Origin of the sequence: Paractinoplanes ferrugineus (genome assembly GCF_016862195.1) — a bacterium.
Lineage (GTDB): Bacteria > Actinomycetota > Actinomycetes > Mycobacteriales > Micromonosporaceae > Actinoplanes > Actinoplanes ferrugineus.
Map to the genome: position 1 here is coordinate 1 of NZ_BOMM01000075.1, position 57,160 is coordinate 57,160.

The window sequence follows — 57,160 nt, forward strand, 5'->3', positions numbered from 1 at the left end:
TAGGCTCGCCGCGGGGTTTCCGCCCTTTCGCCGCCACCTGGCCGGGGAACGCGCGCCCGGCGCGGGGCTGCGGGGTTGCCCGCCCCACCCGCTCCGGCCCGGCCACCCGGTCGCGTCGGGCGAGGTGCGGGCAATGTCATCTCCGTGAAGTCGAAGCAAGGGTCTCCGACACGGCGGAGACCCTTGCTTCACGCAGCGAGGGGCAGCGGAAGGCCGAGAGGGGACTGAGGGAAGGCGGTCAGCTCTGGCGGCCGGTGGCCCAGTCGCGGGCTGAGCCGGCCAGGTTGGCGGCGCCGCCGCCGACTCGGCGGACCAGTTTGAGCAGGGGGTCGGGGGAGTCGCGGAAGGTGTCGCGGTAGTGCGCGGCGGCGGCCTTCACGTCCTCGGTGACCGAGGCGCCGCGGTCGTCGTCGCGGCCGGAGTAGTCGCCGCCGACGATCCGGGCGTAGTCGCCGGAGTCCAGCCAGCGCCGCAGTTCGGCGGCGCGGGCGACCGGGAAGGGCTCGCTGTTGAACGCGGTCATGCCCAGTTTGTGGATGCTGTCGCGCAGGTCGCCGCCACCCTCGTACTCGGCTGCCTGTTCCAGGAAGGCGGCCGTGTCGATCTGCGACAGGTCGCCGCCACCGGCCGTCTTCATGAACAACCGGATCGAGGCGGCCTGGTCCTGGGCGGCGAGCAGGCCGGCCCGGTCGGCGGAGAGCTCGGCTTTGCGCCACCACTCGTACATCGCCACGATGATCGCCCGGATGGCCAGCGCGCCCACCGGGAGCCAGCTGATGTTGGTGACCCACCGGGTCAGCATCAGCATGACCGTCTGGTAGACGGCGTGGCCGCTGCGCACGTGGCCGAGTTCCCGGCCGAGCAGGGTGCGCAGTTCGTCGTCGTCGAGCTTCTCGACGGCGGCGGTGCTGATCACGATGAACGGCTTGTCCATGCCGATCGCCTTGGAGCTGATCATGGGGGCCTGCTCGACGAACAGTTCGGGCAGGTCGGCCACGTCGAGCACCCGGGCGGCCTCGGTGAGGCGGAGGTAGACCCGGGGGTACTGGCGGTGGTCGACCCGGATCGCCCCGGCGAGGTACGACAGGCGGAACCCCCGCTCGTTCCACATCCCGAAGAACGCCTTGATCAGGTCGTCGAAGCCCCGCAGCTCGCGCAGCGCGGTGAGCGCGCCGCGGTCGGCGGGATGCTCCCAGGCCCGGGAGCTGATGCCGGTCAGGGTGACCCGCTGCCGCTCCGGCCGGTTCTCGTCGTCAACTGTCATGGCAGGAAGCGTGCCCGACCGGGTCCGGCCCGGCCATCCGTCCTGAGCTGGATTCGGAGGGCTCCGCTACGACTTTCGGCCGAAGACCGTGACCATCCCGGATTCGTGCCAACCGGCCGGCTCTTCACAGGAATCACACAGGTGTCCCTTTTGGATGGTCCCCCGACAGCTTTATCCAGAGGAAAGGTCATCGATGAGGAAACTGCTGACCCGAGGTGCCGCCGCCGGCGTGCTGGTGCTCACCGCCGCCGGAGTGGGCATCGCGCAGGCCGCCTCCGATCCGCCGCCGATGCAGTTCGTCGCGGCCACCGGCCAGGTCACCGCCGAGCGGTACACCTACGGCGACGAGACGTGGCTCAGCTTCGACCTCGGCCTGCACGTGATCGCGGGCAAGGACCCGTTCGAGATCTGGGCCAAGCGCACCGGTTACGACAAGCCGATCACCGCCGAGCGGCTGGTCGGCAAGAAGAAGGTGGCCCTGCCGGCCGGGCTGGTCACCGACTTCGCCGGCCTCAAGGACTTCACCAGCTTCAAGATCAAGGACGCCGCGGGTACGGTCGTGAAGTCGTACTCGACGTCGTTCTGCGGCAACACGTGGGGTTCCGCGCGCACCCGGCCCGACGCGCCGGCCACCTCGCCCTACCCCAACCAGTGCGGCGACTACAACCCGTTCACGCTGGGCGCGGTGTGGGGGGTGCAGGCCGGCTGGGACGCGGGTGTCGTCGACCGGCCAGTGCGCGAGGACAACTTCGACCTGCCCAACGGTACGTACACGGTGACCGCGACGGTCAACCCGACGTACCAGAAGCTGTTCGGCATCCCGGCGAACCAGTCGACCGTCGACGTCAAGGTGACGGTCGTCGACGGGGAGACCGGTGAGCGGGGGCTACGCGCCGCCAAGGCCGCCGACGCCCCCGAGGCGGACAACCCCAACGCCGGCAAGCAGGTCTCGGAGTACCGGTCCGACCTGCGGGCCCCGGCCAAGAAGCCGGCCACGCTCAAGGCCAAGCCCGCGAGCGGGCCCAAGCCGGATCTGCGTTCGCTTCCGGCCTGGGGGATCGAGCTCTCCCAGGAGGACGGCAGGACGTACGTCAATTTCGGCGCGACGGTGTGGAACGGGGGTACGTCACCGCTCGTCGTCGACGGGTTCCGGCGTACCGGCACCGAGCTGATGGACGCCTACCAGTACTTCTTCGACACCAAGGGCAACCAGGTCGGCTCGGTGCAGGCGGGCACGATGGAGTGGGACGCCCGGGAGGGCCACAAGCACTGGCACTTCACCGACTTCGCCCAGTACAACCTGCTCGGCGCCGACCAGAAGCAGGTGGAGCGCAGCGGCAAGGAGGCGTTCTGTCTCGCCAACACCGACGCGGTCGACTACACCATCGCGAACGCGAAGTGGCGGCCGGACAACACCGACCTGTCCACCTCGTGCGGGGCCAACACCACGATCGCCGTCCGTGAGGTGCTCGACATCGGCAACGGCGACACCTACTCGCAGTTCCGGCCGGGCCAGTCGTTCGACGTGACCGGTCTGCCCAACGGCACCTACTACATCCAGGTGCTCGCCAACCCGGCGAACAAGCTCGCCGAGCTCAGCACCACCAACAACTCGGCGCTGCGCCAGATCGTCCTGGGCGGCACCCCCGACAACCGCACGCTGACCGTCCCGCCGGTCTTCGGCATCACCGGCTGACCCGACACACAGGCCGCGGGCCGTCCTCAGGACGGTCCGCGGCGCAGTTCCTGCCGGGAGACGATGTCGGCCTGCCGGGTCGGCTCCGGGATGCGGTACCGCGGACTGAGCCGGACGGTCAGGTCGGTGGCGTCGCCGAGGCTGACCCGGTGCCCGACGGACACGTAGACCGGCTTGACCCCGGTCCGCGTCCGCACCGCCCGGCCCAGGATCGCGTCCCCCTCGGCAAGCACCGACCACTGTCCGCGGCGGGCGCCCGGTTCGTCGTGACCGGCCACGAAGTCGGTCTTCGCCACGCCGAACGACGGCCGGTCGAGCAGCAGACCCAGGTGGCAGGCCAGGCCGAAACGGCGCGGGTGGGCGATGCCGTAGCCGTCGCACATCACCATCTCCGGCGGCGCCGGCAGGCCGGCGAGGGCTTCCAGCAACAGGGGCAACTCGCGGAAGGCCAGCAGACCCGGCACGTACGGGAATCGGACCGGGCCGGTGGCGAGCGACACATCGCGTACCCGAAGGTCCTGGACGCCGATCGTCACCGCCGCCGCGACCGCGTGGTCGCTCCCGATCGCGTAGGAAATGTCCACACGTCACCGTCGCCGGGAGTGCGGCGTTCTCCGTCGGCAGGATCAGGTGCCGGCGCAGCTCCCGCTGGATGCGCTCGCCGTCGGCGGGGTCTGCCGGCATCGCGAAGTTCACAGCAATTCCTCACGGGGGTACGGCGACAATGGGCGGACAGTCGTTCACCGATCAGTGACCAGTTTCATCGTCGGCGTGCGGTGAAAACCGGGGCGACCGTGTGATCATGCTCCGGATACGCGAGGGGTGGAGGAACGCGGTGGGCATGACGGCGATGGTGTCGGCGGTGCGATCACAGGTGATGGGCCTGGTCGCCCGGCGGTTCACCGGCGGTAACGGACCCTACGCGGGTCTGTCCATGCTGCCTGACAAGATCCTCTGGCCGCTGCACCGCGAGGGGCTCGACCCGATCCCGCGGATGGAGCAGTGGCGTTCCGACAAACCGGTGGCCCGGCTGCCGCTGCCGTTCGGCATGCGGGCTTGGCTGGTCACCGGCTACGAACCGGTGCGGGCCGTGCTCGGCAGCGTCGATTCCTACAGCAACGACTTCGGCAAGTTCGCCGGCCGGATCGGGATGAGCGTCAGCCAGGACCCGGGCGGTCTCGGGTTCGCCGACCCGCCGGACCACACCCGGCTGCGCAAGATGCTCACCCCGGAGTTCACCATGCGCCGCCTCGCGCGGCTGCAGCCGCGTATCGAGGCGATCGTGGCGGGCCGGCTGGACGCGCTGGCCGCCACCGACGGTACGGCCGACCTGTGGCACGATTTCGCGCTGCCGATCCCGGCGTTGACGATCTGTGAACTGCTCGGCGTCCCGTACGCGGACCGGGAGTACTTCCAGGAGCTCAGCACCACCCGGTTCGACCTCGGGGCGGGCGGTGACGTGGCCCTCGACGCGATCGGCACGTCCCTCGACTACATCGGCGGGCTGATCGAACAGCAGCGGCGCGAACCGGGTGACGGCCTGCTCGGCGCGCTGATCAAGGCGCACGGCGACAGCATCGAGGACCGCGAGCTGGCCGGGGTCGCCGACGGGGTGCTCACCGGCGGGCTCGAGACGAGCGCCAGCATGATCGCGCTCGGCGCGCTGGTGCTGATGACCAACCCGATCATGGCCGACAAGATGCGCGCCGGCGAGGACGTCGACGCGATGGTCGAGGAGCTGCTGCGCTACCTGTCGGTGGTGCAGGTGGCGTTCCCGCGGGTGGCGGTCAAGGACGTGCGGATCGGGGACTGCGACATCCGCGCGGGCGACGTGGTGATGTGCTCGCTCAGCGGCGCCGACCGGGACGTGATGTTCGGTCCCGACCCGCACCGCATCGACGCGTCCCGGCCGGCGAACCGCTCGCACATGGCGTTCGGGTTCGGCATCCACCGGTGCATCGGGGCGGAACTCGCGCGGATGGAGCTGCGGACGGCGTACCCCGCTCTGGTTCGTCGTTTCCCGGCGATGTCGCCCGCGGTGCCGCCGGCCGAGCTGCGGTTCCGCCGGGCCTCGATCGTCTTCGGGGTCGACTCCCTGCCGGTGAACCTGAAGTAGGCCGCCCGCTTTCGCGGACGGCCTACCGGGTCAGCGGATCTGGACGTTGAACAGCGGGTTCGCCGCCAGCTTCCGGAAGGTCGCGAGGTTGCGGGCCGAACTGTCGATGCTGATGTCGCGGTCGCCGAACTGGTCCTTCTTGGTGTCGAAGTAGACGATCGCCTTGATCGCGGGGCGCTTCGCCAGCTCCGGGAGAACGCTGTTGAACTGCGCGGACTTGTCGAAGACGCGTCCGATGCGGTGGTAGGCGCCCCACTCGGCGACCATGATCGGCTTGCTCTTGTGGTTCTTCACGGCCCAGTCGTAGAAGCCGGTGCCACCGGGCGCGCGACGGTCGAGCAGGTCACCGAACAGGCCGTGGTGGTAGTAGTTCGGCTCGGCGCTGACGTACGAGTCCAGGCCGACCCAGTCGGTGACGTCGTCGCCCGGGTAGAGGTCCTTCCACCAGGACTGCGCCATCCACTTCTCGTTGCCCATGTAGGCGACGACCGAGACCATGTTGTCCAGGCCCTGCGCCCGCAGACGCTGGATGACGTGCCGGAACGAGTTGCGGAAGTCCTTCGCGGTCATCCCCGAGCCGGCGGCCGTACGCACGTCGTCCTCCGGCTCGTGGTTGAGCACGAGGAAGAACTTCTTGTCGGCGTAGGTGCTCTTGACCCGGGCGGCGAACGCGTCGATCCGCTTGTCCAGCTTGCCGGCGGCGACGTTGCGCCAGGTCGAGCCGTACTCGACGCGCCAGTTCAGCAGCAGCACCCGCGGGTGGGCGGCGTCGCGGGTCATCGCGATCTCGCTGTCCGTCGGGAACTTCTCGTCACCCTTGTGGTAGGTGTGGAAGATGGTGGAGGTGCGGCCGCTGAGCTTCTCCCAGTTCTTCAGCTCCAGGTCGCGCGGCTTGCCGGTGAACCCGCCCGCGGCGGCGCCCCACATGACGTTGCAGCTCGGCACCAGCTTGGCGTCGGTCACGCAGTTGGTCTTGGCGGTCACGGTCGCCTGCGGCGCGGCGGCGGCCTGAGCGGCCCCGGCGGCTCCGGCGAACACGACACCCAGACCGGCGATCACAGCGGCGAGCGAGTACACGGACTTGCGCAACATTCAATCTCCCCCGGTTGTCCGGCGCATGTCCGCCGGGCATGAGAAGAGATTGCCGGTCGTCCGGTGCACGACAAGTGCCCGAGCGGGTGCCGGAAAGTTGCGCTGTTTCCGGCCCTGACTCGGTCGATCGCAGTGATCGGCGAGCTCCGGACCGGGTTGAGAGTTCCCCGCCGGTGGGGTCCGCCGACTCTTGACTCGGATAGCAGTTATCCGAGTAAGGTGATCGCGGACAGAAGATATCCGAGTTGGGAGTAAGCATGCGGATCGTCGTCATCGGTGGAAGTGGTCTGCTCGGCACGAAGCTGGTGCGGCTGCTCACCGCGGCCGGCCACGAGGTGGTTCCGGCGTCCCGCCGCAGCGGGGTCGACACGGTCACCGGCCAGGGCGTCGAGGCTGCCCTGGCCGGCGCCGACGTGCTCGTCGACGTCAGCAACGCGCCCGCCTGGGGCGACGACGAGGTGCTCGCCTTCTTCCGCACCTCGACCGCCACCCTGCTCGCGGCCGGCCGTGCCGCCGGTGTCCGGCACTTCGTCGCCCTGTCGATCGTCGGCATCGACGAGCTGCCCGACAGCGGCTACCTGCGCGCCAAGGTGGTCCAGGAGGGCCTGATCCGCGAGTCCGGGCTGCCGCACACGATCGTGCGGGCCACCCAGTTCTACGAGTTCCTCGAGATGATCGCGGACGCCGGGACGGTGGACGGGGTCGTGCACGCCTCGCCGACCGCGCTGCTCCAGCCGGTGGCCGCCGACGACGTCGCCGGTGTGCTGGCCGAGATCGCGGTGACCGAGCCGCAGGACCGCACCATCGATCTGGCCGGACCCGAGGCGCTGCCGGTCTCGCAATTCCTGCGCCGCGCCGTCGACGGTCGCGAGGTCGTCGACGACCCGCGGGCCGGCTACTTCAGCACGGCACTCACCGAGAGGTCGCTGGTGCCGGACGACCGGGCCCGCCGGGGCGGCACCACCTTCGCCGAATGGCGCGCGGGCAACGAGGGGCGCGCGGGCAACGAGGGGCGCGCGGGCAACGAGGGGCGCTGACTAGAGGCCGAAGACGTCGCCGAGACCGGTCACCGCGATCGCCTTGCGGACCGGCGGCGACGGCTCGGCCAGGGTCAGCGTCACCCCGTGGGCGGCGGCGCTGTTACGGGCGCTGACCAGTGCGCCCAGCCCATAGGAGTCGATGAAGTCGAGCTCGCTCACGTCGACGCGCAGATAGGTGCACCCGGGGGTGGCGGACGCCGCAGCGAGGTTGTCACGCACCTCGTCGGCGCGGTCCAGGTCGAGCTCGCCGGTCAGGGTCGCGACCACCAGGCCGTCGGGATCTACCGGTTCGTACCGGATGGCGGGGTCGTTCGGCATCTGTCAGAGCCTACCCGCCGCCAAAGCGCGGTGCACGGAACGGACCGCGCCCCCCGCCGCCGCGACCCGCTTCATCGACTCGGAGCGCACGTCACCGGCGGCGAAGACGCCCGGCACACCGGTCTCGAACGGCAGCGGAGCCCGGCCGGTGCCGCTCCAGCCGTCGCCCAGCCGCACTTCCCCGACGTGCTCAGGGTGATCTCGCCGAGCCGAGCCGAGCCGCGCCGCCCAGCGCGGTCACCTCGGTCGACGTCGGCACCGTGCGGCCCGGACCCGCGCGGACAGGATGCGGGTCTGACCGGTCAGCAGGTTCATCTCGCCGACGAACCGGTCGGTGCGGCGGTCAGGCGCACCTCCTCGGCGGTGACCGCCGACGAGGTGCGGGCCACCTCGACCGTCACCGAGCCGACCAGGATCAGATCGCCGTTCTCGGCACCGGCGTCGAACAGGATCTCGCCCGCCGAGCTCGGGAAACGCGGCGGGAAAGTCGACACCCCGCAATGGTGGCAGAGCCCTGCGGCCCGGCTCGATCGGCATCCGGTATGGTTCCTCTCAACGCGGACGTAGCGCAGCTGGTAGCGCATCACCTTGCCAAGGTGAGGGTCGCGGGTTCGAATCCCGTCGTCCGCTCTCCCATCTCCTCCGGAGTCGTCGTGCTCGACCCTCGAACGCCTGTCGTGGTCGGCGTCGGGCAGGCCGCCGATCCGTTGACCTCGCCGGATCACCAGCGACTTTCCGCGGTCCAGCTGGCCGCCGCGGCGGCCCACGCGGCGCTGGCCGACACCGGCGCCGAGGCCGTCGGGATCGCCGAGGCGATCGACGTGGTCGCCGGCGTCCGGCAGTTCGAGATCTCGGTCCCGGGCGCACCGGTCCCGCTCGGTCGTTCCGACAACTTCCCCCGCTCCGTCGCGAACCGGATCGGGGCCGCGCCGCGGCGTCTGGTCCTCGAGGTCACCGGCGGTCAATCACCCCAGCACCTGGTGAACGAGTTCGCCGCGGCGATCGCCGCGGGTGCGGCCGGCGCCGTGCTGCTGGCCGGCGGCGAGGCGATCTCCACCGCCGAACGGTACGCGTCCGCCGCCGACCGGCCCGACTTCACCGAGAACGTGGGCGGTGACCTCGAGGACCGCGGTTACGGTCTGGACGGCATGGTGACCGCGTCGCTGATGGCGCACGGCCTGGCCGAGATGCCGGCCCAGTACGCGCTGCTGGAGAACGCCCGCCGCGCCCGCCTCGGCCTGTCCCGCACCGCCTACGCCGCGGTGATGGCCGACCTGTTCGCCCCGTTCACCGAGGTCGCCGCCGGCAACCCGCTCGCCGCCGCACCGCTCGTGCGGACCGCCGCCGAACTGGCCACGGTCAGCGCGGCGAACCGCCCGATCGCCGATCCGTACACCCGTTACCTGGTCGCCCGCGACAAGGTCAACCAGGGCGCCGCCGTCCTGCTGATGCCGGTGTCCGAAGCCGCCCGCCTGGGCATCCCGCGGTCCCGCTGGATCTACCTGGCCGGCCACGCCGACCTGCGTGAACGCGACCTGATGGCGCGGCCCGACCTGGGCGCGTCGCCGGCCGCCGCGGCCGCCGCCCGGCACGCCCTGGCGCTGGCCGGCCTCGGCGTCGACGAGCTGTCCACGATCGACCTCTACAGCTGCTTCCCGATCGCCGTCCTAGCCGTGGCCGACGCCCTCGGCCTGGCCGCCGACGACCCGCGCGGCCTGACCGTGACCGGTGGCCTGCCGTTCTTCGGCGGGCCCGGGAACAACTACTCGATGCACGCGATCGCCTCGACGGTGGCGGGACTGCGGGCCACCGGCGGCCATGGTTTCGTCGGTGCCAACGGCGGGGCGATGACCAAGTACTCGGCCGGCGTCTACACCACCACCCCGACCGGGTGGACCCCCGACGACAGCCCCCGTCTGCAGTCCGACCTGGACGCCGCCCCGGCGGTCACCGAGGCCGAGGAGGCCGAGGGCGCCGCCACCATCGAGACCTACACAGTCCGGCACGGCCGGGACGGCCGCCGCCGGGGGATCGTGGTGGGTCGCCTGACGCGGGACGGGCGTCGCTTCGTCGCCCGCGGGCCGGCGGACTTCCTGGCCGACCCGGCCACCGAGCCGATCGGCACCCGGGTGCGAGTCCACCCGACGGGCCTGGCCAACGAGGTGACCCTCGACTAGGGACGGTTCCGCCGTCCGGCGCCCATGTCACCGATTCGGCTGACGCGCCGGTCCCGAGCGACCGGGCATTGTTGAGCGCGTACCGAAACTCCTACCGGAGGGGCCGGGCGTGACCAAGGACGATGTCGTGGTGGTCGAGGTGGCCAGGGTCCTGCTCGACGCGGCCGGACAGGACGATCTCGCGGCTCAGGTCAGGGCCGAGCGGCGGGCTTTCGACGCCCTGGCCGAGGCCTATTTCCACGATCCCGAACGGTCGCTGGCCGGCACCGACAGCGGCGGCGGCTATCTGCGGTTCGGCATTCCCGGGATCGAGGAGCTGCTCACCCCGATCTTCCTCGCCGCGGCCGCCGAGGTGGTCGGTTACCTGACCCGGCGCGGGGTCGACGTCACCCGCCGGATCGTGCGCGGCACGTTGCCCGCGCCGGCCGAGACCCCGGAGCTGACCCGGGAGCAGTGGACGCACGTCCGCGAGGTGCTGGTCACCGCGCTGATGAAGCACGCGAAGATGTCGCGGCGGCGGGCCGAGACGATCGCCGCGGCAGTGGTGGGTGACGGGCTCACCGGGGAGTGAACCGGCGGGCCCACACCGACATCCGTTTCGGCATCCTCGTCGCGGCGGTGCTGGCCACCGGGTTCTTCGCGTTCTCGGTGGTCGGCGCGGCCTCGCCGGGGGTCAGCCGGATCAGCGCCGAACAGGTGCGACCGTGCATGGCCGGCATCGACGAGCGGACCTCCGGGTTCACCGACCCGGGACTCGCGCTGCGGGCCAAGCTCGCGCTGGCCAACGAGTGTCAGCGACCCTTCACCCGGGCGCAGGTGCGGTGGGTGGCGGCGGGCCTGCTCGCGACGTCGGTGCTGACCGTCGTCCTCTATCTGCTGCATCCCTGGTGGCTCGTCCGGAGCCGGCGGATGCGACCCCTCACCGACCCCGACGTGGTGGCGGAACTCGACCGGCTCGCGACCGAGGCCGGCCTCGAGCCGGCACCGGAATGGCTGCTGGGACCGTACTCCGCGGCCGGCGGCGGGCAGGCCTTCGGCCTGCCGTGGTGCTATCGCGTGTGCCTCGACGTCGGGCTGCTCGTCCGGTACGAGCTGGACCTCGACGGCTTCCGCTCGGTAGTGCGGCACGAACTGGCCCACCTGACCAATCGTGACGTCGGGCGGACGTATCTGACCGTGGCCCTCTGGTGGTCCTTCGTCGTCCTCGCGGTGTCACCGTTCGTGGCGGTCACACTCAACCCCGGGGTGCTGCGCGATCAGCTCGGCTGGACGGCCGATGCCGAAGGGCGGTCGAGCCCGCAGGTCGCGTACCGGATGATCGCCCTGCTGGTCCTGACCTTGACCGGCTTCCTGCTGCGGAACGCGATCCTGCGGGCCCGCGAGGTGTGCGCCGACGCGACCGCCGCCGGCGTGCCCGGGGCCGGCCCGGCGCTGACCCGGGTGCTGCGGCAGCTGCCGTGGCCGCCTCGAATCCGGCGCCGGGTCGTGCCGGAGCGGCTGGCCCGCCTGGGCCCGCACCCGCCGCCGGCCGAGCGGATCGCCGCCGTCGGCGAGCCGGCGACGCCGGTCGCGACCACCTGGTGGGAGCTGACCGGCCTGGGCTTCATGGTCGGGCTGGCGCTCAACGACGTGGGCCTGCTCGTCGGCAATCTGCTGGAGGGCTACCTCGCGGTCGGCCTGCTGCTGCTCGCCCTGCCGGTCGCGGTGCTGCTCGTCGGCATCCTGGCGAACGCGCTGAGCCGGCCCGGCCGGCCGGCCCACGCGGTACTGACGCTGCCGGCCGGCCCGGCCGTGGGGTTCGCGGCCGGTGAGCTGCTGAACCTGATGGTCACCTACAACGACGTGCTGACCCCGCTCGACCACGGGCCGGTCGCGTTCGTGCTGAGCGTCGTCGTGCTGGTGCTGCTCACCACCGTGATCGCGGTCTGGCTGCGCTCGGTCCGGCGCCACCGGCCCGAGGGAACCCGGGGCCGGCTCGTGACGGCGGCCGCGATGGTGATCGCCGCGCCGCTGATCGCGGTCTGGTTCGCCGTCACCTACGGCAGCAACTCCTTCGGCCAGTTCGACCTGACCGTGCTGCCGGAGACCGGGCTGGCCGTCGACTGGTACCGCGAGTTGTCCCGCTGGCTGAACGCCCTGACCTTTTACCTGCCGGCGGCGCGGCTCGGCGCGACCCCGTTCCTGGCAATCGGCCTGGCCCTGCTGTGGGCTGTTCCGCTCGCGGTGTGCGGCCGGCGCCGGATCGACGTGCGCCGGGCGGTGTGGATCGGTGCGCTGCTGGGCGCGTTCGCCCTGGTCGCGGCGGTCGCCTTGCCGTTCCTGGCGGGTTGGGTCCTGCCCGCCGAGGTGCGCCGCACCCCCACCGACGGCGCACCCCTCGCCGTCACCTTCACCACGGAGTACGGGCTGGCGTACTGCGCGTCGGCGGCGCTGCTGGCCGCCCTCGCCGCCGGGCTGGTCGCCGCGACCAGTTCCGCCCTGCGCCCGGTGCTGGTGCCGCTGGCGTTCAGCGTCACGGCCGTCCTGGCCACGATCGGCTTCAGCCTGACCAGGACGATGTCCCGCTGCCTGGAGGTCGACGACGCCCTGGTGCGCTCGTGCGTCCCGGAGGTGCCGGGCGCGGGTTCGGCGACCGTCTTCCACCTGCACCTGATCCTCGTGTGGGGAGCGGCGGTGGCGGTGCCGTCCGCGTTCGCCGGGGCCGGCCTCGGCGTGCTGGTCCGCCGCCGCCGGCCCCGGGCCGCCGGTCCGCTCGTCCATCGTTCGTCCCACTGGCGAGCGGCGTCCGGGCTCGGACTGGTCGCCGCCCTGTTCCCGTCGGCGGCGGCTCTGGCGGTGCCGTACGACCTCCGCTCCTGGAAGCCGGCTCCGCGGCCGGAGATCCCGCCGCCCGCCGCGGCCGCCGCGGTGGACGAGTGCCTGCTGGGTTCCTGGCGGGAGGCCGCGGTCCGCTCACGCACCACCGTGGACGGTCAGGCGGCCGAACTGACCGGTGGCGGCGCGATCCAGACGTTCCGGCCCGACGGCACCGCGACCCTGGACTTCGGGTCGGGGGTGACCCGCTCGACGACGGCCGGCGGCCACCGGTACGACATGACGATGACCGGCCGGCTGATCATGTCGTACCGGGTGGACGGCTCGGTGATCGGCTACAGCGCCTCGCGGGTCGACCTGGCCGGCACCACCACGTTGCGGATCGACGGCGTGGTCCGCAACCGGACCGGACTGGAGAGCGGCGTGCTCGACGACCGCTACGTCTGCGCCGGCAACCACCTGCACGAGTCGTCCGCCGTCGCGGGCCACGACTACGACATCGACCTGGTCCGCCGGTAGGGTCGGCGCCGGTCAACTCGGACAGGACGGGTCCGTGGCACGTAGGGTTGGCGGGTGAAGATGTCCGGCGGGGTCGAGTGGGGGCTGCACTGCTGCGTCGTGCTCAGCGGATCGGGCGAGCCGGTGCCGGCCGCGAAGCTCGCCGAGTTCCACGACGTCTCGCCCAGCTACCTGGCCAAGCAGTTGCAGCTGCTGTCCCGCGCCGGTCTGGTGCGCTCGACGCAGGGGCAGTCCGGCGGCTACGGGCTGACCCGCCCGCCGGCCGAGATCACCGTGCTCGACGTGGTCGAGGCGATCGACGGCAGCCGGCCCGCGTTCCGGTGCACCGAGGTGCGCCGGCGCGGACCGCTCGCGGCACCGCCGGAGAAATGCCTGACGCCGTGCTCCATCGCCCGGGTGATGGATGCCGCCGACCGGGCCTGGCGGGAGTCGCTGCGCGCGGTGACGATCGCCGACCTGGCCGGCGAGGTCGGCCGCACGAGCGGGCCGGAGACGCTCGCCCGTGCCCGTGCCTGGCTGCAGACCTGAACCTTTGACCGCCGCGCTGCGTGATCTGTGAGGTGAGCGGTAAACGGGTGGCCGGTCTCGACGGTCTGCGTGGCCTCTGTGCCCTTTATGTGATGTTGTTCCACTGCTGGGCGTACACGTATCGCGGTTTTCCCCGCTACCGTGGCCCGGAGTGGCTCAGCTGGCTCGGGTTCGGCCGGCTCTCGGTGGTGTTGTTCCTGGTCCTGTCGGGATTCTCGCTGGCGATGGCGGCCGCCCGCAACGACTGGCGGCTCGGCGGGCTGAGCCGGTACGCGCGGCGGCGGGCCTGGCGGATCCTCCCGGCGTACTGGGCCGCGCTGGCGTTCAGCCTGGTGATCGCGTGGACCGTGGTGCGCCAGCCGCACTCGGCCGAGCCGGACGCCGCGTCGGTCGTGATCTACGCCCTGCTGCTGCAGGACCTGATCGGCGGGCCGACCCCGAACGGCGCGTTCTGGTCGATCGGCGTCGAGGCCCTGCTGTACGCGGTGCTGCCGCTGCTGCTGGTGCTGTGCCGGCGGATCGGCGCGGCGGCGATGCTCGCCGTGGTCACGCTGCCGGTGGTGCTGGTCGGCTTCGTGGTCTACGACGGGTCACCCCCGTCCGGCGACAACTGGCTGGCCCCGCACCTGCTGCCGGTGTTCGCGGCCGGCGTGGTGGCGGCGGGTGTGGTCGCGGCCGGCGACCGGTTCCGCCGGCTGCCGTGGGCGCTGCTGTCGTTGCTGGCCGCGGTGCCGGTCGGGGTGCTGATCCTGCACCAGGGCTCGCGCTGGATGGTCCACCACTACTACTGGGTCGACATGGCGATCGCCCCGGCCATGACGTTCTTCCTGCTGGCGATCGTGAGCGGCCGGCCCGCCGGGCTGATCCGGCTGCTCGACTCGGGACCGCTGCGCCGGCTCGGCTCGTTCTCCTACAGCCTCTACCTGATCCACCTGCCGATCGTGGTCGCGATCAGCCTGACCCTGGTCGCGCCGCGGCTGGGGCACGGGGACAAGGCGTTCGCCGTCACCACCCTGCTCGGCGGCGGGATCTCGCTGGTCGCGGCGTGGGGATTCGCCCGCGTGTTCGAGTGGCCGTTCCAGCGTCGCCGGTCCGCCGCGGCGGTCGCCGCCGCCACGGAGCCGCCGGTGCTGGTCGGCGCGGGGCGGCCGGGATCGGCATAGGCTGCCTCTGAGATCAACTCTGGGAGGCACCATGCGGATCGCGGTCACCGGCGGCAGCGGCAAACTCGGCCGGGCCGTCGTCGCCGGGCTCAGGGAGCGCGGCGACGAGGTCGTCAACCTGGACGCGGCGGCGGAACGCCCGGGCATCCGGATCGACCTGACCGATTACGGCCAGACGGTCGAGGCGTTCACCGGGATCGACGACCGCTACGACCGGATCGACGCCGTGGTGCACCTGGCGGCGATCCCGGCGCCCGGCATCACCGGCAACGCCGCCACCTTCGAGAACAACATCGTGGCCACCTACAACGTGTTCGCCGCCGCGCGCGCGGCCGGCATCACCAACGTGGTGTGGGCGTCCAGCGAGACGCTGCTGGGCATCCCGTTCGACACCCCGCCGCCGTACATCCCGCTGGACGAGGCATACCCGGCCCGCCCCGAGTCGCGCTACGCACTGGCCAAACACCTCGAGGAGACGATGGCGGCGCAGTTCTGCCGCTGGAACCCGGCCCTGAAGATGATCGGGCTGCGCTTCTCCAACGTGATGGACCCCGCCGACTACGCCGAGTTCCCCTCCTTCGACGCCGACCCGCGGGCCCGCAAGTGGAACCTCTGGGGTTACATCGACGGCCGGGACGGCGCCCAGGCGGTCCGCCGGGCGCTCGACCACGACGGCACCGGCGTGGAGATCTTCATCATCGCCAACGCCGACACCGTCATGAGCCGCTCCTCGGCGAGCCTGGCCGCCGAGGTCTACCCCGGCGTCGAGGTCACCCGCGAGCTGGGCGAGCACGAGACACTGCTGTCGATCGACAAGGCGCGGCGGATCCTCGGGTACGAACCCGAGCACTCCTGGCGCCACCACGTGTGACCGGTCAGCGGGTGCAGGCCGGGGTCAGCTGCGTGGATGAGGTGCCGGCCGCGACGAGCATGCCGAAGGTGGTCGAGCCGCCGGCCGCCAGGGTGCCGTTGTAGGGGGCGTTGGCGACGCCGCCGTCGCGGACCACACCGTTCCACACCGACACGAGGCGCTCGCCGCCGGTCCACCCCCAGGAGACGTACCAGGAGTTGAGCACCTCGGTGCCGACGTTGCGCACCGTCACCGTGGCGACGAAGCCGCCGGCCCACGCGCTGTCGATCGTCACGGTCGCCGCGCAGGCCGCCGGCGAGGTGGTCCGGGCGGTCCCGACCACGTACGGGTCATGGTGGCCGTCGGCGCTGAACCGGTACCAGTACGCGGTACCGGGCGTGAGCCCGGCGATCGTCACCGTGCCGTTGCGCTCCGGCCCGGACACCGCCTCGGCCACCGGGTTCTGCCACTGCCGGGCGTCGTCCGAGCTGGTGAACAGCGTGACGGTGACCGGCGGGTTGTAGCCGCAGGGCGGGGTGAGAAGCATCGAGTAGCCGATCGTCAGGCTCCGATCGGTCGCCGCGACGACCCAGCCGCTCACCGGTAACGCCGGTGGACAGGTCAGGGTCGGCCCGGGATAGGGCGTGGTCGCTACGGCCGGGCCGCCCGCTGCCGCCGGGCCGCCCGGTGCGGCGGCCGCCGCGGGGCCGCTGATCGCGCCCGCCAGCAGGGCCGTCATCGCCAAGATCGTCGTGGTCAGTCGGTATCTCATCGCTACCCCCGGTCAGACGGAACATTGCCCTCAGTTATATCGAAGGTGGCCGATGATGGAAGGTCCGCGCCGTCCCGCCTCGCGCATCGCGTTCATTGACACGAATCAATTTATGAACGACGATGCGAACCTGGGAGCGCTCCCGGTCCCGGCGAGAGGAGTGGTGGCATGCGACGTCGTCTGCTCGGCGCTGCGACGGTGGCTTCGACGGTGCTGCTGGCGGGCTCGCTGCTCGCCCCGTCCGCCCAGGCCGCGGCCGGGGACGGCCGGCCGACCGACCCCAACATCAGCTTCGTCGGCCGCTGGAACCGGACGAACGCCTCCGCCTACGTGCCCTACTGGGCCGGCGCCTACCTGCGCACCGGGTTCACCGGCCGGACCGTCAAGCTCAAGCAGCGCAACGCGATCGACCTGTGGGCCAGCATCGACGGCAGGGCGTTCACCGCGTACAGCGGCTCCGGCACGATCAACCTGACACCGACCGCGCTGGCCGCCGGCAACCACACGCTTGTGGTGAGCTACCGGCAGGTGGCCGGCTCCTACACCGGCGACGCCGTCTTCCAGGGCCTCACCCTCGACTCGGGGGCCACCACGGTCAAGCCGCCGGCCCGGCCCAGGCTCGTCGAGTTCGTCGGCGACTCGATCACCGCCGGCGCCACCAGCAGCCAGCTGGCCGTCACCGACTACGGCTTCAAGACCGGTGAGCAGCTCGGTTACGACCACACCCAGATCGCGATCGGTGGCATGTGCCTCGCCGAGACCGCGGACGGGTGCTGGGCGCAGGAGACGCGCTACTGGATGTCGAGCGGCGGTCAGGCCGGCACCGACCTGTGGGACTTCACCCGCTATCAGGCCGACGGCGTGGTGATCAACCTCGGCACCAACGACAAGAGCCACGGCGTGAGCGGCGCCGATTTCCAGGCGAAGTACGTCACGTTCCTGACCCGGATCAGGGCCAAGTTCCCGACCACCAAGATCTTCGCCTTGCGTACGTTCATCGGCCGGTACGCCGCCGAGACGCAGGCAGCGGTGCAGGCCCGCAACAACGCCGGCGACCCGAACGTGTTCTATGTGGACACCACCGGCTGGCTGCCGGCCGACGGCCTGAGCGACTCGGTGCACCCTAACGACAAGGGTCACCAGGCGATCACCGCCAAACTGGCCCCGATCCTGAGCGCCAAACTGGCCACACCACCGACCTCGCCCCCCACCTCGCCGCCGACGTCCGCCCCCACCTCGCCGCCGACGTCCGCGCCGACCTCGCCGCCGACCACCGGGCCGACGACACCGCCGACTTCCGGGCCGACGACCGCTCCGGCCGGGGCCTGCACGGTCAGTTATCGCAAGACCGGTGACTGGGGGAGCGGCGCCCAGTTCGACGTCACGGTCACCTCCGCCGCCGCGGTCGACGGCTGGACCCTCACCTGGACGCTCCCCGCCGGCCAGTCGATCACCCAGTCCTGGAACGCCACCACCAGCCAGTCCGGCACCGCGGCGCGAGCCGCCAACGTCGCCTGGAACGCCTCGATCCCGGCCGGCGGCAGTGCGAGCTTCGGCTTCACCACCGACAGCAACGCCGGCGGGGCGGCCGGCTTCGCCCTCAACAACTCCTCCTGCACCGGAGCGTCCCGATGAAATCACGCCTCGCCCTGCTGGCGACCACGGCGGCGGTCGTCGCCGCCGGTGGCTTCGGCATCGCCACCGCCGACGCGGCCACCACCGGATGCGGCGTCACCTACAAGGTCACCAGCGAGTGGGCCGGCGGGTTCGGCGCCGACGTCACCGTCACCAACCTCGGCGACCCGGTTACCGGCTGGACGCTGACCTGGGCCCTCGCCGCCGGCCAGGGCATCACCCAGGCCTGGAACGCCGGCGTCACCGTCGCCGGGACGACGGTGACCGCCACCAACGCCGCTTACAACGGCGCGGTCGGTTCCGGCGCGTCGGTGAGTTTCGGCTTCAACGGTACGTGGACCGGCAGCAACCCGGCGCCGTCGACCTTCACCTTCAACGGCACCACCTGCACCGGCACCGCCGGCAACCCGACCACCGGCCCGCAGTCGCCGTCGCCGACCCCGTGCACCGGCCCCAGCACCCCGGCCGCCACCACCCCGGCCCCGACCACTCCCGCCCCGACGGCCCCCGCGACGGCGCCGATCAAGGTGTGGATGGCCGGCGACTCCACGATGATGAACGCGAGCACCTGCCCGATCGGCTGGGGCAGCCAGTTCGCGCCGTACTTCACCGGCGATGTCACCGTGCGCAACAGCGCCGTCGGCGGCCGCAGCATCCAGACCTGGCTGTACGAGGGCAACGTGACCTCCACCAAGAATTCGGCCGGCGAGTGCGCGCTCAGCTCCACGGCGTACAGCTCGCGGTGGACCGCGATGCTGGACGCGAGCACCGGCTTCAAGTCCGGCGACTACCTGGTCATCCAGTTCGGCATCAACGACGGTGACTCGGCCTGCCCACGGCACGTCGGCTCGGCCCGCTTCAAGGAGCTGCTGGGCGTGATGGCGTCGGCGGCCAAGGCGCGCGGCGTGAAGCCGATCTTCGTCACGCCGGTAGCGGCCATCACGTGCAGCGGCAGCACCGCCGTCGGCAACCGTGGCTTCGTCACCGAGACGAAGGACGCGGCCGCGGCCAACGGCGTACCGGTGATCGATCTGCATGCCCGCAGCGTGGCGTTGTACAACTCGCTCAAGCTGTGCCCGAACAACGGTGACTACACCGCCGGCCCGGTCGGCGCGTTCTTCTGCAACGACCACACCCACTTCGAAGCGGCCGGCGCCAAGCAGATCGCCGCCCTGATCGCCACCGCCCTGCGCCAGCAGAACATCCCGCTGGCCGCCTACCTGAGATAGCCCGGCTCACCACACCGTCGTGGCCCTTTCCGGACAGGTCGCCCTGGCGGCGCCGCTCTGCCGGGAAGAAGGGGCCAGGCCTTGGAAGTGGGCCTAGGTGGGGACGGTGGAGTCGCGGATCACCAGTTTGGCGGGGTGGCGGTGGGTGCCGGGGCTGGGATCGCCGTCGATGGCTTTCAGGAGCAGCTCGGCGGCGGCCCGGCCGAGGCCCTCCAGATCCATGTCGATGCTGGTCAGCGGGGGACGGCTGGCCAACGCGATCACGTCCCAGTTGTCGAAGCCGACCAGGGCCACGTCGCGGGGGACGTGGCGGCCGGCCTCGCGCAGCGCGTCGGCGACGCCGCGGGCGATCTGGTCGCTTCCGCAGACCACGGCGTCGAAGTCGACCTGCTGGGCGAGCAGCAGGCCGGCCGCCTGGCGGCCCCAGGCCTCGCTCCACTCGCCGTGCAACGGGGGCGCGGCCAGGCTGTCGCCCAGGTGGATCGCGGCGGCCTGGGCGCGCACCCGGGCCGAGTGGTGGTGTTCCGGGCCGGTCACCACGGCGACGCGGCGGCGGCCGACCGTGCGCAGGTGCTCGACCGCGAGGCGGATGCCGCCCGGCTCGTCGGGGACCACCGAGCAGTCGGTGGCGGAGGCCGAGGCCAGGAACGCGTAGACGACCGGCACCCCGGGCGCGGCGGTGATCGGCGGGCGGGTGCCGGCTCGGCGGCCGGTGACGATGATGCCGTCGACCCGGCGGCTGAGCAGGACGCGCAGGTGGTGCTGCTCGCGTATCGGGTCGTCGCGGGCGTCGCACAGCAGCACGGACATCTCGCCGGCGCCCAGGGTGTCCTCGGCGCCGATCAGCAGCGGGATGGAGAACCGGCCGATCGTGTCGGTGGTGATCATGCCGACCGTGAAGCTGCGACCGGCGTGCAGGCTGCGGGCGGCCGGATTGGGATGGAAGTCGAGTTGCTCGGCGGCCTGCTTGACCCGGGCCACGGTGTCGGCGCGCAGCGAGCCGCGCCCGTTCAGCGCCTTGGAGGCGGTGCCGACCGACACGCCGGCGAGTGCGGCCACGTCGCGAATGGTGGCGGTGCGCGGCCGGGTCATGCCAGCAACGTACCGTGTGGGCGGACCGGGACCGCGCAGGCGGTCCCGGCCGACAGCGATCAGGCCTCGCGCGGGGCGAGCGGGATCCAGACCCGCATCGGGCCGGCGTCCCGGTTGGCCCACAGGAAATAGGGGATGGCCGGCACGGCGGCGCGCCGGGTGCCCCCGGCCGTGCCGGTGGCGAACTCCCGGTACAGCGCTCCGGAGCTCTCGGGCCGCACCTGCAGTACGGGAAGCAGCGTCACCGGCGCGATGCCGGTGCCGAGTTCCACCGCGGTCGAGGTATCGATGCAGAGGTCCTCGAACGCGGCGGACTGCATCGATGCCGGCACGTCGGCGTGCTCGAGGCAGTAGACGACCGGGCCGCGGGCCAGGGCGACGCTGTCCCGCACGGCGTCGACCCGAGGGTGGGCCGCGACCAGCCGGGGCGGCATGGCCAGGGTGAGCACCACGACGTCACCGGCCCGCCATTGCCGGCTTACCCGCAGGTAGCCCTCCTGGGCGCCGGCCCGGATCAGCGACCCGTTCACGGTGAGCCGCGCCTCGCGGCACCATGCCGGCACCCGCAGGGCGAGCGTCCACGGCTCGTCGCCGGACTCGGTCACCGTGACGGCGATCGTCTCGTCCCACGGATAGGACGTACGGACCTCGAGCGCGCGGCCGGCGGCGCTGACCACGCCCGGGGCGTACAGGTGAAGTTGCAGGCCGGCGTCGGTGCTGGAGGCGACGTAGGCGTGCAGGGAAGCCATCAGCCGGGCCAGGTTGGGCGGGCAGCAGGCACAGGAATACCAGGTGAGCCGCTGCGACGGGGTGTCCTCGTGGGAACCGTCGTGGCCGGTGCGCAGCTGCAGCGGGTTGGAGTAGAAGAACGAGCGGCCGTCGAGGGCGGTGCTCGCCGCGATCCCGTTGTAGAGCAGCCGTTCCATCTCGTCGGCGTACCCGGAGCGGCCGGTCGCGAGCAGCAGGCGCCAGGCGAGCTGGAAGCTGCCGATGGCCGCGCACGTCTCGGCGTAGGCCCGGTCGGGCGGCAGCTCGTACGCGTCCCCGAAGCCCTCGTCCTTGTGCCGTGACCCCTGCCCGCCGGTCAGATAGGTGCGGCTGGCCAGAGCCGACTCCCAGAGCCGTTCGGCCGTCCGGAGCAGGTCGGGGTCGCGGGTCTCGACCGCCACGTCGACCACCCCGGCCAGCAGGTACATCTGCCGCACCGCGTGCCCGGCGACCTCGGTCGTCTCGCGCAGCGGCTCGTGGTCCTGCCAGTAGCGCGGCCCGAACCGGCCGGCGCCGAGCATGCCGTGACCGCGCAGGTCGAGGAAACGCTTCGCCAGGGCGAGGTACGGCTCGTGGCCGGTCTCCCGGTAGAGCTCCACGAGCGCGGTCTCCACCTCGGGATGGCCGTCGATCAGATCCTCGGCGCCGGCCCCGAAACGGCGTACCAGAAGGTCGGCGAACCGGCGCGCCACGGTGAGCAGTTGGGTGTTCCCGGCACCGCGCGCCGCCGCGACGGCGGCCTGGATGAGATGCCCGGCGGAGTACATCTCGTGGCTGAAACCGAGGTCGCTCCACTGCTGATCGCGGCGCTCGACCTGATAGTAGGAATCGAGATAGCCGTCGGCTTCCTGGGTCTTCTCCAGAAGCGCCGTCAGATCGGCCCGGAACTCGGGGAAACCGCCGGACCAGCCGACCGCTTCGAGCGTCTTGTAGACGTCGGTGTCGGCGAACCACATGCCCCGGAACTCGGCGTCCGAATCGCCGGTCACCCGGCGCAGGTTGTCGAGGTTGCCGTAGGCGGAGAGCTGGCCGATGCAATGCGGCATGGTGGCCGCCGCATTGCGTTCCTGCCAGCCGCCGAGCAGACCTTCCGGGTCGAGCCGGACCGCGTCCAGGGGCAGCGGGTTCAGGGCGGCGATGGCCGACGGGGTGGGCGCGGCGGGGCCGGTCATGTTGGTCCTCAATCTTTGACGGCGCCGGCGGTCACGCCGGCGGCCACGTAGCGCTGAGCCAGGATGAGCAGCAGCGTCGCGGGGATGGAGGCGATCACGGCGGTGGCCATGATGGCGTTCCACTGCTGATTGTTGTTGCCGATGTAGTGGTAGATGCCGAGCGTGATCGGTTGTCGCGGGCCGCCGCCGTCGAGGGTGGAGGCGAACACGAAATCGGACCAAGCCCAGAGGAACGCGAACAGGCTCACGGTCACGATCGCGTTCCGGCTCACCGGCAGGACGACCGACCAGAACGTGCGGAAGGTGCCGGCGCCGTCGATTCTCGCGGCGTTTATCAGTTCGGCGGGCAGGCCCGACATGAAAGCCGTGAAGATGAGGACGCCGAACGGCACCGCGATCGTCGAGTCGGCGAGCACCAGACCGGGCGCGCTGTTGAGCACACCCAGTTTCAGGTAGATGGCGTAGAAGCCCATCGCCATGATGATGCCGGGGATCATCTGGGCCATCAGCAGGACGAAGGACAGGACTCCGCCGCCGCGGGGCCGCAGTTTGGCGAGCGAATAGCCGGCCGGGGCCGACAACGCGACGGTCAGGAGCACCGTGCCCAGGCCGATCAGCAAGCTCGTACCCAGATAGGGCAGTTGCTGGTCGAGAACGGCCCGATAGCCCTCGAGCGTGCCGTGGACCGGGAACAGATAGGGCGGGTCGTGGCGCATGTCGGTGTCCTTGGTGAAGGACACGTTGACCATCCAGTAGACCGGGAACAGCATCAGCGCGGTCAGGACGATGCCGGCGACGGTCTTGAGGCGCGCTTTCATGACACCTGCCGGCGCTGGACGCGGATGTAGAGGAGCCCGAAGATCAGCGCCAGCACGATCAGGAGGTTGCCGACCGCCGCGCCCGGCCCGAAGTTGGGCACCAGGGTGCCGAAGCCGAGCTTGTACGACCAGGTGGCGAACGTCGTCGACGAGTCGGTCGGGCCGCCCTTCGTCATGATCCAGATGAGGTCGAAGACCTTGAGCGTGTAGACCAGCCCGAGCAGCAGGGTGATCGCCGAGACCGGGCGCAGCAGCGGGAACGTGACGCGCCAGAAGCGCTGCCATCCGCCGGCGCCGTCGAGGGCGGCCGCCTCGTAGATCTCCGACGGGATCGCCTGCAGCCCGCTGTAGAGAACGACCAGGTTGAACGGAATGCCGATCCAGATGTTCGCGATGATCACGCTGGTCAGCGCCCACGTCGGCGACGTCAGCCAGTTGACCGGGTCGATCCCGGCCGCCTTCAGCGCGAAGTTGACCACGCCCGAGTCGCTGTTGAGCATCCACGACCAGGTCGACGCGCTGACGATCAGCGGCAGCAGCCAGGGCACCAGGAAGAGGGCGCGCAGCGTCGCCGACAGCTTGAAGTTCTGCGCGAAGAAGATCGCCAGGACCATGCCGATGGAGAACTGGAACACCAGCGACACCCCGGTGAAGACCACGGTGTGCAGCAGTGCGGGCCAGAACGTCGCGTTGTCGAGCACGGTGCGGTAGTTGTCCAGGCCGCTGAACGGGGCGTCGCCCTGCACGAACGAGCGCACTGTGTAATGCCGCAGCGAGAGATCCAGATTGCGGTACAGCGGGTAGGCGTAGAACGCCACCAGGTAGATCACCACGGGCGCGAGGAACAGCCAGGCCGCCCACTGGCCGCTGCGGCGGCGCGGGGCCCGCGCCGGGGCGGCCGGAGCCGCCTCGGCACGGGTCATCACGACACTCACTTGGTGGCCGAGGCGGCCGTCGTCTGGGCGGCGGCGAAGGCGTCCTGCGGCGACTTGCTCCCCGACAGTGCGGCCTGGAAGCCGGTCCACATCGGCTCGGAGATCTTCGGGTACTTGGTGCCGAGGTTGTCCGAGGTGCGGCCCTTGGCGGCCCGGACGGCCTCGACCCACACCTTCAGGTCGGCGTTCGCCGCGACCTGCTTCGCCTGGACCGCGTCGGTGGCCGCGACGTAGGACAGCGTGGTGTCGGTGGCCAGCGCGTTCTCATTGCTGGACAGGCAACTGATCAGCTTGGTGGTGGTGGCGTACTTGCCCTTGTCGTTCTGCACGGGCGCGGTCACGAACTCGCCACCGGTGGGGGCCGGGGCGGTGCCACCCGCCTGCGAGGGGATCGGGATGATCCCGTACTCGAAGCCGGTCTTCTTGGCATTCGCCAGCTGCCACGTGCCGTTCTCGCTGAAGGCGAAGTTGCCCGAGGCGAATTCCTGCCAGCTGGTGGTCTGCGTGTTGTTGAGGACCGAGTTGGGCGCGAGGCCGTTCTTGAGCCAGTCGGTCCACAGCGTCAGCGCGGCCACCCCCTGCGCCGAGTCGAGCTGGGTGAGCTGCGCGCCGGACCCCCAGAACCACGGCAGGAACTGGAACGATCCCTCCTCGGTGCCGATCGCCGAGAACGTGATGCCCTTCTTGCCGGCCGCCTTCACCTTCTGCAGCGCGGCGGTCAGCGACGCCCAGTCCTTGATCGTGGCCGGGTCGACCTTGACCGCGTCCAGGATCTTCTTGTTGTAGTAGAGCGCGAGCGTGTTGGCGCCGATCGGGATGCCGTAGGTCTTGCCGTCGACCTGCCCGGCGGCGAGCAGGTTGGGCTCGACCGCCGACGTGTCGATCTTGGTGTCCTCGGTCGTGGTCAGCACGCCGGCCTCGGCGAGCGTGGAGACCACCGGGTTGTCGACGATCAGCACGTCGGGGGAGTTGCCCTGCTGGGCGGCGAGCAGCGCCTTGGTCGTCAGGTCGGTGGTGTCGAAGCCGGTGCGCTTGACCGTGACCCCGGCGTCGGTGCCGCACTTGGTGAGCAGCTTGACCCAGTCGGACGAGTCGTCGAACTGCGGGTAGGGGTCCCAGATGGTGTAGGTGCCGCCCGCGGTGGCGGTCTCGGTGCCTTTGGAGGTGTCGTTCGAGCACGCGGCCACGAGGCAGGCCGCGACGGAGAGAGCTGCGAGCGCACGCAGCCCCCGGCGGGGGAGGGTCATATTCGGTACCCCTTGAGAGGACGAGGCGAGGCAACGGAAGGAAAACGATTGCCCTGAAAGTAGGGAGCCTCTTGCATCGGTGTCAAGGGGAAAGTTACGGTTCGTTGGCACGACCTGGGAAACGGGGAGGAAACGCTGGGAACCATCGATCGGGCCGCCACGATCAGCGAGGTCGCCGCCCTTGCCGGCGTCTCCCCGGGCACCGCCTCCAAGGCGCTCAACGGACGCGGCGCGCTGCGCCCGGAGACCCGCCGCCGGGTCCAGGAGGCCGCCGACCAGCTGGGCTTCGTCGCCAACGCGGCCGCCCGCAGCCTGCAGGCCGGTCGCACCTACACGGTCGGCATGATCACCACCGACAGCATCGGCCGCTTCTCGATCCCGCTGCTGATCGGCGCCGAGGACGCCCTGGGCGCCGGCCAGGTGAGCGTCTTCCTGTGCGACGCCCGGGACGACCCCATCCGCGAGCAGTACTACCTGCGCACCCTGCTCGGCCGCCAGGTCGACGGCATCATCGTGACCGGCCGCCGCACCCAGGCCCGCCCCCCGATCGGCCGGTCCCTGCCGGTCCCGGTGGTCTACGCGTTCATCAGCTCGACCGAGCCGAGCGACTGCTCGGTGGTCCCCGACGAGGCCGACGGCGCCCGCCGGGCGATCGAGCACCTGATCGCGATCGGTCGCCGCCGGATAGCCCACGTGACCGGTCCCGAGCACCACCACTCCGCCACCGTCCGGGCCGCGGCGGCGATGCGCACCATCTCCGCGGCCGGCCTGGAACCGGCCGCCCCGCTGCTGTTCGGCGAGTGGAGCGAGGCGTGGGGCCGCCAGGCGGCCGGCATCCTGCTGTCCACCGGCGCCGACGTGGACGCCGTCTTCTGCGGCAGCGACCAGATCGCGCGGGGCCTGTCGGAGGCGTTGCAGGAGGCCGGCAAACGAATCCCGGGCGACGTCGCCCTGATCGGTTTCGACAACTGGGACGTCATGGTCGACGGTTGCCGGCCCGCCCTGACGAGCGTCGACATGGACCTCGAGGGAATCGGCCGGACCGCCGCCGAACTGCTGCTCGCCACGATCAACGGCGAGCCGGCGCACGGCCGGCGGGCCCTGCCGGGCCGCCTGGTCCCGAGAGGATCGACAGCGGTCAACGTCTTCTGAGTACGCGGTTCAGCGGCGGGCGGCGAGCCAGCTCTGGATCTTGCTGATCACCTGCTTGTCGGGCTCACCGAACTCGGGCCTGAACTTCGGGGTGATGTTCATCGTGTGGGCCATGCCGGGGTAGACGACGAGCTCGTGGTCGCGGTTGCCGGCCGCGGCGACGGCGGCGTCGGCGACGATCGCGACCCGGGCCGGGGTCTGGATGTCGTTCTCGCCGTTGAGCAGCAGCGTCGGCCCGGCGAACCGGGGCAGCGCCTGGGTCACGGTCGGGAAGCGGCCGAGGTCGATGGCGTAGGAGACCACGTACGGGTCGAGACCCGGCACGTTCGGGTAGGCGTCGATCTGGGTTGCCTTGCGCAGCACCGGGCCGGCCTCGGCGTCGATGGCGATCCGGCCGTCGTGGTCGCGGTCGGTCGTGGGCGAGACCTTCCGGCCGTCGAGCAGAACGCCGCGGAACTGCTCGGCGACCTCCTTCGGCTGGCCCAGCAGACCGTCGGCGGCCTCGGTCGCGGTCAGCTGACCGTCCCCGTCCACGTCGAACTCGTCGTGCATCTGCACCAGCAGCCGGCCGTAGATCTGGAACGTGAGCAGCTCCTTGACGGGCCGGCCGACGACGCCCATCTCCACCACGCCGGCCGGCGTGGGGATGCCGAACCTGCGCGGATCGGCGGCGAGGTTGGCGGCCACGTTGGTGCCCTCGCTGTGGCCGAGCAGGAAGATCTTGGACGGGTTCACCCTCGGCGACCGGGCCGCGAACCGGATCACCGAGGCGGCGTCCAGCTGGATCTGCCGGTAGGGGTTCTTCGGGGTGAGCTGGGCCGGATCGGTGCTCTCCACCGGCCCGATGCCGGTCACGCCGCGCTTGTTGAAGCGCAGGGTCGCGAAGCCCGCCCGGCCGGCGGCCTGCGCCAGCGGCACGAAGGTGGACCCCTTGCCGTCGGGCAGCGTCTGGTTCATGTCGTTGTGCCCGCTGCCGTGCAGGAAGACGACCAGCGGCAACGGACCCCGGGCGGCACTCGGATAGGTGAGCTCGGCGTCGGTGACCCAGCCCTGGCCGAAGTCGATGCGGACCTGCTCGCGGGTGATGCCGTCCCAGCCGGACCGCTCGTGGGCGGCGCGGGCCGGCGAGCCGCCGGCCGGGACGCTCGCGTCGGCGATCCCGGCGCCGGCGGCGAGGACGGCGGCCGTGGCCACGCCGACCACGAGTTTGCGGTGGTTCTTCGTGGTAGTCATGGGGGAAACGCTATTGACGATGCTTGCGAGGATCGATCCCGCTGGCTACCCAACCGAGGTACAGCTGGCACCACCGTCCGCATGCGATGATGCGGGTCGGCTGACGGGAAGGGGGCGAGGTTGACGCCGTCCCTCTATGTCGCCCATGACGAGCGCATGGTCATCGTGTCGCTGCTCCCGCTCGAAGTGGTCGGCGGCCGGGGAATGTCGTACGGCTGGGGCAGTGTCCTGGAAATGGCGCCGGCCGAGCCCGCGACCGAGCCGGGGCCGCTGACCGGGGTGCTCTGCGGCGTCGGCGGCGTCTCCGGCATGATCGGCGCCCTGCTGCTGCTGGGCGGGGCGCTCACCGGTGGCATCTTCCTGCTGGGCGGCGTCACGGTCGCCGGCGGGGCGATCCTGCACGGCTGGCGGCAGCGGCCCGGGGTGATCTCGGCGCCGCGGCTGGCGAGCGATCGCGAGCAGCACCACGTGCTCGTCGAGGACCGCGACCGGAAACTGTTCTCGGACGCGATCGACCTGTGCCAGCGCACCTCGCAGACGTGGCCGGCGCTCGGCGCGCTGATCGACGCACCGGTCGCCGAGCGGCAGCTCGCCCGGGCCCTGTTCGATCTGGCCGGCGCCCTGGAACGCCGGCAGGAGCTGCGCGAGCTGCACGCCGCACTGGCCGAGCACGACGGCGCGTTCGAACTGGCGCCGCGGATGCTGAAGGCGGGCTCGGCGCTGGCCGCGCTGGACGACGAGGTGGGCCACCGGCTGGCGACGCTGAACGCGGTCGCCGTCGCCGGTGAGGAGCTGATCCGCGACCAGCGGATCACCGCGCTGGCCCGGGAGGCGGACGAGGCGCTCGCCCGGCTGACCTCGACCGGGCTGCCGATCGTGGCGGACGCCGGGTCGGAGCTGGCCGAGCGCACCGAGGCGGTGCTGCGGGCGTACCGGGAGCTGACCTGACCGGTTGGGGCCGGCCCGGTGATGGTGTGAAATGGGATCGACGGCTACCGAACGGCAGAGAGGCTGACCGGGTGACCCCCGACGTTCGTATCGTGCACTTGACCGGACCGGCCTTTCAAGCGCTCGCGCGCGGCGACCTCGCCGCCGCCGACGCGGCCAGTCCCGTACCGTTGTCGGCCTTTCTCGCCGGGCCGGAATGCCAAGGGGTGTGGGCCTATCGGGCCCGGCAATGCGAGGCGGACCCGGACAGCGCCGGCTGGGTGACCGGGGTGATCTGGGACGAGCGGAACCAGGTGGCGGTCGGCCGGGCCGGCTTTCACGCGCCGCCGGACGCGGCCGGCCTGGTCGAGATCGGGTACGCGGTGGAGCCCGCCCACCGGCGGCAGGGTTATGCGCGTGCCGCGTTGGAGGCGCTGTTGCAACGCGCCTGCGACGACCCGGGCGTCAAGACCGTGCGGGTCTGCATCGCGCCGGACAACATCGCGTCCTATTCGCTCGCCGCGCACTACGGCTTCGTGAAGGTCGGCGAGCAGTGGGACGAGCAGGACGGGCGGGAGATCGTCTACGAGATGCCGGCCGACCGGTTCGGCCAGGCGCGGAAAGCCGGCGACCGCTGAGTCCGGACGGCGCGAATGCTGCACGCGCTTGACGGCTTCGCGCTCATCGGCGCGATCGTCCTGGCCGGATGGGCGGTGGGCCGGTTCGCCGGTCTGCCGGAGACCACCGAGGAGATCGTCGGACGGCTCGTCTACACGATTCTGGCGCCCTGTCTGCTGTTCACCGTGGTCGCACGGGCCGATCCGGATGTTCTGTTCAGCGAGCCGCTGCTGGTGTCGGGGCTCGCGGCGCTGCTGACCTTCATCGCGTACGGGCTGATCTTTTTCCGCCGTGATCGCCGTACCCGAATCATGGGTGGAATGTGCGCCGGCTATGTCAACGCCAACTACATCGGCATCCCGATCGCCACCTACGTGCTCAACGACGCCGCCCTCGTGGTGCCGATCATGATGCTGCAACTGCTCGTCATCACCCCGATCGTGCTGGCCTTACTGACCTCCGGGTCGGCCCGCGAGGCGGTCCTGTCGGCGCTGCGCAACCCGCTCGTCGTCGCGGTGGCGCTCGGCGCGACCGTCGCCGCCACCGGCCTGCGGATCCCCGCGGTCGTCGCCGACCCGCTGAACGTCATCGGACAAGCCACGGTGCCACTCGTACTCATCGCCTTCGGCCTGTCGCTGCACGGCCGGGCCATCCTCGCGCCCGGCCCCGACCGCGCCCCCACCCTTGTCGCCGTCGCCGGGAAAACCGCCGGCATGCCGGCGATCGCCTTCCTCCTGGCGCTGCTGTTCCGCCTGCCCCACCACGAGACGTACGCGGTGACCGTGCTCGCCGGCCTGCCGACCGCGCAGAACGTCTTCCTGCACGCCCAGCGCTTCCGGACCGGCCTGATTCTCGCCCGGGACGCCGTTTTCCTCTCGACGATCGCGTGCGTGCCGGTCCTGCTGCTGATCGCTGTGCTGTTCACCCGTTGACCCGCGCGGTCGATCAGGTGCGGCGCAGAACCGAGACGACCTTCCCGAGTACGACGGCGTGGTCGCCGTCGATGTTGTCGTAGGCCGGATTGCGCGGCTCCAGGACGACGTGCCCGCCCCGCCGCCGGAAGACCTTCACGGTCGCCTCGTCGTCGATCATCGCGGCCACGATCTCCCCGTTGTAGGCCTCGGGCTGCTGCTTGACGACCACGATGTCGCCGTCGCAGATCGCGGCGCCGATCATCGAATCGCCGCGAACCCGCAGCCCGAACAGATTGCCGCGCCCGACCAGATCGCGGGGGAGCGGGAGTACTTCCTCGGAGTTCTGCTCGGCCGGAATCGGCGTGCCGGCCGCGATGTCGCCGAGGACCGGCACCCCGATGGTGTTCGTCTCGGCGCGCGGCGCCTCGGGCGGGGCGAGGAACATGCGTACGTCGACCGGTCTTGTCGCCCTACCCCGCCGCAGATAGCCGAGGTCCTCCAGAACGCGCAGGTGCCGGCTGACCGTCGAGGTCGCGGCGACGCCGATCGCGTCGGCGATCTCCCGGGTCGACGGCGAATAGCCGTGCCGCAGCGCCCACTTCTGGATGACGGCGAGAATCCTGCGTTGCCGCTCGTTCAGAACCGACGTATCGAGACCCTCATCCGCTAGCACTCCAAGATCTTCCTCGGTGACCCGCCGGTTGTCGCGCCGACGCGCCGACCCGATCGCGTGCTCGCCGACCGGTGCGGCCCGTCGGCCAAGGGGGAGAATGGGTCGATGCCCGGACCACTGATCTTCCTGGACGTCGACGGGCCGTTGATCCCGTTCCGGGCCCGGTCGTTCGGGCCGGTCGAGCACGAGAATCCGCTTGTGGAAAGGCTGGATCCGGCCGACGGCGGGCGGCTGCTCGCCCTCGGTGGTGCGCTCGTGTGGGCGACGACCTGGATGGACGACGCCAACGAGGTGATCGCGCCGATCCTCGCTGGGTCGCGGCGAACTGTTCGGGGCGGGCGCTGTTGCATCGGGTCGACCCGCGGGTCGGCCTGGCCGGTGGCGACTTCGCGGTGATCCGGCGCTGGGTCACTGATAGCGGGTCAGCACCTCCCGGGCCTGGGCGGTGATGTCGGCGATCACCGAGCCGGCGCTCTTGACCGCGTCGACCAGGCCCACGCCCTGGCCGGCCAGCAGCGGCATCTCGTCGAGGTCGCCGGTGGTGACGTCGCGCATCGGCACCAGGTTGGCGAAGCGTGGCACGTCGACGGGTTCGCCGCCGAGGACGGTGCGGCCGATGATCGGGCGCTCGGCGGGGTAGCTCGGCTTCTCCTCGACGACGCGGTTGCGCAGCACGCGCATCGGGTTGAACTCGGGGGTCTCCGGACCGAAGAGCGAGGTGCGGACGGTGTCCGTGGCGGCCGCCCGCACCAGGCGGGATTTGTAACCGTCGTGGGCCAGCGACTCGTCGGTCGCGACCAGGCGGGTGCCGATCCAGGCCCCGTCGGCGCCCAGCATCAGCGCCGCCGCCAGTCCGCGCCCGTCGGCGATGCCGCCCGCCGCCAGCACCAGGGCCGGCGCCACCGCGTCCACGATCAGCGGGACCAGGGCGAACGTCGGCAGCGACCCGAAATTGTGCCCGCCCGCCTCACTGCCCTGCGCCACGATCACGTCGATCCCGTCGTCGACCGCCCGCCCGGCCGCGGCCACGTCGCCGACCTGCTCGAACACCCGGATGCCGGCGGCGTGCAGCTGGTCGATCCAGGCGCGCCGCGGGTGCCCCCAGTGGAACGACACCGCCGGCACGGCCGCCTCGCACACGGCGTCGATCTGTGGTTGCTCGGTGAAGACGGTGATGAAGTTGACGTGGAAGGGCGCCGGGGTGCCGGCCCGGACAGCCGCGATGACCTGCAGCATCGCGGGCAGCGGCAGGAGTCCGACGCCGAGCGAGCCGAGCCCTCCGGCGTTCCCCACGGCCACCGCGAGCTCCGGGCCCATCCCGACGAAGGCCATGCCGGCCTGGGCGATGGGCGTGCTCAGTCCGAAGGCCTCGGTGAATCGCGTACGCAGTCGCATCCCCCGACGATGTCGCACCTGCCCGCCGTTGCCTGTCGTGCGGCGGACAGTCGGCGAAGGGGGCGGCTGCCGGGGGAGAGCGGCAGGACGTCGCCGACGTGGCGAGGACCGCGGCGTCGCCGGTGCCGGCGGGACCGGGCGTGGTCGGGTCGAGCCCGGCCCGGACCGCCTCGACCCGGTCGACGACGGCGCCCCGGTCGGACATGACGAGGCCCTCGAAGCCCCACTCGTCGCGTGGCACCGAGGTGAGCAGCCGGTGATGCTGACTCGCGTACCCCCCGTTGACCTTGTCGGCATCCATCACGGCCAGGGCTGCGCCTCGGTGGCGACCCGCCGGAACGCGCGCAGGTGGAGCTCACGCGGCGTCCATGGCGACTACCTGCCGAGTGCCTGTCAGGTGTCGACTGCCCCGCAACCCTTAGCACATTCCGGAGATCACCCGCTTAAACCGAGCGTGCAGATCCGGACTGGACTCACGGAGGGTATCGCCGCGGTCACGCAAGGGTGAATGCTGAACCCGATGATGTCGACCGACGTCGATCGGGGGATCGCGTGAAAACCGATGTGGCAGTTCTCGGCGCGGGACCGTACGGGCTGGCCGTCTCCGCCGCCCTGGGCGACGCGGGCGTGGAACATCAGGTGCTCGGCGAGCCGATGTCGTTCTGGAAGGAGATGCCGGAAGGCATGCTCCTGCGGTCCAACTGGACCGCCACGTCCATCGCGGACCACCGGGGGCCGGTGTCGCTCGACGCCTACGTCGCCGCCACCGGTGCGGAGTTCGGCCGGCCGGTGCCGCTGGAGAACTTCATCGCGTACGGGTCATGGGTGCAGTCCCGGGTCGCACCCGGCGTCGATCGGCGCGTCGTCAGCGAGGTCTCCGCCGGGCGGGCCGGTTTCCTTCTGTCCTTCGCCGACGGGTCCACGCTGCGGGCCGGGCGGGTCGTCGTCGCGGCCGGGATCGCGCCCTTCGCCCGGCGGCCACCGCAGTTCGCCGGCCTGTCGCTGGCCACCCACTCGGCCGAGCACCGCGACCTGTCCCGGTTCAAGGGCGAGCGGGTGCTCGTCGTCGGTGGCGGGCAGAGCGCGCTCGAATCGGCCGCCCTGCTGCACGAGTCCGGCGCCGAGGTCGAGGTGCTGGTCCGGCGGGACCACCTGACCTGGCTGCACGGCGGGAAATACCAGCGCCTGCTGGGCCGGGCCAAACCGCTGTTCTACGCACCCACCGACGTCGGCCCGCTCGGTCTGTCCCGGGTGGTCGCGGCGCCCCATCTGTTCCGCCGGCTGCCCCGGTCGTTGCAGACCCCGGCGGCCCGCCGCGCCATCCGGCCGGCCGGCGCCGAATGGCTCGTCGCGCGGCTGCGGGAGGTGCCGATCCGGCTCGGCTTCGAGGTGCGATCGGCCACCGAGGACGGCAAGCGGATCAAGGTCTCGTCGAGCACCGGCGAGGTGCTCACCGCGGACCACCTGATCTACGGCACGGGCTACCAGGTCGACGTCGCACGCTATCCGTTCCTGCCGCCGTCGCTGGTGCGCGGGGTGCGGCGGGTGGACGGCCATCCGGTGCTCGGCTCGGGCCTGGAGTCGTCCGTACCCGGCCTGCACTTCGTCGGGGCGCCCGCGGCCTGGAGCTACGGGCCGATCATGCGGTTCGTGTCGGGCGGATGGTTCGCGAGCCGGGCCGTGGCCTCCCGGATCGCCGGCCGGCGGCGCTGATGCGGCCGGGAGCCGTCGTGCTCGGCGGCGACTACCAGGGACTCGGGATCGTTCGCAGCCTGGGCCGGCAGGGCGTCCCGGTGGTGGTCGTCGACGACGAGCGGTCCGTCGCCGCCGCGTCCCGCTGGACCACCAGGTCGGTGCGGGTGCGAAGCCTTCGTGGCGACGAAGACGTGCTCGCCGCCCTGTCCGGTCTTTCCGCCCTGTCCGGTCTCGCCGGCCTGTCCGGGCTCGGCGGGCCGGACGGCTGGGTGGTCTTCCCGACCCGGGACGAGAACGTCGCCGCGCTGAGCCGGCACCGGTCGGCGCTGCGGTCGGCCGGCTGGCGGATCCCGGCGCCCCAGTGGGACTGCGTGCGGGTCGCCTGGGACAAACGGGAGACCTACCGGCTGGCCCGCAAACTCGGGGTGCCGTCGCCGCGCACCTGGTTCCCGCTCGACGAGGACGATCTCGACGAGGTCGATCTGTCGGCGCCGGTGATCGTGAAACCGGCCATCAAGGAGAACTTCTTCTACGCGACCCGGGCCAAGGCGTGGCGGGCCGACACCCGGCCGGCGCTGCGGCGGCACTTCGCGCGGGCGGCCTCGATCGTGCCGCCGGGGGAGATCCTCGTGCAGGAGATGATCCCGGGTGACGGCCAGTATTCGTACTGCGCCTTCGTCCGCGACGGGGCGGTGGTGGCCGACATGACGGTGCGGCGCACCCGGCAGCATCCGTCCGACTTCGGCCGGGCGAGTACGTTCGTGCAGACGGTCGCCCTCCCCGGGCTGACCGCGCCGTCGCTGGTGTTCCTGCGCGAGATCGGCTACTACGGGCTGGTCGAGGTCGAGTACAAACGCGATCCGCGGGACGGCGAGTTCAAGCTGCTGGACGTCAACGCGCGCACGTGGGGCTACCACACGCTGGGCCGGGCCGCCGGCGTCGACTTCCCCTGGCTGCTGTTCCGCGACCAGCTCGGCGAACCGGTCGCGCCGGCGTCGGGCCGGGCCGGCGTGTCCTGGATCCGGGTGGCGACCGACCTGCCCAACGCGGCGCTCGACATCCGGGCCCGCCGGATGCGGCCGGGGGACTACCTGCGAACGCTGCGCGGGATCGACACGGAGGCGGTCTTCTCGTGGCGTGATCCGTTGCCCGGTCTCTACGAGGTGGCCCTGCTGCCCTACCTGGCCGTGAAGCGCGGTCTGTGATGTTCGAGGCCACTGCCAGCTTCGCGTTCTTCGACTACTTCCGGATCCCGTACCGGATCATGGCTTTTCCCGCCCCGGCCGGCCGCCACGCCCTGCGCCGGGCCGGCACCGACGGGCCGTTGTTGACCTGGCCGTCGGGCGGTGGCGTGCTGGGCCGCCGCGAGGTCGCCGGCTTCCCGATCCACGCGCACTTCAGCGAGCCGGCGGCCGGTGACTTCGCGCTCCCGTTCGACCCGGGCGAGGTGATGTGGCGCTACTGGAGCGAGCACTACCAGGACCGCTCCCGCGCGCGGGCCGCCCTGGTGCGCCTCTACTACCTGCTGCGCCCGGTGATCCCGCGGGCGGCGCAGATCCGGCTGCGGCAGGCCTTCACCCGGGTGCAGGAACAGGCGGTGTTTCCCGCTTTCCCGGTGGAGACGGCGCTGCACGACTTCCACGAGTGGATGTTCCAGCTGGTGGCGTCGTTCGCCGGAGGACCGGTGCCGTGGCTGGGCCTGTGGCCGGGTGCGCACTCGTGGGCGCTGGTCCTGACCCACGACGTGGAGACCGCCGGCGGCCTGGCCGGCATCGAAGTGCTCCGCGAGATCGAACGGGCCGCCGGGCAGACCTCGTCGTGGAACTTCGTGCCGCTGCGCTACCGGACGCCCGACGCCCTGCTGGCCGCCCTGCGGGCCGAGGGCTGCGAGATCGGCGTGCACGGCCTGCGCCACGACGGACGTGACCTCGCGTCGCCGCGGGTGCTCCGGCGGCGGCTGCCCGCCATCCGGTCGTACGCGCAACGGTGGCAGGCGGCCGGCTTCCGCTCACCCGCCACCCAGCGCTCCTGGGAGTTGATGTCGGAGCTGGGTTTCGCCTACGACAGCTCCTATCACGACACCGCCCCCTACGAGCCCCGGCCCGGCGGCAGTTGCAGCTACCTGCCCTACTTCGTCGGCTCACCGGGCGGGCCCGGCGACATGGTCGAGTTGCCGATCACGCTGCCGATGGACCACACCCTCTTCACCATCCTGCGGCACCCGGACGCCACCCTGTGGCTGGAGAAGGCCGCCCACCTGCGCGACCACGGCGGCATGGCGCTGCTCCTGACCCATCCCGACTACGCCACCGACCCGCGGGTCACCGACGGTTACCGGCAGCTCCTCGACAAGTTCCAGGACGACCCCACCGTCTGGCGCCCCCTCCCCGGCGAGGTGGCGGCCTGGTGGCAGCGCCGGGCCACCTCCACCGTGTCCCGTACCCCCACCGGCTGGTCGGTCCGCGGCCCCGCCGCCGCCGACGCCACCGTGCGCGAATGCCGCCCCGGTGTCCCGGCCCTGACCCGTTCCCGGCCCTGACCCGTTCCCGGCCCTGACCAGTTCCCGGCCCTGACATATTCACGTCCTTGACATCCGGGCGTGGTTGAGTGCTCCCTGGACATATGCCCGCAACGTGGCGGGGTGCTTCCGTCGTCGGACGGCCCGCCAGGCAGTTTTCCCGCGGACCGGCATGAGATGGGGAGCAACGATGCGAATAAGCGACATCCTCCGCGTCAAGGGCGACCAGGTCGTCACGGTACGACCCAGCGCGGACGTGACCGCGCTGCTGGCCGTCCTGGCCGACCACCAGATCGGTGCCGTGATCGTGTCCGCCGACGGCGTGCACGTCGACGGCATCGTGAGCGAACGCGACATCGTGCGAGCCCTGGCCGACCGCGGCCCCGGCATCCTCACCGAGCCGGTCACCGGCATCCACACCACGCACGTGCGATCGGTCGCCCCCGACGCCCCGATCGAGGACGTGGAACGCCTGATGACCGACAACCGCTTCCGGCATGTGCCGGTGGTGCAGGACGGCACCCTGAAGGGCGTCGTGAGCATCGGCGACGTGGTGAAGAACCGCATCGACGAACTCGAGGCCGAACGGGTCAGCCTGACCGGCTACATCACCGGCGAGCGGGGCTGACCGCCCCACCCGCACCCGGCGGCGGGCCGGGGCGCGCCCGCTGCGCCCGGGCGCAGCGGGGTCGAAGGTCCCGCCCACGGGCCGGGGTGGGCTGCTACGGTGTTCGGCAGGTCATGAGTGTCAGCGCGTAGCCCCGGCTTGCTGACCGGCAACCCTTGCGTTCGCGATGGGGTGCCCCGGGTGAGGACCGGGCCCGCGCCGATCGGCGTGGGCAAGCGCGGACCCGCCCGGGTCCCAGATCCTCGCGGAGGCTCCGTCATGTCCCTTGCTGTGCAGACCGCCGACCTCGACGTCGTCGGCGCCGGTTTCGTGCACCTCGACTACGCCGCCACCGCCCCGTGCGTGCGGGCCGCCGCGGACGCGGTCAACGCCCTGCTCCCGAGTTACGGCAGCGTGCATCGCGGCACCGGGCCCCGGTCGCGGACGTCCACCCTGGAGTACGAGCGCGCCCGCGCGGTGATCGCCGGCTTCCTCGGCTGTCGTCCCGGCGATCAGGTCGTCTTCACCCGCAACACCACCGATGCCCTCAACCTGCTGGCCCGGGCCCTGCCGCCGGGCACCACGACCGTGGTGTTCGACGGCGAACACCATGCCAACCTGCTGCCGTGGCCGAACCCGGTGCGCCTGCCCGCCCCGGCCACCCCGGCGGAGGCGGTCGCCGCCGCCGGCCGCGCCCTGGCCGGTCTGCGCGGCCCCGCGCTGCTGGCGGTGACCGGGGCCAGCAACGTCACCGGTGAGCTCTGGCCGGTGCGTGCCCTGGCCGAGGTCGCCCACGCCCATGGCGCCCGCGTCGTCGTCGACGCCGCCCAACTCGCCCCGCACCGCCCGGTCGACCTGCGCGAGCTCGGCGCCGACTACGTCGCGCTCTCCGGCCACAAGCTCTACGCCCCGTTCGGGGCCGGCGTGCTGGCCGGGCGGGCCGACTGGCTCGACGCGGCCCCGCCCTATCTCGCCGGTGGGGGAGCGAGCGCCGCGGTCGGCGACTCGACGGGCGACGTGCGCTGGCAGACCGGACCGGCGAGGCACGAGGGCGGCACCCCTAACCTGCTGGGCGCGGTGTCGCTGGCCGCCGTCTGCGCGGCCTTGACCGAGGCCGACCGGGACGAGCTGCACGACCGGGAGCAGCAGCTGCTGACCCGGCTGCGCCACGGCCTGCGGGACGTGCGGGGTGCGGCCGAGGTGAGCGTCTTCGGACCACGGAGCGAGCGGGTGGGAATCGTGTCGCTGGCGCTGCCGGGGCGGGATCCGTCGGCCGTGGCGACCCGCCTGGCCGACGAATTCGGCATCGGCGTGCGGGCCGGCCTGTTCTGCGCCCATCCGCTGGTCCGGCGCTTGACCGGGGCGTCCGGCCACGGCGGCTGCGCGGGCGGCCTGCTCCGGGTCAGTTTCGGTCTGGGCACCACCCCGGCCGACGTCGACAGCCTGCTGGCCGCCCTGCCCGTCGTGCTGAGCTAGGGCGGGTCACGTCGGTCGAAGCCGCGTTCGACCTGGTTGCGTTTCCTTGTACGCGTGCGCGTCGAACGCGGGTGGGCGTCCGCGTCGATGTCGCCCTCGGCCGCAGCCGATCGAACGCGACCGGAGCGGGCTGTGCGCTCAGCCGGCGGCGCGCGTCGCGGTCGACGACACCCGGGCCAGTTCGGGACGGGCGGGGACCAGGACGACCGGCCGCTCGAAGAGGTGGTGTCCCCGGTCGACCACGTCGAGGTGGCCGGGGGTGACGGGATCGAACGTTCCGGGGTAGCCGGCGTCCGGCGCCGGGCCAGGCTAAGCCTGCGCGGCGGCGCGGTCCAGGATGTCGTCGGCGGGGGTGCGGGACCTCAGCACGTACCGCTCGAGGTAGTCGGCGACCGCGTCGCGCAGAGCGCGCGGCGCTCCCTGCCGCGCGAGTGCCGCGTAGGCCGCGATGAAGCAGTCGCGGGCGGCCGTGGCCAGCAGCGGGTCGGTCAGGGCGTCCCGGGCGGCGCGCTCCCACAGGCGGGGTTCGCCGATCAGGGGGGCGGTGGCGGCGGACGCCTCCAGGGCGGCCCGCGGGTCGTCGAGCAGGGTGGCCACGATCGTGACCGGGATCCGCCAGCCGGCGCCGGGCTGGTGGTCGGCCACGTCGATCTCGAGGTGTCCGCGGGCGGCGACGGGCGGGCGCAGCGACCGCAGGTGGCGGGTCAGTCCGGGGGCGTCGGGGCCGGCCTCCGCGCGGTAGCGGGCGCGCAGGGTGCGGCCGCGGGGGTCGGGGGCGTCCATCGCGTACGTCATCCAGGCCGCCCGGGGCGCACCCGGCGGGAGCACCGGCAGGTGGCGCCGGGTGGCCTGGCGCACGCTGCGCCAACCGGCGCCGGGGGTGTTCGCGAACGCCGCCGCCAGCACCGGCGCCAGGGTGTGGGCCAGGGTCCAGCGGCGGGACAGGCCGAGCGGGCCGCCGCCCTCGAGGCCGGCTTCGAGACCGATCCGGATTCCGGCGGTGTCGGGCACCGGGGCGCCCGGTCCCGCGAGCAGCGGGCGGGCGAGTTCGAGATCTTCCGTCATGCGGGCCAGGCAGATGTCCAGGCCGGGGGACGGCGGACCGCTCAGCACGGCGGTGTGCGGGCCGTGCGGCGCGAGGAAGCCGTGGCGCAGCCGGACGCGGCCGGCCGGTGATGTCGGGGCCGGTGGTGTCGGGGCCGGTGGTGTCCTGGCGGGCAGGTCGAGCGCGGCTCCGACGAAGCCGGGCGGCGCCGTCGCGAAGGCCCGGTGGGCGATGAGCAGTTCGGCGGCCTGCTCGGTCAACTGTGTCACGTCACGCCCCGATCGGGTCGGCTCCTGCGGCGGCTGTCAAGATAGCATTCCTATCTGCCCGATAGGAATAGCCTGTGATGCGAACAGCCCGGCCGGGCCGGCTTGACGCTCGCGGAAGTCGCTGTCAGGCTCGGGGAGCACAACTGAATATCGCGCCGTTCGAACCGCGGCGGGAGAGTCCCCGGTCCGCCACGGGGACGCCGAAGGAGCAAATCCTCCCCGGGAATCTCTCAGGCCCAGATACCGTCGCATGGCAGGCGCCTCTGGAAAGCCGGGGTCACATGGTCCCGCACCCACGGTGAAAACCGTCCGAAACCGGGCGGCGAAGCTCTCAGGTAACCAGGACAGAGCGGGGAGGGCCACCCTCAGGAGGGAAGCCTTCCGTGCCGCTCAGTGCCTTCGACCTCTACTCCGTCGGGATCGGCCCGTCGTCCTCGCACACCGTGGGGCCGATGCGCGCCGCCCGCCGGTTCGCCCAGGAGTTCCCGCGCGCCACCCGCGTGCGCGTCGAGCTCTTCGGCTCGCTCGGGGCCACCGGCCGGGGCCATCATTCCGACGCCGCCGTCCTGCTGGGCCTGGAGGACGAGGACCCGGCGACCGTCGACACCGCCCGGGTGGCCGAGCGGGTCGCCGCGATCCACCAGAGCGGCCTGGTCCTGCTGGCCGGCAAGCGCCAGGTCCCGTTCGAGCTGATCCTGCACCGCCGCCGGTCCCTCCCGGGGCACCCCAACGGCATGCGCTGCACCGCGTGGACCGGCGGAGCCGAGCCGGCGGAGCGCGTCTTCTACTCGATCGGCGGCGGCTTCGTACTCACCGATCAAGAGCTGCAAGCGAACAGTACGGGCGAGACCGCGACCACGCCGGACGAGGCCGCACCCGGGGCCGGCCGAAAACCATGCGTCCCCCACCCGTTCGGGACCGGGGCCGAGCTGTTGGCCGTCTGCGCCGCCGAGCGGGCGCCGATCTCGGCGATCATGCGAGCCAACGAGCGGGTCTGGCGCACCGACGAGGAGATCGACGGCGGCCTGCTCGACATCTGGACCGTGATGCGCAGTTGTGTGCAGCGCGGCCTGCGGGCCGGCGAGGGTCTGCTGCCCGGCGGGCTGCGCGTGAAACGGCGGGCGCCGGGCCTGTTCCGCGACCTCACCGCCACCGCCGGCCGCGACGACCCGCTGCACGTCATCGACTGGGTCAACCTCTACGCGCTGGCCGTCAACGAGGAGAACGCGGCCGGTGGCCGGGTGGTCACCGCCCCGACCAACGGCGCGGCCGGGATCATCCCGGCGGTGCTGCACTACTACCGGCGTTTCGTGCCGGACGCGGACGGCGCCGGAGTGGTGCGGTTCCTGCTCACGGCGGCGGCCGTGGGCATTCTGATCAAGGGCGCCGCGTCGATCTCGGGCGCCGAGGTCGGCTGTCAGGGCGAGGTCGGCTCGGCCGCGGCGATGGCCGCGGCCGGGCTGTGCGAGATCCTCGGGGGTACGCCCGAGCAGGTCGAGAACGCCGCCGAGATCGCCCTCGAGCACAGCCTCGGCCTGACCTGCGACCCGGTCGGCGGCCTGGTGCAGGTGCCGTGCATCGAGCGCAACGCCATCGCGAGCGTCAAGGCGATCAACGCGGCCCGGCTGGCGCTGCGCGGCGACGGCACCCACCGGGTCAGCCTCGACACCGCGATCGTGACGATGCGCGAGACCGGCCGGGACATGTCGACGAAGTACAAGGAGACGTCGCTGGGCGGGTTGGCTGTGACGGTAGTCGAGTGCTGAGAAGCGTCAGGTCGGCAATTCCGCTGCCGATGGGAGCACCTGACCCCGAGCAGCGGAGTGATGGCTTTGATCGAGACGGCGGCGGAGCTCACCGGCCTTGCCCTTGACGGGGAGCTGGGCCGGGGTGCGTTCACCACGGTGCACCGCGTCCGGCGGGGCCAGAACACGTACGCCCTCAAGCGCCCCAACCCGGACAGCGCGGCCGATCCGGGCCTGCTGTTCGCGTTCCAGCGGGAAGCGGCCCTGCTCGCCTGCGTCGACGACCCGAGCGTGCCCCGCATCATGGCCGCCGGCCGGCACGGCGGAGCCCCGGCGCTGGTGCTGGAGTACATCCCGGGTGGTTCGCTCGCCGACCAGTTGAGCCACGGCCGGATCAGCCCCGAACGGGTCGTGGAGCTGGCCGCCCAGCTGGCCCGCGGCCTCGCCGCCGTGCACCGGGTGGGTCTCGTGCACCGCGACGTCAAGCCGGGCAACATCATGCTGTCCCCGGACGGCGCGGCCAAGCTCATCGACTTCGGCCTGGCCCTGCTGGGCGCGGAGCCGGAGGCCGACCAGGACCGTGCGGTCGGCACCTTCCTCTACACCTCGCCCGAGCAGTCCGGCATGCTCAAACGCCCGGTCGACGGCCGTTCCGACCTCTACTCGCTCGGCGTGGTCCTGTTCGAGTGCCTCACCGGGCGCGTCCCGTTCGAGGCGGACGACGTCGGCCAGCTGCTCCGGCTGCACCTGACCGCGCCCGTACCGGATATCCCCACCGCGAGCCCGGCCCTGTGCGCCGTCGTCACCCGCCTGCTGGCCAAGGACCCGGACGACCGTTACCCGGACGCCGCCGCCCTGCTCGCCGCCCTGCGGGAGTGTCCCGGCGGGGAGGCCGCCGAGATCCCGGCGGTGATCCGGTGGCCGCTGTGCGGGCGGGCGGCCGAGCGCGACGGTCTCGCCGACCGCTGGCGCCGCGCCCGCACCGGCCGTGGGGGTGTCGCGGTGATCCGCGGGCCCGGCGGCGCGGGCCGCACCAGGCTCGCCGAGGAGGCGATCGACCTGGTCGCCGGCGCACCGGTGCTGCGGGCCACGAGCCAGCGGGACGAGGCGCTGCCGCTCGCACCGCTGCGCACCGCGGTCGAGGACTACCTGCGCACCGTCGCCCTGCTGCCGGCCGAGCGCCGGGCCGAGGCCGAGCAGCACCTCCGCGACGCCGCCGCGGTGGCCGGCCCGGCCCTGGTCGCGCGCTTGACCGGGGGTCTCGGGGACCTGCTCGGCGACGTCGGTGCGGCGGCCCGCGACGACCACCTGTTCGCGGCGGTCGCGGCGTTCCTGGCCGAGCTCGCCCGGCTCAGCCAGGGCCTGCTGCTGCTCTGCGACGACGCCCACTGGCTCGACGAGGGCAGCCGGGCGGTGCTCGCCCGGCTGCTGCCCGAGCTGCCCCGCACGCCGCTGCTGCTGGTGCTCACCGAGCGGGACGGGGCCGGCACCCCGGTCGCCGCCGACGCCGACCTCGAGCTCGACTGCGCGCCCCTGGACGCCGCCGGGGTGGCCGCACTCGTCGCGTCCCGGCTGCCCGGCGCCACGGTGCCGGGCGAGCTGACCGCGCACGTCGCCGCCCGTACGGACGGCTCGCCGCTCGCCGTCGTCACCTATCTGTTGCGCCTGCTCGACGCGGGACTGCTGACCCCGCTCTGGGGCACCTGGAACTTCGACGTGGCCGGCGCCGACGCGCTGCCCGCCGCCGAGGACGTGCGCGCCCTGCTCGCGTCGCGGCTGGCCACCCTGTCCGGCGGCGACCGGGACTTCCTGACCGTCGCCGCCGTCGCGGGCGCCCGCTTCCGCACCCAGACGCTCGAGGCCGCCGGCGGCGGAGCCGATCAGGTGGTGGCGGCGGTCGCGGCGGCGGTGGGGCGCCGGGTCGTCGAGGCCCGCCCGGGTGGCTGGTTCGTCTTCATGCATCCGCTGCTGCGCGAGGACCTGCTCGACGGGGTCGCCCCGGACCGGCTGCCGGGTCTGCACGCCGGGATCGCCGACGCCCTCGAAGGGCTGCCCGAGCCGCTGCGCGACGCCGACCACGTCTATGCCGTCGCCCGGCACCACCGCCGCGCCGGCGAGCTGATCGCGGCCGACCGGCACCGGCGCAGTGCGCTCGCCGCCGGGCTGCGCGCCCTCGACGACATGGCGCCGGCCGAGGCGATCGGCTACCTGGAGGACGCCCTCGCCTACGACCCGTCGCCCACCTCCGCGGTGCTGCACCCGCTCGCCCTGGCCTACCTGGGTGCGGCCCGGTTCACCGAGGCCCGCGCCACCCTCGGCACCGCGCTGGCGGGGGAGCCCGACCGCCGGGCCCGCGCCGGGCTGCTCACCACCGAGATCGATCTGCACAACACGTTCTGGGACGACCAGCGTGCGCTGGAGACGGCCGGCCGGGCCCTCGCCGAGTTGCGCCGCCCGCTCCCGCGCAACCCGCTGGGACTCGTGGCGTCCACCCTGGCCATCGGGGTCGCCGGAGGACTCGTCAGGCGTACCGGAATCGGTTTCGGAACGGCCCGGGGCCGGCGCCGGGACGATCTCGCCCAGCTCGCCGCGGTCCTGGACGCCGGTGGCTACGCCGCCGGCACCGGCCTTCGCCTGCGCGAGGCCGGGGTCCTGGCGATGCGGGCGATGTACGCGGTGAACCGCCTCGGCCCCGGCCCCGAGTACGTGCGTGTCTACTCCCTCGTCGGCTACGTCGCCGCCGTAGTCAAGCTGCGCGGCACCGCCACCCGGCTGTTCGCCCGCGCCGCCGAGGTGGCCGGCGAGCTCGGCGACCCGGCCCTGACCGCCTATGTGGCGTGGCTCAACGGCTGTGCCTGGCTGTTCGGCGCCCACGACGACGGCACCCGGTTCGAGGAGGCGATCAACCGCAACGGCCGGTGGTACGGCCCGGCCCAGCTCCTGCCCGGGTTCGCCACCATCGGCATCCGGCTGCTGGTACGCGGCTACCTCGAGCAGAGTCAGGCCGAGTACGAGCGGGGCCTGCGCTGGCTCAAGGACCCGTCGATGGCGCGCGGCACCACGTTCGCGATGCTGTCGGTGATGATCCCGGCCATGCAGGGCCGGCACGGGGAAGCCGCCGCCGCGCTCGCCCTGATCCGTGCGGCGGTGCCGCCCGGCACGCCGGTGGTGCACCGCGCCCACATGCTCGTCGCACACGCCTGTGCGCTCGTCGAGCAGGGCGAGTTCGGCGAGCAGTTCGAGGACGTGGTGGCCGAGTGGGCTGCCCTCGGGCTGCGCGTGAGCGACATGATGACGCAGCACAAACTGTTCTACGCCTACCAGTCGCACGGCCGGATGGCGCAGCTGCGGATGGCCACCGAGCAGCAGCGGCCGGCCCGGCTCGCGGCCGCCCGCGCCGCCGTCGCGGAGCTGCGCCGGGTCCGCACGAGCTCGCCGACCCTCGACTGCGCCTACCTGATCGGCGAGGCCGCGATCGCGCAGATGACCGGCGACCCGGGCAAGGCGATCGAGTGGAGCGACAAGGCCGAACGGGTGGCCCGTAGCGCCGACGCGCCGATCGTCCACTTCGAGGTGGCCCGCTTCCGGGCGCGCGCGTTCCGGGCCCTCGGCCAGACCAACGAGTCCGACCGGCAGGCCCGCCTCGCCATCGCGCTGGCCGGCCACCACGGCTGGGAATCGCGCCGCCGGCAGGCCCGCCTCGAGTTCGGGGCCGAGGAGAACGCCGCCACCAACCGGCACACCAACGTCGACCGGCGCGGGGACGGCCGCAACCGCCGGCTCGAAGCGCTGCAGCAGGTCGGCGCGGCCGCCGCGACGGTGCTCGACCCGCAGCAACTGGCCCGGGTCGCCCTCGACGAGATGCTGCGCATCCTCGGCGCCGAGCGGGCGCTGTTCTTCCTGCTCGACGACGCCGGCGAGCCGGTGCAGTTCGCCGGCCGCACCGCCGACGGCGCCGACCTGGCCGGCCCCACCGACTACGGGTCGTCCCTGGTGCGCCGGGTCGCCGCCGACGGCGAGCCGCTCGTGGTCACCGGCACCGAGCAGGGCGCCGCCCTCGGCTCCCGGAGCGCGGTCGAGTACGGCCTGCGCAGCATCATGGTCGTGCCGGTCCGGTTCAAGGCCAGCACCCTCGGCGTGGTCTACCTCGACAGCCGGCTCGCCCGGGGCATCTTCACCGCCGACGACGTCGAGGTCCTCATCGGGGTGACCAGTCACGTCGCGGTGTCGCTGGAGACCGCGCGGGCCGCGCAACTGCACCTCGCGGTGCGCTCGGCCCAGCAGCAGCAGGCGTTCGCGGAGATGCTGCGGGCCGGCCTGGCCGAGCTGTCCGGGATCCACGAGCCCGCCCCGTTGCTGCGCTCCCTGTTCGGCATGCTCGTCGACCACCTCGACGCCTCGGCCGGGGTGCTGCTCGGACCGGACGGGACGACGGTGGTGGAGGCGACCGGCAAGGCCGACCCGTCGCTGATCGGCACCACTGTCGCAGTGACCGTCGGCGACGCTCCCGGCGTCGTCGACCAGCCGGGTCTGGCCGACGTCGTCCTCGCCGTGCCGCTGCGCGTCCGCGACGGACTGGCCGGCATCGCGCTGCTCGGCGCCGACAGCTTCGGCGACGGCGCCGTCCAGATCGCCTCCGCGCTGGCCAACCAGGGGATGAGCGCCTACCTCAACGCGTGCCTGTTCAGCCGCGTCCAGGAACTCGCCACCAGCGACGAGCTGACCGGTCAGCACAACCGCCGGCACTTCTACGCCCTTGCCGGCACCCTCGTCGACGCGGCCGCCCGCGGCTCCCGCGACCTCGCCGCCGTGATGCTCGACATCGACAAGTTCAAGAACATCAACGACACGTACGGTCATGGCGTCGGCGACGAGGTGATCCGTACCGTGGCCGCCCGCATCCGGGAGAGCATCCGCCAGTCCGACGTGCTCGGCCGCTACGGCGGCGAGGAGTTCGCCGTCGTCCTGCCCGACCACCTGGGTCAGGCCGGCGACCTGGCGGAACGGATGCGCCGCGCGGTCGGCGACCGGCCCGTCCCCACCGGGGCCGGCCCGATCGACGTCACGATAAGCGTCGGCCTCGCCCACCTCGACGCCGCGGACGCCGGTCTGGACCAGTTGCTCGCCCGCGCCGACCACGCCCTCTACCGGGCCAAGGAGAGCGGCCGGAACCGGGTTGTGATTTCCTGAACCGATGACGACATATCCCCGGATCCGGCAGGTCGTCCTCGACAGCACGGACGCGCGCCGGCTGGCCGAGTTCTACCGCCGGATGTTCGGCCTCGCATACCGGCCCGGCGACGAACCGCCGGCGGCCGGCGAACCGGACGTGAACGGCCGGGACTGGCTGGTGCTGCACGATCCGCAGGGCGGGGCCCAGCTCGCGTTCCAGCAGACCGACCCGTTCCCGCGCACCGACTGGCCCGGTGCCGGGGTACCGCAGCAGTACCACCTGGACACCGTCGTCGACTCGGTGGCCGCCCTCGACGAACAGCACGAGCGGGCGCTGTCGCTGGGCGCGACGCTGCGCTTCGACCGCAGCGACGACAAGGAGGAACCCCTGCGCGTCTACGCCGACCCGGACGGCCACCTCTTCTGCGTCTTTGTCGGCTGACGCCCCCGCCGAGATCAGCACAACTTCCGTGCGGAAGGGCTCGCCGAAGCGGTTGAGACCCCGTCCGCACGGAAGTCGGTGGACGCGGCCGGACTGGATGAGCTCCGGTCCGGGATCTGCATGGTCATGCGCGGTGCGGACGGCCCCGGCTCGGGCGGGATCGGGCGGTCGGCGGGTGCGAAAATCGGGTGATGGACGACGTGCGGCTGCGGCCAATTGAGTTCTCCGACTGGCGGGCCGTGCACGGCTGGGCCAAGCTCATCGACTCGTGCCGCTATCAGGGATGGGGACCGAACACCGAGGCCGAGACCGAGTCGTACGTGCGGGAGTCGGCCGCCCTGTGGCACAGCCTGCCGCAGACCAGCTTCCCGCAGGCCGTGCTGGCCGGCAGCACCGTCATCGGGATCGCCGACCTGCACCTGCGGGGCTCCGCCCAGGCCGAGATCGGGTACGGCATCCACCCCGCGCGGTGGGGCCGGGGCGCGGCCACCGCGGCGGCCCGGGAACTGCTGCGGCAGGCCTTCACGGAACACAATCTCCACCGGGTGTACGCCACCTGTGACCCCCGCAACGCCGGATCGGCGCGGGTCCTCACCAAGATCGGCATGACGTACGAGGGACGGATGCGCGAGACCGTGCTGATCCGCGACGGCTGGCGGGACTCCGACCTGCACGCGATCCTCGAACAGGAGTGGCGTGCCAGGGAAGGCGTTCCGGCGCAGGGTTCAGCGCGCGTGTGAACTCGGACGCCATCGCCGGCGCCTTTCGCACACCGCGGAAAATGCGAGGCTTCGGTCCGGCTGCCGGATGCTTGCCGGACAACACTTGTTCCGGTTGTCCGGGAACTGCTTTCGCGGCCGTGGCCCGGGATCGCGACCGTCGTCGCCGCGATTCTGCTGCTGTCGGGTCGACGCCGCCGTGTGCCGGTTCGCCCGGGGCCAGGCTTCACCACCGCCCTGGCCACTTATCGCGATCGGGTCGGGCACATCCTCACCGTCGGTGACGGCGCCGCCGGTTACCGCGCAGGCCACGAACGTGCCGCTCCGGTCACCGCTGCCGGACACCCTGCGGGCCAGGGTCGCCGCCGCTGTGGTCGCCGCCCTGTGCGACCCACCCGTCGAACAGTGATGCCCGGCGGACCGGCCGCCGGGCATCGTCTCGTCACGCGAACCGTCAGGACCGGTCGACCAGCTGCTCGGCCCGCTCCGGCCAGGTGGCCACGGTCGGGGCCAGGCGCAGGCCGGCCCCCGCGATCGCGGCCTTGACGGTGGCCACGTCGGAGTCGGCGAGCTGCCGGAACGTCGTGATGCCGGCGGCGGCCAGCGCCATCGCCATCTTCGGCCCGATGCCACTGATCCTGGTCAGGTCGTCCGGCTCGACGATCGCCACGGCGACCGGGGCGGGCGCCGCCTCGACCTGCGCCGCCCCGCCCATACCCGGAACGGCGGCGACGGGAGCGGACCCGGCGGTGGGCTCGAACTCCTCGGCCACCTCCGGGACGGCGGCCGGGCCCGGCTCGGCGACCGCGACGGCCACCGGAGCCGGGGTGGCCTCGATCTCCTCGGCCTCGGCCACGCCCGGGACAGCGGCGACCGCTGCCGGAGCCGGGACGGCGTCGACCCTCGGCTCCTCATCCACAACCGGCTCTTCGTCGACAACCGGCACTTCGTCGACAACCGGCTGGGTGGCGGGCGCCGGCTCGAACGCGGCAGGCTCCTCGAACGCGGCGGGCTCGTCGAACGCGGGGGGCTCGTCGAGTACGGCGGGCTCGTCGATGACCGCGACCGGCTCGGGGGTGGCCTCGGGCTCCGTGACGGGGTGGTCGGCGGCGGCCGGTTCGGGGTCGGAAACGGCGGGGGCCGGCTCGTCGTCGAGGGCGGGCGCGGGGTGCTCGGTCACCACGGGAGTCGGGTCGGCGATCGCGGCGTCGGTGGAAGTGGTCTCGGTGGCCTCGCCCGGGTCGGCTGATTCCACGACCGGGGCGGCCACGACCGGGGCGGCCACGACCGGGGCGGCTACCCCGGCCGGCTCGGCGGGCTGCGCCGACTTGGCCCGGCGGCTACCCAGGAACCAGCCGCCGAGCAGGCCGACCACGAGGCCGGCGACGAAAAGAAAGAAAGAAGCCATGAAAGGGCCTCCGGACAATAAGAGCTGCGGATGTAGCGCGCATATTTGCACATCCGCTGGTTTGCCCACCATGTGGGTGGTGTGCCAGTTCGCACGATGCTCACCTGCCGTTATCCGCCGACTACGGCGAGATGACAGCGGGGCCGCGGAATGGTCCGTCGAGGTCGGACGGCGCCCGCATGCGCCACGCGTCGGTGACCAATTCGGCAAGCCGTTCCACCGAGAGCTGGGGGAGGCGGGCCATCACCAGCGGCAGCCCGTCGTAGCCCGGCGTGGTGAAGAACAGCCCTGGTTCACCGAGCAGCAGGGCCTGCTTCTCCGCCTCGTCGCCGACGAAGAGCACCGCGACGTCGGTCCGGATCACCCGCGGCCGGCCCGGTGTGCGTTCCGGATAGGACCACACGAAGCCCTTGCCGGCCACCCGGAAGTCGAAACCGTCGCTGTCGATCTCCTGCACCTGCGGCAGCGCCAGCGCCAGCCGCCGTACGTCCCCGGCGTCCGCCATGCCGAGAGACTACCGTGCCGCGACCGGCCCGGACGCGGCCGACGCGGACGTCAGTCGAGGTCCTTGATCTCGCGGCCGAGGGGCCAGAACGCCACCGGAACGAGCTTGAAGTTGGCGATGCCGAACGGGATGCCGATGACGGTCACGCACTGGGCCACCCCGGTGAGGATGTGGGCCAGCGCGATCCACCATCCGGCCAGGATCACCCACAGCACGTTCGCGGTGCCGGAGGCCAGCCCGGCCGTGGGTCTGCTGACCACGGTCCGGCCGAACGGCCACAGCGAGTAGACGGCCAGCCGCATCGACGCGATGCCGAACGGGATCGTCACGATCAGGGCGAAGCAGATCAAGCCGGCGATGCCGTAGGCGATGGCCAGCAGGAAGCCGCTTCCGAAGACGAACCAGAGGACGTTGAGGATCAACCGCACCGCTCAAGCATGAACCCCGCTCGCCACCCGGCGACCTCACATCCGGCCGGCGGGCTCGGTGACGGGTGGGTAACCGGGCGCGCACGCGTGCTTGACGGGGGCGAAACCGGGTGCGCCTAGGTTCGGGGTCAACAGGAGAGGGGCTCGATGGTCGCGCAGGTCAGGACGGTGTGCGGCTACTGCGGTGTGGGCTGCGGGATGGTGCTCGACATCGAGTCCGGTCCGGACGGCCGGCGCCGTGCGGTGAAGGTCCGGGGGGACCGCGAGCATCCGGCCAACTTCGGGCGCCTGTGCACCAAGGGGGCCACGAGCGCGGACATGCTGAACGCGCCGGGCCGGCTGGGCACCGCGCTGGTGCGAGCCGGGCGGGCCGCCGCGGCCACCGAAACCCCTGTCGAGCGGGCCGTCGCGGAGGCCGGGCGGCGGCTCCGGGAGATCATCGAGAGGTACGGGCCGGACTCCGTCGCGCTCTACGTGTCGGGGCAGATGACGCTCGAGGCCCAGTACCTGTCCAACAAGCTGGCCAAGGGTTTCATCGGCACGAACAACATCGAGTCCAACTCGCGTCTCTGCATGGCGAGTGCGGGCACCGGCTACAAGCTGTCGCTCGGGGCCGACGGGCCGCCCGGCTCCTACGACGACCTCGAGCACGCCGACGTGTTCCTGGTGATCGGGGCCAACATGGCGGACTGCCACCCGATCCTGTTCCTGCGGATGATGGAGCGGGTCAAGGCCGGGGCGAAACTGATAGTCGTCGACCCCCGGCGCAACGGCACCGCCGACAAGGCCGACCTCCACCTGCCGATCCGGGCCGGCACCGATCTGGCTCTGCTCAACGGCCTGCTCCACCTTCTCGTCGAGAACGGCCAGGTCGACGAGGAGTTCATCACCTCGTACACCACCGGTTGGGAGGCGATGCCGGATCTCCTGGCCGAATATCCGCCGGGGGTCGTGGCGGAGACCACCGGGCTCGCCGAGGCCGACATCCGGCGGGCGGCGCAGTGGATCGGGGCGGCCGGCAACTGGGTGACGCTGTGGACGATGGGGCTCAACCAGAGCACGCACGGCACCTGGAACACCAACGCCATCTGCAATCTGCACCTGGCCACCGGCGCGATCTGCCGCACCGGGTCGGGGCCGCTCTCGCTCACCGGGCAGCCCAACGCGATGGGCGGCCGGGAGATGGGCTACATGGGGCCCGGCCTGCCGGGGCAGCGGTCGGTGCTGGTGCCGGCCGACCGCGAGTTCGTGGAGAACGCGTGGGGGCTGCGGCCCGGGACGCTGCGCACCGACGTCGGCAAGGGCACTGTCGAGATGTTCGAGCGGATGGCCGCCGGCGAGATCAAGGCGTGCTGGATCATCTGCACCAACCCGGTCGCGTCGGTCGGCAACCGGCGCACGGTGATCGAGGGGCTCGAGGCCGCCGAGCTGGTGATCACGCAGGACGCGTACGCCGAGACGGAGACCAACGCGTACGCCGACATCGTGCTGCCCGCGGCGATGTGGTCGGAGACCGACGGCGTGATGATCAATTCGGAGCGGAACCTGACGCTCGTGCACCCGGCGGTGGATCCGCCGGGCGAGGCCCTGCCGGACTGGCGGCTGATCGCGATGCTCGCGGGGCAGCTCGGCCACGGCGCCGACTTCGCCTACGACAGCGCCGAGGAGATCCTCGACGAGATCAAGCAGTTCTGGAACCCGCAGACCGGGTACGACCTGCGCGGCGTCACCTATGAACGCCTCGCCGCGGGTCCCGTGCAGTGGCCCGCCCCGCCGGGTGCGGGGGACCGCAACCCGATCCGCTATCGCAACGACGGCTCCCGGGAGCGGGCCGACGGCACCCGGCCCGAGCTGATCTTCCCCACGCCCAGCGGCCGGGCGGTCTTCCACGCGCGGCCGCACATGCCGCCCGCCGAACTGCCGGACGACGATTTCCCGTTCGTGCTCAACACCGGCCGCTTGCAGCACCAGTGGCACACGCTCACCAAGACCGGCCGTGTCGAGAAGCTGAACAAGCTCAACCCGGGCCCGTTCGTCGAGGTCAACCCGGCCGACGCGGCGCGCCTGGGCGTGCGCGAGGGCGACCCGGTCGAGATCGCGTCGCGGCGCGGGCGCGCGGTGCTGCCGGCGGTGGTCACCGATCGGGTCCAGCCGGGCGACTGCTTCGCGCCGTTCCATTGGCACGACCTGTTCGGCGAGTACGTGAGCGTCAACGCGGTGACCAGCGACGCCGTCGACCCGTTGTCGTTCCAGCCGGAGCTGAAGGTGTGCGCGGTCGCGCTGACCCCGATCGCGGTGCCGCCGACCGCGACCGCCGCACTCGCCGGGCCGCTCCCGGTGCCCGGGGACGGCGGACCCGGGTCGGGACTGCGGGAGATGCTCGGCCTGCCGGCCGCGCCGGTGCTCGACGACGCGGGACGGCACTACTTCGCCGGCTACCTCACCGGGCTGGCGTCCCGGCCGGCCGGGACCGGCACGCCCCCCACGCTGCCGGCCGGCGCGCCGTTCGACCCGGCGACCGCGGCCTGGCTCAACGGTGCGCTGGCGGGGGCGTTCACCGGCGTACCGGAGAAGCCGCCGGCGGCGGCTCCCGGCCGGACCCTGCAGGTGCTCTGGGCCTCGCAGACCGGGAACGCGGCGGAGTTCGCCCAGGCGGTGGGGCAGCGGCTGGCGTCGGCCGGGCAGAGCGTGACGCTGCGTGGCATGGACGGCGCGGCGACCGAACTCCTCGAAGCCGACGGCGATCTACTCATCGTGACCAGTACGTTCGGCGACGGCGACGCGCCCGACAACGGGACGGGGTTCTGGCAGTCGCTCGCGGGGGCCGACGCGCCCCGCCTCGACGGGCGCCGTTACGCGGTGCTGGCGTTCGGGGACTCCAGTTACGACGACTTCTGCGGGCACGGGCGGCGGCTCGACGACCGGCTGGCCGAACTGGGGGCGGTGCGGATCGCGCCGCGGGTCGACTGCGAACCGGATTTCGAGGAGGCCGCCAACGGGTGGCTCGACGAAGTCGTCGTCGCGCTCACCGCCCCGGTCGTGGTGCCCGCGCCGCAACCGACGAGAGCGGCGCCGCTGACCGCTGTGCTCTGCGGAAATGAACTGCTCAGCAAGCCCGGGTCGGCCAAGGAGGTCCGGCGGTTCACTTTCGACACCGGGGGCCGGCTCGACTATTCGGTGGGCGACGCGCTCGGGGTCTGGCCGACGAATTGCCCGGCGCTCGTCGAGGAATGGCTCGCGGTCACCGGATTGCGCGCCGATCAGGTGATCGATCTCGACGGCGAGAAAGAGCTTTCCGACGCGCTGTCGCGCGATCTCGACATCACCCGGATAACTCCGGATCTGCTGCGCTTCCTGGCGGACGGGACGGGGGACGCCTGGCTGCGTACGCTGCTGCGGCCGGACAACAAGGGGGAGCTGGCCAAGTTCACCTGGGGGCGGCAGGCCGCCGACCTGATCGCCGAATATCCCGTCCGGGCCGCCGCCCAGGAGTGGGCGGGCGTGCTCAAACGGCTCCAGCCACGGCTGTACTCGATCTCGTCGACGCCGCTCACCGACCCCGCCCGGGTCAGCCTCACCGTGTCCGTGGTCCGGTTCGACAACGCGCGCGGCACCTCCCGCAAGGGCGTGTGCTCGACGTTCCTGGCCGACACGGCCGCCGAGGTGCCGGTGTTCGTGCAGCGCTCGCCGCACTTCCGGCCGCCCGCCGACCCCGCCACAGCGATGATCATGGTGGGCCCGGGAACCGGGGTGGCGCCGTTCGTCGGCTTCCTGCGCGAGCGCCAGGCCCGCGGCGCGACCGGCGCGAACTGGCTGTTCTTCGGTGAGCAGCGGCAGGAGACCGACTTCTACTACGCCGACGAGCTCGCCCAGCTCCGCACCGACGGCGTCCTCGACCGGCTCGACCTGGCGTTCTCCCGTGACCAGCGGAGCAAGATCTACGTGCAGGACCGGATGCGCGAGCACGGCGCCCAGCTCTGGTCCTGGTTGCGCGACGGAGCGCACCTCTACGTCTGCGGCGACGCCTCCCGGATGGCCCGCGACGTCGACCGGGCGCTGCGCGACATCGCCGCGGCGCACGGCCGGGTGGACCCCGACGAGTACGTCAAGCAGCTCTCCGCCGAGAAGCGGTACGTCCGCGACGTGTACTGACTCGAGCGCGCGACGGTCCCGCTCGGCCGGTCCCGGCCGGCGGCGCCCGGGGCGACGCCGGTGGGGTCGCGGCTGCAATGAAGTGTTGAAACGGTTCAGATTTTGAACTCCGAAACTTACGGAAACCAGGACCGGGCGATTCGCCCGGTCTTTCCCCTGTAAAGGGGCGTAATACGGGCGTATGGGAGCGTGCCCATGAAAAGTCAGCCGTTGAGATTTCCGGAACCTGGCGTTAATGTTTCGATCGATCCGGATCACTTTCTGCTGTCGGTCGAGGCGCCACCGCCGCGGCCCATCCGTCCCCTTCGCAGCTGGAAGGCATCGGCACATGAACAGATCCCCCCGGCGGCGCGTCCTCGCCGCCACCCTCTCGACCGCCGCGGCGGTCCTCGTCGCCGGCGGCACCGTGCTGCTCTCCGCCGGCAACGCGGACGCCGCCACCACGCTCGGCGCGTCCGCCCAGGCCACCGGGCGTTACTTCGGAACCGCGGTCGCGGCCTACAAGCTGAGCGACAGCGTGTACTCGACCATCCTCGACCGCGAGTTCGACATGGTGACCCCCGAGAACGAGATGAAGTGGGACGCCACCGAGCCGGTCCAGAACTCGTTCAGCTACGGCAGCGCCGACCAGATCGTCAACCACGCGCTGGCGCACAACCAGCGCGTCCGCGGGCACGCCCTGGCCTGGCACCAGCAGCAGCCGTCCTGGGCGCAGTCGCTGAGCGGCACCGCCCTGCGCAACGCGATGGTCAACCACATCACCAACGTCGCCACCCACTACAAGGGCAAGATCTACTCCTGGGACGTGGTGAACGAGGCGTTCGCCGACGGCGGTGGCGGCGGGCGCCGCGACTCCAGCCTGCAGCGCACCGGCAACGACTGGATCGAGGTGGCGTTCCAGACCGCGCGGGCCGCCGACCCCGGCGCCAAGCTCTGCTACAACGACTACAACACCGACGGCGTCAACGCGAAGTCGACCGGGGTCTACAACATGGTCAAGGACTTCAAGGCCCGCGGGGTGCCGATCGACTGCGTCGGGTTCCAGTCGCACCTCAACTCCGGTTCGCCGTACACCGCCGACTACCAGGCCAACCTGCAGCGCTTCGCCGACCTCGGCGTCGACGTGCAGATCACCGAGCTGGACATCGCCGGGTCGGGGTCGGCCCAGGCCACCACCTACGCCAACGTGGTGAAGTCCTGCCTCGCGGTGACCCGCTGCAACGGCATCACGGTGTGGGGCATCCGCGACTCGGACTCCTGGCGGGCGAGCGACACCCCGCTGCTGTTCGACAACAGCGGGAACAAGAAGGCGGCCTACACGTCGGCTCTGGACGCGCTGAACTCCGGCGGCACCACCAACCCGACGTCCTCCCCGACGTCGACCCCGAGCACATCGCCCAGCGCGTCCCTGCCGCCCTCGACCTCGCCGCCGCCCTCGAGCTCACCGAGCACCGGCACCGCCGGCTGCACCGCCACGGTCAGCCTCAACCAGTGGACCGGCGGCTTCGTCGCCACGGTCAAGGTCGCCGCGGGCTCGACCCCGATCAACGGCTGGACGGTCGGGGTCACCCTGCCCTCCGGTGCCACCGTCACCAACTCGTGGAGCTCGACGGCGGGCGGCTCGAACGGCTCGGTGAGCTTCACCAACGTCAGTTACAACGGCTCGGTGAACGCGGGCGCGAGCACCGAGTTCGGTTTCCAGGGCACCGGCGTCGGCCCGTCCGCGACGCCCACCTGCACCGCCCGATAGGTGGCGGCGGCCGCGGAACTCCCCCGTCCGGTGTTCCGCGGCCCCGCCCAAGTGGAGGACCCAGATGAAGAAACTGCTCGCCGCCTTCGCCGCGGTCGCGGCGATCGTGCTCGGCGTGACGCTCCCGTCCTCGCCGGCCGCCGCCGCCTCGCTCACCGAGGTCACCGGCTTCGGCACCAACCCCACCGGTCTGCGCATGCACCTGTACGTGCCGGACCGGCTCGCCAGCAACCCGGGGCTGCTCGTGGCCGTGCACTACTGCACCGGCTCCGGACCGGCGTTCTACTCCGGCACCGAGTTCGCGTCCCTGGCCAACACGTACGGCTTCATCGTCATCTATCCCTCGACGACCCGGTCCGGTAACTGTTACGACAACTCGTCGGCCGGTGCCCTCAAGCACGACGGCAACAGCGACCCGGTCGGCATCGTCAGCATGGTGCGTTACGTCCAGTCCCGCTACCGCACCGACGTGAACCGCACCTTCGTCACCGGCGCCTCGTCCGGCGGCATGATGACCAACGTCCTGCTCGGCGACTACCCGGACGTCTTCGCGGCGGGCTCGGCGTTCATGGGCGTACCGTTCGGCTGCTTCGCCGCCAGCGCCGGCGACCCGACCAACCCGGCCAACCAGGCCGGCTGGAACAGCACCTGCTCGTCCGGCCAGTCCATCAAGACCCCGGCCCAGTGGGGCGACCTGGTGCGCGCCGCCTACCCGGGGTACACCGGCCGGCGTCCGCGGGTGCAGCTCTTCCACGGGCAGACCGACACCACGCTGGCCTACCCGAACTTCGGGGAAGAGATCAAGCAGTGGACCAACGTGCTGGGGGTGAGCCAGACCCCGGTCTTCACGGACACGCCGCAGTCCGGCTGGACCCGCACCCGCTACGGCACCAACACGGTCCAGGCCCCGGTCGAGGGCATCAGCGTCGCCAACGTCGGCCACTCGCTGCCGCTGGCCGGGCAGGCCCGGATGGCGATCTCCTTCTTCGGCCTCGACACCAACCCGACCACGCCGCCGACGACGCCCCCGACCACCCCGCCCACGACACCGCCGACCACCCCGCCCACGACG

Annotated in this window: 48 protein-coding genes, 1 tRNA gene, 1 pseudogene and 2 riboswitches (1 of these 52 cut by a window edge); of the genes and pseudogenes, 30 read left to right on the forward strand and 20 right to left on the reverse strand. The window is 72.0% G+C overall.

The window, feature by feature from the left end; genetic code table 11:
• Positions 1-238: 238 nt before the first annotated feature.
• The gene (locus tag Afe05nite_RS38635; protein WP_203822295.1) at positions 239-1,264 is read right to left on the reverse strand and encodes a M48 family metallopeptidase; all 1,026 of its coding nucleotides are present in this window, start codon (positions 1,262-1,264) and stop codon (positions 239-241) included.
• 193 nt (positions 1,265-1,457) lie between these two features.
• On the opposite strand from Afe05nite_RS38635, the gene Afe05nite_RS38640 reads away from it, so the two are divergent.
• Complete coding sequence (locus tag Afe05nite_RS38640; protein WP_203822296.1) at positions 1,458-2,960, forward strand: lysyl oxidase family protein; 1,503 nt, start codon at positions 1,458-1,460, stop codon at positions 2,958-2,960.
• Between the two features lie 26 nt (positions 2,961-2,986).
• Here the strand turns inward: Afe05nite_RS38640 and Afe05nite_RS38645 are convergent, their stop codons facing one another.
• A complete protein-coding gene (locus Afe05nite_RS38645) occupies positions 2,987-3,544 on the reverse strand; it encodes an endonuclease V (protein ID WP_203822297.1) in 558 nt (185 codons plus the stop codon).
• A gap of 218 nt (positions 3,545-3,762) precedes the next feature.
• Between Afe05nite_RS38645 and Afe05nite_RS38650 the strand changes: the two genes are divergently transcribed.
• Positions 3,763-5,076: a cytochrome P450 gene (locus Afe05nite_RS38650; protein ID WP_239118526.1), complete on the forward strand. Its 1,314-nt coding sequence runs from the start codon at positions 3,763-3,765 to the stop codon at positions 5,074-5,076.
• A gap of 30 nt (positions 5,077-5,106) precedes the next feature.
• On the opposite strand, the gene Afe05nite_RS38655 is transcribed toward Afe05nite_RS38650, so the two are convergent.
• Positions 5,107-6,168, reverse strand: coding sequence for a glycoside hydrolase family 26 protein (locus tag Afe05nite_RS38655; RefSeq protein WP_203822298.1), 1,062 nt, complete (start codon positions 6,166-6,168; stop codon positions 5,107-5,109).
• Positions 6,169-6,425: 257 nt separating this feature from the next.
• Here Afe05nite_RS38655 and Afe05nite_RS38660 point away from each other — a divergent pair, with 257 nt between their 5' ends.
• The gene (locus tag Afe05nite_RS38660; protein WP_203822299.1) at positions 6,426-7,205 is read left to right on the forward strand and encodes an SDR family oxidoreductase; all 780 of its coding nucleotides are present in this window, start codon (positions 6,426-6,428) and stop codon (positions 7,203-7,205) included.
• Here Afe05nite_RS38660 and Afe05nite_RS38665 read toward each other — a convergent pair whose 3' ends face one another.
• The 3 genes from Afe05nite_RS38665 to Afe05nite_RS38675 all read right to left on the reverse strand — a co-directional run bounded on the left by Afe05nite_RS38665 (position 7,206) and on the right by Afe05nite_RS38675 (position 8,020).
• Positions 7,206-7,526 (reverse strand): STAS domain-containing protein, encoded by a 321-nt coding sequence (locus Afe05nite_RS38665; protein ID WP_203822300.1) that lies wholly within the window; start codon positions 7,524-7,526, stop codon positions 7,206-7,208.
• 3 nt (positions 7,527-7,529) lie between these two features.
• Positions 7,530-7,703, reverse strand: coding sequence for a hypothetical protein (locus tag Afe05nite_RS38670; protein WP_203822354.1), 174 nt, complete (start codon positions 7,701-7,703; stop codon positions 7,530-7,532).
• Positions 7,704-7,837: 134 nt separating this feature from the next.
• Complete coding sequence (locus Afe05nite_RS38675) at positions 7,838-8,020, reverse strand: hypothetical protein (RefSeq protein WP_203822301.1); 183 nt, start codon at positions 8,018-8,020, stop codon at positions 7,838-7,840.
• Between the two features lie 63 nt (positions 8,021-8,083).
• Here Afe05nite_RS38675 and Afe05nite_RS38680 point away from each other — a divergent pair.
• The 7 genes from Afe05nite_RS38680 (at position 8,084) to Afe05nite_RS38710 (ending at position 15,598) form a co-directional block, all read left to right on the forward strand.
• Positions 8,084-8,156: transfer RNA gene (locus Afe05nite_RS38680), tRNA-Gly, on the forward strand.
• Positions 8,157-8,179: 23 nt separating this feature from the next.
• Positions 8,180-9,703 carry an acetyl-CoA acetyltransferase gene (locus tag Afe05nite_RS38685; RefSeq protein ID WP_203822302.1) on the forward strand — a complete coding sequence of 508 codons (1,524 nt, stop codon included), beginning with the start codon at positions 8,180-8,182 and terminating at the stop codon, positions 9,701-9,703.
• Between the two features lie 109 nt (positions 9,704-9,812).
• On the forward strand, positions 9,813-10,274 hold the full coding sequence (locus Afe05nite_RS38690; RefSeq protein WP_203822303.1) for a hypothetical protein: 462 nt from the start codon (positions 9,813-9,815) through the stop codon (positions 10,272-10,274).
• Positions 10,271-13,036 carry a M48 family metalloprotease gene (locus Afe05nite_RS38695; RefSeq protein WP_203822304.1) on the forward strand — a complete coding sequence of 922 codons (2,766 nt, stop codon included), beginning with the start codon at positions 10,271-10,273 and terminating at the stop codon, positions 13,034-13,036. Before Afe05nite_RS38690 ends, Afe05nite_RS38695 begins: the two co-directional genes overlap by 4 nt.
• Before the next feature lie 60 nt (positions 13,037-13,096).
• On the forward strand, positions 13,097-13,564 hold the full coding sequence (locus Afe05nite_RS38700; protein WP_203822344.1) for an RrF2 family transcriptional regulator: 468 nt from the start codon (positions 13,097-13,099) through the stop codon (positions 13,562-13,564).
• Between the two features lie 32 nt (positions 13,565-13,596).
• Positions 13,597-14,727: an acyltransferase family protein gene (locus Afe05nite_RS38705; RefSeq protein WP_203822305.1), complete on the forward strand. Its 1,131-nt coding sequence runs from the start codon at positions 13,597-13,599 to the stop codon at positions 14,725-14,727.
• Between the two features lie 31 nt (positions 14,728-14,758).
• Entirely contained in the window at positions 14,759-15,598 is an 840-nt protein-coding gene (locus tag Afe05nite_RS38710) for an NAD-dependent epimerase/dehydratase family protein (RefSeq protein WP_203822306.1), read from the forward strand.
• 4 nt (positions 15,599-15,602) lie between these two features.
• Here the strand turns inward: Afe05nite_RS38710 and Afe05nite_RS38715 are convergent, their stop codons facing one another.
• Complete coding sequence (locus Afe05nite_RS38715; protein ID WP_203822307.1) at positions 15,603-16,349, reverse strand: cellulose binding domain-containing protein; 747 nt, start codon at positions 16,347-16,349, stop codon at positions 15,603-15,605.
• 168 nt (positions 16,350-16,517) lie between these two features.
• Between Afe05nite_RS38715 and Afe05nite_RS44770 the strand changes: the two genes are divergently transcribed.
• Both Afe05nite_RS44770 and Afe05nite_RS44325 read left to right on the forward strand, forming a co-directional pair.
• Positions 16,518-17,984 carry a cellulose binding domain-containing protein gene (locus tag Afe05nite_RS44770; protein ID WP_203822308.1) on the forward strand — a complete coding sequence of 489 codons (1,467 nt, stop codon included), beginning with the start codon at positions 16,518-16,520 and terminating at the stop codon, positions 17,982-17,984.
• Complete coding sequence (locus Afe05nite_RS44325) at positions 17,981-19,213, forward strand: cellulose binding domain-containing protein (RefSeq protein ID WP_239118527.1); 1,233 nt, start codon at positions 17,981-17,983, stop codon at positions 19,211-19,213. The genes Afe05nite_RS44770 and Afe05nite_RS44325 overlap by 4 nt, the downstream gene beginning before the upstream one ends.
• A 93-nt stretch (positions 19,214-19,306) precedes the next feature.
• Here the strand turns inward: Afe05nite_RS44325 and Afe05nite_RS38735 are convergent, their stop codons facing one another.
• From Afe05nite_RS38735 to Afe05nite_RS38755, 5 genes are read right to left on the reverse strand one after another with little or no spacing between them, the layout of a single operon-like run.
• Positions 19,307-20,305 (reverse strand): LacI family DNA-binding transcriptional regulator, encoded by a 999-nt coding sequence (locus tag Afe05nite_RS38735; RefSeq protein WP_203822309.1) that lies wholly within the window; start codon positions 20,303-20,305, stop codon positions 19,307-19,309.
• Between the two features lie 59 nt (positions 20,306-20,364).
• Entirely contained in the window at positions 20,365-22,245 is a 1,881-nt protein-coding gene (locus Afe05nite_RS38740) for a glycoside hydrolase family 127 protein (protein WP_203822310.1), read from the reverse strand.
• An 8-nt stretch (positions 22,246-22,253) separates the two neighbouring features.
• On the reverse strand, positions 22,254-23,063 hold the full coding sequence (locus Afe05nite_RS38745) for a carbohydrate ABC transporter permease (RefSeq protein ID WP_203822311.1): 810 nt from the start codon (positions 23,061-23,063) through the stop codon (positions 22,254-22,256).
• The gene (locus Afe05nite_RS38750; RefSeq protein ID WP_203822312.1) at positions 23,060-23,986 is read right to left on the reverse strand and encodes a carbohydrate ABC transporter permease; all 927 of its coding nucleotides are present in this window, start codon (positions 23,984-23,986) and stop codon (positions 23,060-23,062) included. The genes Afe05nite_RS38745 and Afe05nite_RS38750 overlap by 4 nt, the downstream gene beginning before the upstream one ends.
• An 8-nt stretch (positions 23,987-23,994) precedes the next feature.
• On the reverse strand, positions 23,995-25,245 hold the full coding sequence (locus tag Afe05nite_RS38755; RefSeq protein WP_203822313.1) for a sugar ABC transporter substrate-binding protein: 1,251 nt from the start codon (positions 25,243-25,245) through the stop codon (positions 23,995-23,997).
• Positions 25,246-25,407: 162 nt separating this feature from the next.
• Between Afe05nite_RS38755 and Afe05nite_RS38760 the strand changes: the two genes are divergently transcribed.
• Positions 25,408-26,397 carry a LacI family DNA-binding transcriptional regulator gene (locus Afe05nite_RS38760; RefSeq protein WP_239118539.1) on the forward strand — a complete coding sequence of 330 codons (990 nt, stop codon included), beginning with the start codon at positions 25,408-25,410 and terminating at the stop codon, positions 26,395-26,397.
• 9 nt (positions 26,398-26,406) lie between these two features.
• Here the strand turns inward: Afe05nite_RS38760 and Afe05nite_RS38765 are convergent, their stop codons facing one another.
• Complete coding sequence (locus Afe05nite_RS38765; protein WP_203822314.1) at positions 26,407-27,630, reverse strand: alpha/beta hydrolase; 1,224 nt, start codon at positions 27,628-27,630, stop codon at positions 26,407-26,409.
• Positions 27,631-27,750: 120 nt separating this feature from the next.
• Here Afe05nite_RS38765 and Afe05nite_RS38770 point away from each other — a divergent pair, with 120 nt between their 5' ends.
• From Afe05nite_RS38770 to Afe05nite_RS38780, 3 genes are all read left to right on the forward strand, one after another.
• On the forward strand, positions 27,751-28,578 hold the full coding sequence (locus tag Afe05nite_RS38770) for a hypothetical protein (RefSeq protein WP_203822315.1): 828 nt from the start codon (positions 27,751-27,753) through the stop codon (positions 28,576-28,578).
• Positions 28,579-28,649: 71 nt separating this feature from the next.
• Positions 28,650-29,195, forward strand: a complete 546-nt coding sequence (locus Afe05nite_RS38775; protein ID WP_239118528.1) for a GNAT family N-acetyltransferase — start codon at positions 28,650-28,652, stop codon at positions 29,193-29,195.
• A gap of 15 nt (positions 29,196-29,210) precedes the next feature.
• Complete coding sequence (locus tag Afe05nite_RS38780) at positions 29,211-30,107, forward strand: AEC family transporter (protein ID WP_203822317.1); 897 nt, start codon at positions 29,211-29,213, stop codon at positions 30,105-30,107.
• Positions 30,108-30,120: 13 nt separating this feature from the next.
• On the opposite strand, the gene lexA is transcribed toward Afe05nite_RS38780, so the two are convergent.
• A complete protein-coding gene (lexA, locus tag Afe05nite_RS38785; RefSeq protein WP_203822318.1) occupies positions 30,121-30,762 on the reverse strand; it encodes a transcriptional repressor LexA in 642 nt (213 codons plus the stop codon).
• Positions 30,763-30,867: 105 nt separating this feature from the next.
• Between lexA and Afe05nite_RS38790 the strand changes: the two genes are divergently transcribed.
• The gene (locus Afe05nite_RS38790) at positions 30,868-31,158 is read left to right on the forward strand and encodes an HAD domain-containing protein (protein WP_239118529.1); all 291 of its coding nucleotides are present in this window, start codon (positions 30,868-30,870) and stop codon (positions 31,156-31,158) included.
• Positions 31,159-31,170: 12 nt separating this feature from the next.
• Here Afe05nite_RS38790 and Afe05nite_RS38795 read toward each other — a convergent pair whose 3' ends face one another.
• Complete coding sequence (locus Afe05nite_RS38795) at positions 31,171-32,157, reverse strand: NAD(P)H-dependent flavin oxidoreductase (RefSeq protein ID WP_203822319.1); 987 nt, start codon at positions 32,155-32,157, stop codon at positions 31,171-31,173.
• A gap of 552 nt (positions 32,158-32,709) precedes the next feature.
• On the opposite strand from Afe05nite_RS38795, the gene Afe05nite_RS38805 reads away from it, so the two are divergent.
• The 5 genes from Afe05nite_RS38805 (at position 32,710) to Afe05nite_RS38825 (ending at position 38,453) form a co-directional block, all read left to right on the forward strand.
• Positions 32,710-33,870: an NAD(P)-binding domain-containing protein gene (locus Afe05nite_RS38805; RefSeq protein ID WP_203822320.1), complete on the forward strand. Its 1,161-nt coding sequence runs from the start codon at positions 32,710-32,712 to the stop codon at positions 33,868-33,870.
• Positions 33,819-35,057 carry a carboxylate--amine ligase gene (locus Afe05nite_RS38810; protein WP_239118530.1) on the forward strand — a complete coding sequence of 413 codons (1,239 nt, stop codon included), beginning with the start codon at positions 33,819-33,821 and terminating at the stop codon, positions 35,055-35,057. Before Afe05nite_RS38805 ends, Afe05nite_RS38810 begins: the two co-directional genes overlap by 52 nt.
• Positions 35,057-36,391, forward strand: coding sequence for a polysaccharide deacetylase family protein (locus Afe05nite_RS38815; protein WP_203822321.1), 1,335 nt, complete (start codon positions 35,057-35,059; stop codon positions 36,389-36,391). Before Afe05nite_RS38810 ends, Afe05nite_RS38815 begins: the two co-directional genes overlap by 1 nt.
• Before the next feature lie 169 nt (positions 36,392-36,560).
• Positions 36,561-36,998, forward strand: coding sequence for a CBS domain-containing protein (locus Afe05nite_RS38820; protein WP_203822322.1), 438 nt, complete (start codon positions 36,561-36,563; stop codon positions 36,996-36,998).
• Between the two features lie 109 nt (positions 36,999-37,107).
• A riboswitch (SAM riboswitch) is annotated at positions 37,108-37,222 on the forward strand.
• A 34-nt stretch (positions 37,223-37,256) separates the two neighbouring features.
• The gene (locus tag Afe05nite_RS38825; protein ID WP_203822323.1) at positions 37,257-38,453 is read left to right on the forward strand and encodes an aminotransferase class V-fold PLP-dependent enzyme; all 1,197 of its coding nucleotides are present in this window, start codon (positions 37,257-37,259) and stop codon (positions 38,451-38,453) included.
• 138 nt (positions 38,454-38,591) lie between these two features.
• Here Afe05nite_RS38825 and Afe05nite_RS38830 read toward each other — a convergent pair.
• Together Afe05nite_RS38830 and Afe05nite_RS38835 are read right to left on the reverse strand one after the other, a co-directional pair.
• Positions 38,592-38,726 (reverse strand): annotated as a pseudogene (locus Afe05nite_RS38830) (pantetheine-phosphate adenylyltransferase); the annotation flags it as partial.
• 36 nt (positions 38,727-38,762) lie between these two features.
• The gene (locus Afe05nite_RS38835; protein ID WP_203822324.1) at positions 38,763-39,767 is read right to left on the reverse strand and encodes a glutamate-cysteine ligase family protein; all 1,005 of its coding nucleotides are present in this window, start codon (positions 39,765-39,767) and stop codon (positions 38,763-38,765) included.
• Positions 39,768-39,927: 160 nt separating this feature from the next.
• Positions 39,928-40,023, forward strand: a riboswitch (glycine riboswitch).
• A gap of 127 nt (positions 40,024-40,150) precedes the next feature.
• Between Afe05nite_RS38835 and Afe05nite_RS38840 the strand changes: the two genes are divergently transcribed.
• The 5 genes from Afe05nite_RS38840 (at position 40,151) to Afe05nite_RS44775 (ending at position 48,254) form a co-directional block, all read left to right on the forward strand.
• A complete protein-coding gene (locus Afe05nite_RS38840; RefSeq protein ID WP_203822325.1) occupies positions 40,151-41,533 on the forward strand; it encodes an L-serine ammonia-lyase in 1,383 nt (460 codons plus the stop codon).
• Between the two features lie 60 nt (positions 41,534-41,593).
• Positions 41,594-46,702, forward strand: a complete 5,109-nt coding sequence (locus Afe05nite_RS38845) for a diguanylate cyclase (protein WP_203822326.1) — start codon at positions 41,594-41,596, stop codon at positions 46,700-46,702.
• Positions 46,703-46,706: 4 nt separating this feature from the next.
• The gene (locus tag Afe05nite_RS38850; RefSeq protein WP_203822327.1) at positions 46,707-47,126 is read left to right on the forward strand and encodes a VOC family protein; all 420 of its coding nucleotides are present in this window, start codon (positions 46,707-46,709) and stop codon (positions 47,124-47,126) included.
• Positions 47,127-47,317: 191 nt separating this feature from the next.
• On the forward strand, positions 47,318-47,866 hold the full coding sequence (locus tag Afe05nite_RS38855) for a GNAT family N-acetyltransferase (RefSeq protein ID WP_203822328.1): 549 nt from the start codon (positions 47,318-47,320) through the stop codon (positions 47,864-47,866).
• Between the two features lie 259 nt (positions 47,867-48,125).
• Positions 48,126-48,254, forward strand: a complete 129-nt coding sequence (locus tag Afe05nite_RS44775) for a hypothetical protein (RefSeq protein WP_275407548.1) — start codon at positions 48,126-48,128, stop codon at positions 48,252-48,254.
• Between the two features lie 45 nt (positions 48,255-48,299).
• Here the strand turns inward: Afe05nite_RS44775 and Afe05nite_RS44335 are convergent, their stop codons facing one another.
• The 3 genes from Afe05nite_RS44335 to Afe05nite_RS38870 form a co-directional block, all read right to left on the reverse strand.
• Entirely contained in the window at positions 48,300-49,253 is a 954-nt protein-coding gene (locus tag Afe05nite_RS44335) for a helix-hairpin-helix domain-containing protein (protein WP_239118532.1), read from the reverse strand.
• A gap of 121 nt (positions 49,254-49,374) precedes the next feature.
• Entirely contained in the window at positions 49,375-49,758 is a 384-nt protein-coding gene (locus Afe05nite_RS38865) for an MmcQ/YjbR family DNA-binding protein (RefSeq protein ID WP_203822329.1), read from the reverse strand.
• A gap of 50 nt (positions 49,759-49,808) precedes the next feature.
• Positions 49,809-50,186, reverse strand: a complete 378-nt coding sequence (locus tag Afe05nite_RS38870) for a YccF domain-containing protein (protein ID WP_239118533.1) — start codon at positions 50,184-50,186, stop codon at positions 49,809-49,811.
• A gap of 147 nt (positions 50,187-50,333) precedes the next feature.
• On the opposite strand from Afe05nite_RS38870, the gene Afe05nite_RS38875 reads away from it, so the two are divergent.
• The 3 genes from Afe05nite_RS38875 to Afe05nite_RS38885 form a co-directional block, all read left to right on the forward strand.
• Entirely contained in the window at positions 50,334-54,338 is a 4,005-nt protein-coding gene (locus Afe05nite_RS38875; RefSeq protein WP_203822330.1) for a bifunctional nitrate reductase/sulfite reductase flavoprotein subunit alpha, read from the forward strand.
• 328 nt (positions 54,339-54,666) lie between these two features.
• On the forward strand, positions 54,667-56,088 hold the full coding sequence (locus Afe05nite_RS38880) for a glycoside hydrolase family 10 protein (RefSeq protein ID WP_203822331.1): 1,422 nt from the start codon (positions 54,667-54,669) through the stop codon (positions 56,086-56,088).
• 64 nt (positions 56,089-56,152) lie between these two features.
• On the forward strand, positions 56,153-57,160 hold the 5' portion of the coding sequence (locus Afe05nite_RS38885) for an extracellular catalytic domain type 1 short-chain-length polyhydroxyalkanoate depolymerase (protein ID WP_203822332.1). Its footprint extends 366 nt past the window's final position; 1,008 of the gene's 1,374 nt are visible here — the first part of the coding sequence; it begins with the start codon at positions 56,153-56,155; its stop codon lies off the right edge, out of view.

Coding starts and splice junctions, on each gene's coding strand:
- Afe05nite_RS38820 (WP_203822322.1), top strand. CDS start 36,561: ATGCGAATAAGCGACATCCTCCGCGTCAAGGGCGACCAGGTCGTCACG.
- Afe05nite_RS38665 (WP_203822300.1), bottom strand. CDS start 7,526: ATGCCGAACGACCCCGCCATCCGGTACGAACCGGTAGATCCCGACGGC.
- Afe05nite_RS38655 (WP_203822298.1), bottom strand. CDS start 6,168: ATGTTGCGCAAGTCCGTGTACTCGCTCGCCGCTGTGATCGCCGGTCTG.
- Afe05nite_RS38845 (WP_203822326.1), top strand. CDS start 41,594: ATGGCTTTGATCGAGACGGCGGCGGAGCTCACCGGCCTTGCCCTTGAC.
- Afe05nite_RS38745 (WP_203822311.1), bottom strand. CDS start 23,063: ATGAAAGCGCGCCTCAAGACCGTCGCCGGCATCGTCCTGACCGCGCTG.
- Afe05nite_RS38715 (WP_203822307.1), bottom strand. CDS start 16,349: ATGAGATACCGACTGACCACGACGATCTTGGCGATGACGGCCCTGCTG.
- Afe05nite_RS38660 (WP_203822299.1), top strand. CDS start 6,426: ATGCGGATCGTCGTCATCGGTGGAAGTGGTCTGCTCGGCACGAAGCTG.
- Afe05nite_RS38765 (WP_203822314.1), bottom strand. CDS start 27,630: ATGACTACCACGAAGAACCACCGCAAACTCGTGGTCGGCGTGGCCACG.
- Afe05nite_RS38795 (WP_203822319.1), bottom strand. CDS start 32,157: ATGCGACTGCGTACGCGATTCACCGAGGCCTTCGGACTGAGCACGCCC.
- Afe05nite_RS38740 (WP_203822310.1), bottom strand. CDS start 22,245: ATGACCGGCCCCGCCGCGCCCACCCCGTCGGCCATCGCCGCCCTGAAC.
- Afe05nite_RS38855 (WP_203822328.1), top strand. CDS start 47,318: ATGGACGACGTGCGGCTGCGGCCAATTGAGTTCTCCGACTGGCGGGCC.
- Afe05nite_RS38865 (WP_203822329.1), bottom strand. CDS start 49,758: ATGGCGGACGCCGGGGACGTACGGCGGCTGGCGCTGGCGCTGCCGCAG.
- Afe05nite_RS38880 (WP_203822331.1), top strand. CDS start 54,667: ATGAACAGATCCCCCCGGCGGCGCGTCCTCGCCGCCACCCTCTCGACC.
- Afe05nite_RS38710 (WP_203822306.1), top strand. CDS start 14,759: ATGCGGATCGCGGTCACCGGCGGCAGCGGCAAACTCGGCCGGGCCGTC.
- Afe05nite_RS38650 (WP_239118526.1), top strand. CDS start 3,763: ATGCTCCGGATACGCGAGGGGTGGAGGAACGCGGTGGGCATGACGGCG.
- Afe05nite_RS38750 (WP_203822312.1), bottom strand. CDS start 23,986: ATGACCCGTGCCGAGGCGGCTCCGGCCGCCCCGGCGCGGGCCCCGCGC.
- Afe05nite_RS38735 (WP_203822309.1), bottom strand. CDS start 20,305: ATGACCCGGCCGCGCACCGCCACCATTCGCGACGTGGCCGCACTCGCC.
- Afe05nite_RS38810 (WP_239118530.1), top strand. CDS start 33,819: ATGGTTCGCGAGCCGGGCCGTGGCCTCCCGGATCGCCGGCCGGCGGCG.
- Afe05nite_RS38850 (WP_203822327.1), top strand. CDS start 46,707: ATGACGACATATCCCCGGATCCGGCAGGTCGTCCTCGACAGCACGGAC.
- Afe05nite_RS38815 (WP_203822321.1), top strand. CDS start 35,057: ATGTTCGAGGCCACTGCCAGCTTCGCGTTCTTCGACTACTTCCGGATC.
- Afe05nite_RS38790 (WP_239118529.1), top strand. CDS start 30,868: ATGCCCGGACCACTGATCTTCCTGGACGTCGACGGGCCGTTGATCCCG.
- Afe05nite_RS44335 (WP_239118532.1), bottom strand. CDS start 49,253: ATGGCTTCTTTCTTTCTTTTCGTCGCCGGCCTCGTGGTCGGCCTGCTC.
- Afe05nite_RS38825 (WP_203822323.1), top strand. CDS start 37,257: ATGTCCCTTGCTGTGCAGACCGCCGACCTCGACGTCGTCGGCGCCGGT.
- Afe05nite_RS38635 (WP_203822295.1), bottom strand. CDS start 1,264: ATGACAGTTGACGACGAGAACCGGCCGGAGCGGCAGCGGGTCACCCTG.
- Afe05nite_RS38700 (WP_203822344.1), top strand. CDS start 13,097: ATGTCCGGCGGGGTCGAGTGGGGGCTGCACTGCTGCGTCGTGCTCAGC.
- Afe05nite_RS38755 (WP_203822313.1), bottom strand. CDS start 25,245: ATGACCCTCCCCCGCCGGGGGCTGCGTGCGCTCGCAGCTCTCTCCGTC.
- Afe05nite_RS44325 (WP_239118527.1), top strand. CDS start 17,981: ATGAAATCACGCCTCGCCCTGCTGGCGACCACGGCGGCGGTCGTCGCC.
- Afe05nite_RS38780 (WP_203822317.1), top strand. CDS start 29,211: ATGCTGCACGCGCTTGACGGCTTCGCGCTCATCGGCGCGATCGTCCTG.
- Afe05nite_RS38640 (WP_203822296.1), top strand. CDS start 1,458: ATGAGGAAACTGCTGACCCGAGGTGCCGCCGCCGGCGTGCTGGTGCTC.
- Afe05nite_RS38875 (WP_203822330.1), top strand. CDS start 50,334: ATGGTCGCGCAGGTCAGGACGGTGTGCGGCTACTGCGGTGTGGGCTGC.
- Afe05nite_RS44770 (WP_203822308.1), top strand. CDS start 16,518: ATGCGACGTCGTCTGCTCGGCGCTGCGACGGTGGCTTCGACGGTGCTG.